Origin of the sequence: Pantoea sp. UBA5035, assembly GCF_002415245.1 — a bacterium.
GTDB classification, from domain to species: Bacteria; Pseudomonadota; Gammaproteobacteria; order Enterobacterales; family Enterobacteriaceae; genus Pantoea; species Pantoea septica.
In genome coordinates, this window is record NZ_DICD01000010.1 from 1 (window position 1) to 57,151 (window position 57,151).

Consider the following 57,151-nt stretch of genomic DNA (forward strand, 5'->3'; position numbering starts at 1 on the left):
CGCCAGCGCGCCCGCCGCGCCGCTGGCGTCGATAGCCACAGGATCGCCGTTCGGCGGCAGCACCAGCCAGAAGCCGTCGCCGCCAAGGCCGTTCATATGGGGATAGACCACGGCGATGGTCGCGGCGGCGGCGACCATCGCCTCAATCGCGTTGCCGCCGTCGCGCAGGATCGCCAGCGCGCTCTCGCTCGCCAGATGGTGCGGCGCAACCGCCATGCCCAGCGGAGCCATATTGCTCTGAATCATAGTGAGGGTTCTTATTGGGTAACAGAGCGGGGATCCAAGCAAGAGCCGTTCCAGTTTTTTGCTGTGGCGCACGACGGCGGTAACCTGGATCGAATTATGCTAGCTTTTGCTGAAACGAAAGTTACAGGACGACGCATGAAACAGCTTGATGAACGACTCAGAAGCCACTATCCGCAGCTCTCGCCGCAGGAGCAGCGTATTGCGGATTTCGTCTTTGACCATTTCGACGATCTAATCAGCTACAACAGCGCCGAGCTGGCGAGACTCAGCGGCGTGTCGAAGGCCACGGTCAGCCGCCTGTTTCGGCGGCTGGGCTACGACAAATATAAAGATATGCGCGACGAGCTGCGCATTCTGCGCCAGAGCGGCATGCCGCTGACCGACAACCGCGACGCGGTGCAGGGGAATACGCTGCTGGCGCGCCACTATAAGCAGGAGATGGCGAACCTGACGCAGTGGGTGAATGCGCTCGACGCGCAGCAGTTCGGCGAGGCGGTGCAGCAGATGACCCGGGCGAAGCGTATTTTCGTCATCGGCATGCGCAACTCCTGGCCGCTGGCGCTGCATCTGCGCCAGCAGCTGCTGCAGGCGCGCGCCGACGTTATGGTGCTGCCGCAGCCAGGCCAGACGCTGGCGGAAGAGATAGTCGATATCACGCCTGACGATATGGTGGTGGTGATGGCGTTTCGCCGTCGTCCGCGCCTGATCCGCCCGCTAATGCAGCAGCTGCAGCAGCGAGATATCCCGCTGCTGGCGCTGTGCGAGCCGCAGGCGCAGTCGATGAGCGGCCAGGCGCGCTGGCAGCTCTGCGCGCCGCTCGACAGCGTATCGGCCTTCGACAGCTACGCCTCGGCGATGAGCCTGATCAATTTGCTGACCAACGCGTTGCTGCATGAAATGCTGACGCAAGGACGCCAGCGTATTCACCAGATCGCCGATCTCTATCAGCAGCTGGACGAGCTGGAGCACCGTTAAAGAGCACCTTTTTGGTGCTTTGCCTCATTTTGATCCCCACGCAACAGGCGGCGACAGGCCGCCTTTCTTCCTAAAAATTAGCGTTTCTGCCGCTTAATCCGCCGCGCCAGTGGTTGGCACATTAGTTGCAAATCACATTTACAAGAATCTTTTGTTTCAGGTCAACTTACCGGGGTGCATAATGAAAAAAGCGTTAATGGCGGTGGCAGCGGCGGCGTTACTGATGGTTCAGACCGGCAGCGCGCTGGCGGATCAGCTACAGGATATCGAGAAGCGCGGCGTGCTGCGCGTGGCGGTGCCGCAGGATTTCCCGCCGTTCGGATCGGTCGGCACGGATCTGCAGCCGCAGGGCTACGACATCGATACGGCGAAATACCTCGCGAAACAGATGAAACTTAAGTTGCAGCTGGTGCCGGTCACCAGCGCCAACCGCGTGCCCTATCTGCAAACCGATAAGGTCGATCTGGTGATCTCCAGCATGGGGAAAAACCCTGAGCGTGAAATAGTAATCGACTTTAGCCGCGCCTATGCGCCGTTCTTCCTCGGCGTTTTCGGTCCGAAAGGCGAGACGCTGAAAGACGCGGCGGCGCTGAGCGGCAAGAGCATCGGCGTCACCCGCGGCGCGGTGGAGGATATGGTGCTGAGCAGCCTCGCGCCGAAAGAGGCGCAGGTGAAACGCTATGAAGACAACAACACCACGCTCTCGGCTTACCTCTCTGGCCAGGTGCAGTATGTGGCGACCGGCAACCTGGTCGTCGCCGCGATTGCCCGTCAGAACCCGCAGAAAGCGCCAGTTGCGCAGTTTATGCTGAAGGATTCGCCCTGCTTTATCGGCCTGAAAAAAGATGAGCCGGCGCTGAAGGCAAAAGTGGATGCGCTGATTGAGCAGGGCATCAAAGACGGCACGCTTAACAAACTGTCGGAAGAGTGGCTGAAAGCGCCGCTGCCCGCCAGCCTCGGCGCATAAGGGCGCGCTATGCTCGGGCAACTTAATTTCCCTGCGCTCTGGCCCTACTGGCCGGAGCTGCTCGCCGGGCTGTGGGTCACGATTCAGCTGACGGTGCTGGCCACCGTCGGCGGCGTCGGGCTGGGGATCCTCGGCGCGGCGCTGCGCAGCGGCAAAGCGAGCTGGGCCAGCCGTCTCTGGGGCCTCTACGTTGAGATCATCCGCAACACGCCCTTTGTGGTGCAGCTCTTTTTTATCGTATTCGGCCTGCCCAATCTGGGGCTAAAGCTGACGGCAGGCGAGGCGGCGTTGTTGGCGATGCTGATTAACCTCGGCGCCTACAGCACCGAAATTATCCGCGCCGGCATCCAGGTGACGCCGAAAGGGCAGTGGGAAGCGGGACGCGTGCTGGGCCTGACGCGCACGCAGACCTTTCTGCGCGTGGTGCTGCCGCCGTCGCTGCAGCGTATCTATCCGGCGCTGGTCAGCCAGTGCATTATCGTGATGCTCGGCTCGTCGGTAGTGTCGCAGGTCTCCTATGAAGAGCTGACCTTCGCCGCCAACCTGATCCAGTCGCGCACCTTTTTAAGCTTCGAGGTCTACCTGGTGACCACGCTGATCTATCTGCTGTTGTCGATCGCCATGCGTCAGGTGCTGCTGGCGCTGGGCCGTAAATGGTTAGGAGCGCAGGCATGATGACGACCTTTACCGACTGGGACATTCTGCGCAACCTGCTGCTGGCGGCGCGCTGGACCCTGCTGCTGTCGCTGACCGCCTTTGTCGGCGGCACGCTGGTGACGCTGCCGCTGCTCTTTTTGCGTCTGCTGCAGCGCAAGTGGCTGACGCGGCTGATCCGCTGCTACACCGAACTGTTCCAGGGCACGCCGCTGCTGATGCAGCTTTTTCTTGCCTTCTTCGGCGTCGGGCTGTTCGGCATCGACGTCGCGCCCTGGACGGCGGCCTCGCTCGCGCTGACCTTCTATACCAGCGCCTTTCTGCTTGATATCTGGTTCGGCAGCATTCGCGCGCTGCCGAAAGGGCAGTGGGAGGCGTCGCGCTGCCTCGGCCTCAGTTTCGGCCAGACGCTGTGCCGGGTGATCGCGCCGCAGGCGATCCGCATCGCCATCGCGCCGACGGTGGGCTTCGCCGTGCAGGTGATCAAGGGCACCGCGCTCGCCTCGATTATCGGCTTTATCGAACTCACCAAAGCCGGGACCATTTTGAACAACGTGACTTATCAGCCTTTTAAAGTGTTTGGGCTGGTCGCGCTGGGCTACTTCCTGATGTGTTATCCGCTGTCCCGCTACAGCCAGTATCTGGAGAAAAAATTCCATGCCGCTCATCACCATTAATCAGGTGCAGAAGTACTATGGCGACAACCACGTGCTGAAAGGCGTCGATCTCGATATCGAAATGGGCGAAGTTATCTCGATTATCGGCCGCAGCGGTTCAGGCAAAAGCACGCTGCTGCGCTGCATGAACGGCCTGGAAGGCTATCAGGAAGGGAGCATCAAGCTGGGCGGCATGACCATTACCGACCGCGACAGCCAGGCGCGCGACATCAGCCGCTCGGTCGGCATGGTGTTCCAGAACTTCAACCTCTTTCCGCATATGACCGCGCTGGAAAACGTCATGCTGGCGCCGCGCCGCGTGCTGAAAAAAAGCGAGGCGGAGTGCCGCGCGCTGGCCACGCAGATGCTGGAGAAAGTCGGTCTCGGCGAGCGTCTCGACTACTCGCCGGCCAGCCTCTCCGGCGGCCAGCAGCAGCGCGTCGCCATCGCCCGCGCGCTGGCGATGAACCCGAAGGTACTGCTGTGCGACGAGATCACCTCGGCGCTCGATCCTGAGCTGGTGGGCGAGGTGCTGAAAGTGCTGGAGCAGCTCGCCGCCGAAGGCATGACGCTGATCCTGGTCACCCATGAAATGAACTTCGCGCGCGACGTCGGCGATCGCGTGGTCTTTATGCATCAGGGGCGCGTCTGGGAGCAGGGCAGCAGCAAAACCCTGTTCGCCGCGCCGCAGACGCCGGAGCTGAAGCAGTTCATCTCCTCGGTGCGACTCTAATTTAGTAAGGAAATCAACATGGAAAACCGCTATCCGCAAATCAATCCGCCGCAGCGCCTGCTGATGGGCCCCGGCCCGATCAACGCCGATCCGCGCGTTCTGCGCGCCATGTCGACCCAGCTGATCGGCCAGTACGATCCGGCGATGACCCACTATATGAATGAGGTGATGGAACTCTATCGCGGCGTCTTCCGCACCGAAAACCGCTGGACCCTGCTGATCGACGGCACTTCGCGTGCCGGGATCGAGGCGATCCTGCTGTCGGCGATCCGCCCTGGCGATCGGGTGCTGGTGCCGGTATTCGGCCGCTTCGGCCATCTGCTGTGCGAGATCGCTCGCCGCTGTCGTGCCGAGGTGCACACCATCGAGGTGCCCTGGGGCGAGGTGTTTACCCCGGATCGGGTCGAGGACGCCATTAAGCGCGTGAAGCCGCGCCTGCTGCTGACGGTGCAGGGCGACACCTCGACCACCATGCTGCAGCCGCTGGCGGAGCTGGGCGCCATCTGCAAAAAGTACGGCGTGCTCTTCTATACCGACGCCACCGCGTCGCTCGGCGGCAACGCGCTGGAAACCGACGCCTGGGGGCTGGATGCGGTCTCGGCCGGGATGCAAAAATGCCTCGGCGGCCCCTCCGGCACCTCGCCGATTACCTTAAGCCCGCAGATGGAAGAGGCGATCCGCCGCCGCAAATGCGTCGAAGAGGGGATCCGCACCGCCGCGCATCAGGACGGCGATGAAGAGATGATCTACTCGAACTACTTCGATCTCGGCATGATCATGGATTACTGGGGGCCGGAGCGCCTTAACCACCATACCGAAGCGACCACCGCGCTGTTCGGCGCGCGCGAGTGCGCGCGGCTGATCCTGCAGGAAGGGCTGGACGAAGGCATCGCGCGTCACAAGCTGCACGGCGACGCGCTGCTGAAAGGCATTCAAGGCATGGGGCTGGAAACCTTCGGCGATCTGAAGCACAAGATGAACAACGTGCTCGGCGTGGTGATTCCGCAGGGCGTTAACGGCGACCAGGTGCGTCAGCTGATGCTGGAGGATTTCGGCATCGAGATCGGCACCTCGTTCGGTCCGCTGCATGGCAAGGTATGGCGCATCGGCACCATGGGTTTCAACGCGCGCAAAGATTGCGTGATGACCACGCTGGCGGCGCTGGAGGCGGTGCTGACGCACGTCGGCTTCCGCGCGACCCAGGGCGCGGCGATGCAGGCGGCGTGGGACCACTACGGGAGCCGCGCATGATGATGAACGCCGCTGAGGCGCAGCTGGCCGCCGAACGCGTCATGGCGCGCTGCGACATGCTGGCGGCGATCAGCGAATCGCCCGATCAGCTGACGCGCGTCTATCTCTCGCCGGAGCATCTGCGCGCCAACGCGCAGGTCGGCGAGTGGATGGCGCAGGCGGGCATGCGCGTCTGGCAGGACGAAGTCGGCAATATCTGTGGCCGCTACGAAGGGGCGAGCGACGGCGCGCCCGCGCTGCTGCTCGGCTCCCATCTCGATACGGTGCGCAACGCCGGCCGCTATGACGGTATGCTGGGCGTGCTGACCGCGATTGAGACCGTGCAGTGGCTGCATCAGCAGCGGCAGCGACTGCCGCTGGCGATTGAGATAGTCGGCTTCGGCGATGAAGAGGGCACGCGCTTCGGCATTACGCTGCTCGGCAGCCGCGGCGTCGCCGGCAGCTGGCCGGAGAGCTGGACCACCCATCCGGACGGCAACGGCATTACCGTCGCCCAGGCGATGGCGGATGTGGGACTGGACGCCGGGGCGATTCCGCGCGCCGCCCGCGATCTGAACGATATCGTCGCCTACCTTGAACTGCATATCGAACAGGGGCCCTGTCTGGAGCAGGAGGGACTGGCGCTGGGCGTGGTCACCGCCATCAACGGCGCACGCCGCCTTCGCTGCCGCTTTACCGGCGAGGCGGGCCACGCGGGCACGGTGCCGATGACTCACCGCAAAGACGCGCTGGCGGCGGCCGCAGAGTGGATGGTGTTTATCGAGGCGACCACGCGCGAGCAGGATCCGCAGTTGGTGGCGACGGTCGGCACCCTGAACTGCGCGCCCGGCGCGGTCAACGTTATTCCCGGCGAGGTCACGCTGTCGCTGGACGTACGCGGCCCGCAGGATCTGCCGCTGGAGCGGCTGCTGTCGAGCCTGCTGACTCAGGCCGAAGCGATCGCGCTGCGGCGCGGGCTGCGCTTCGAGGCGGAGGAGTATTACCGCATCAGCGCCACCGCCTGCGACAGCGCGCTGCAGCAGGCGCTGAGCAGCGCCGTCGAGACGGTGCAGGGCCGCACGCTGGCGCTGCCGAGCGGCGCGGGCCATGACGCTATCGCCATCGCCGAGCGCTGGCCGGTCGGCATGCTCTTCGTGCGCAATGAACGCGGCCTCAGCCACCATCCGGCGGAAGCGGTAATGAGCGGCGACGTGGCGCTGGCGGTGCGCGCTTATCTTCAGGCGGTGTGCCAGCTGGCGCAGCGAGGCGCGCCATGAATCTGGAGACCTTCAACGCGCTGCCGGATGCGGCGGCGCAGGCCGCGCTCGCCCACTGCGTGGCGATCCCGCGCTGGCGGCAGGCGCTGGCGGCCGCGCGGCCATTCCCTTCTGCAGCGGCATTGCTGGCAGAGGCGGAGCGGCTGGCGCAGGCGTGGAACAGCGACGATCTTGAACAGGCGCTGACCGCGCATCCGCGCATCGGCGAACGCGCCGACGGCGCGGACAAAGAGGCGGCGCTGTCGCGTCAGGAGCAGGCCGCGATGAGCGACGCCGATGCGGCGCTGAAGCGGGCGATGCAGGCGGGCAACCGGGCTTATGAAGCGCGCTTTGGCCGCGTCTTTTTAATCCGCGCCAAAGGGCGCAGCGGCGAAGAGATGCTGGCGCAGCTTCAGCGGCGCCTGACGAATGACGAACCCACCGAAGCGCGCGAAGCGCTGGAACAGCTGCGGGAGATCACCCTGTTGCGTCTGAAGGAGAGCCTGACATGAGCACCATCACCACCCATATTCTCGATACGGCGCTGGGCAAACCGGCGGTCGGCGTCGCTATCTCCCTGGAGCAGAACAGCCCGGAGGGCTGGCTGCCGGTTGCCGACGGCGAGACGGACAGCGACGGACGCATCGGCGATTTAACGCCGGAGCCGCTGACGCCGGGCCACTATCGGCTGACCGCCGAGATCGGCGACTATTTCGCGGCGGACGGGCGCGATGCGCTCTACGTCTCGGCGCAGATCGATTTCGTTATCGCCGAGGCAGGCAGCCATTTCCACCTGCCTTTTTTAATTTCTCCCTGGTCGTGGTCTACCTATCGCGGTAGCTAATTTTGAAAGCCTGCGGCTATCAAAACCGTCGGCTTAGCCAAATGGTATTCAGGCAAGCGTAACGCTATCGTAGCCGGGTAACCAAAAGCCAACGGAGCCGATAATGAGCATGCCCGAAGATAACAATAACGCCGCAGGTAAATGCCCTTTTCCCCATGGAGCATCGCAAGAAAAAAACCAGAATGAGAGCGGCGCCGACGCCGGTAAATGTCCGTTTAACCACGGCGCCTCTGAAGAGAAAAGCGTGCTGGCGCGCGGCGCCGGCAGCGGCACCACCAACCGCGACTGGTGGCCTAACATGCTGCGCGTCGACCTGTTAAATCAGCACTCCAGCCGCTCCAACCCCCTTAGCGCCGACTTCAACTACCGCGAAGAGTTCAGCAAGCCCGACTATTCGGCGCTGAAAGCGGACATCCGCGCGCTGCTGACCGATTCGCAATCCTGGTGGCCGGCCGACTGGGGCAGCTATATCGGCCTGTTTATCCGTATGGCGTGGCACAGCGCGGGCACCTACCGCACCATCGACGGTCGCGGCGGCTCCGGGCGCGGACAGCAGCGTTTCGCGCCGCTCAACTCCTGGCCGGACAACGTCAGCCTGGATAAAGCGCGTCGCCTGCTGTGGCCGGTGAAACAGAAATATGGCCAGAAAATTTCCTGGGCCGACCTCTATATTCTCGCGGGCAACGTTTCGCTGGAGAACGCCGGCTTCCGTACCTTCGGCTTCGGCGCCGGGCGTGAAGACGTGTGGGAACCGGATATGGATGTGGACTGGGGCCACGAAACCGAGTGGCTGGCGCATCGCCATCCGGAAAGCCTCGCCAACGCGCCGCTCGGCGCCACCGAAATGGGTCTGATCTACGTTAACCCGGAAGGCCCGGAAGCGAGCGGCAACCCGGCCTCGGCCGCGCCGGCGATCCGTGCCACTTTCGGCAATATGGGCATGAACGACGAAGAGATGGTGGCGCTGATCGCCGGCGGCCATACGCTGGGTAAAACGCACGGCGCGGGCGCCGCCAGCCACCTCGACGTTGACCCGGAAGCCTCGCCGATTGAAGCCCAGGGCTTCGGCTGGCGCAGCAGCTACGGCAGCGGCGCGGGCGCAGACGCCATTACTTCCGGGCTGGAAGTGGTCTGGACGCAAACCCCGACCCAGTGGAGCAACTACTTCTTCGAGAACCTGTTCAAGTATGAGTGGGTGCAGACGAAGAGCCCGGCGGGCGCTATCCAGTTTGAAGCCAGCAACGCCGACGCGATTATTCCCGATCCTTTCGATCCGGAGAAAAAGCGCAAGCCGACCATGCTGGTCACCGACCTGACGCTGCGCTTCGATCCGGAGTTCGAAAAGATCTCTCGTCGCTTCCTCAACGATCCGCAGGCGTTCAACGAAGCCTTCGCCCGCGCCTGGTACAAACTGACCCACCGCGATATGGGGCCGAAAGCGCGCTACCTGGGTCCGGAAGTGCCGAAAGAAGATCTGCTGTGGCAGGATCCTTTGCCGGCGGCGATCCATCAGCCGGACGCCAGCGATATCAGCGAGCTGAAAGCGAAGATTGCGGCCTCCGGGCTGAGCGTGAGCCAGCTGGTTTCCGCTGCCTGGGCATCCGCTTCGACCTTCCGCGGCGGCGACAAGCGCGGCGGCGCGAACGGCGCACGTCTGGCGCTGGCGCCGCAGAATCAGTGGGCGGTTAACGCCAGCGTGATCCGCGACGTGCTGCCGGTATTGCAGGAGATTCAGCAGGCTTCGGGCAAAGCGTCGCTGGCGGACGTCATCGTGCTGGCGGGCAATGTCGGCATCGAAATGGCCGCGGCGGCGGCGGGCGTAGCGGTGCAGGTGCCCTTTACGGCGGGGCGCGTCGATGCGCGTCAGGACCAGACCGATGTCGAATCCTTTGATCTTCTGCAGCCGCTGGCTGACGGTTTCCGCAACTATCGCCGCGTGCAGGGCGGGTCGTCGACCGAAACGCTGCTGCTGGATAAAGCGCAGCAGCTGACGCTGAGCGCGCCGGAGCTGACGGTGCTGCTGGGCGGCCTGCGCGTGCTGGGCACCAACTTCGACGGCAGCGATCGCGGCCTCTTTACCGATCGCCCTGGCGTGCTGAGCACCGACTTCTTCGTTAACCTGCTGGATATGCGCACCGCATGGCGCGCCACCGATGAGAGCGAGGAGCTGTTCGAAGGACGCGACCGTCAGAGCGGGGAAGTGAAATATCATGCGACCCGCGCCGATCTGGTCTTTGGCTCTAACGCCATCCTGCGTGCGCTGGCGGAAGTTTACGCCAGCAGCGATGCGCACCAGAAGTTCGTGACCGACTTCGTGGCCGTCTGGACCAAAGTGATGAATCTGGACCGCTTCGATATCTGACCGCGCGACGCCTGAAAACGAGAAAGCCGCAGCTTAACCGCTGCGGCTTTTTTTTGGCCCGCGTTGACGCGATCGCAGGTGCGCTAAGGCAGCGTAAAGCCATCGGCGTCGCGCCACGCCGGAAAGCGCTCGCGATAAGCATTCAGCGCCTCCCGCGACAGCGTGGCGTCAAGCCGCGCCTGGGCGAATGGCTCCGCCGCGCTGAGGATCTCGCCCTGCGGCGAAATGATCCGGCTGTCGCCGCTGTACTGATGCTGGTTGCCGTCGCTGCCGACGCGGTTGCAGCCCGCGACGTAGGCCTGATTCTCTATGGCGCGCGCCAGCAGCAGCGCCTGCCAGTGCAGAGCGCGCGGCGCCGGCCAGTTCGCCACATAGAGCGCCAGGTCGTAGTCGTTGCGGTTGCGGGAGAAGACCGGGAAGCGCAGGTCGTAACAGATCTGCGGCAGAATGCGCCAGCCGCGCCACTCCAGCACCGCGCGCGTCTCGCCCGGCAGATAGTGGTGATGCTCGTCCGCCATGCGGAACAAGTGGCGCTTGTCATACTGGTGCAGTGTGCCATCTGGCTCCACCAGCAGAAAGCGATTTACCGCGCCTTTTTCCGTCTGTATCGCTGCGCTGCCGCCCACCAGCGCGTCGCTCGCCGCGGCGTGTTTGCGCAGCCACGCCACCACCTGCGCCTGCGGCAGCGAACGCTGCGCCGCCTCCATGGCGAAGCCGGTGGTGAACATCTCGGGCAGCAGAATCAGATCGCGGCCCGTCACGCCCTCGAGCACGGCGTCGAAATGGCGCAGGTTCGCTTCGCCATCCATCCAGTGCAGGGTTTCCTGCAGAACGGTAATCTTTAAATCTGACATAAGCGCTCCGCAGCGGCGTCAAGCGTCGCTTCCTGTTTGGCGAAGCAGAGGCGGATCAGCCTGTGCGGGAACGGATCGGCGCAGAACACCGATAGCGGAATCGCCGCCACGCCCACCTCTTTGGTTAGCCACTGGCAGAAGCTGACGTCGTCGAGATCGGAGATGGCGCTATAGTCCGCCAGCAGAAAATAGGTGCCTTCGCACGGCAGCACCTTAAAGCGGCTCTTCTCCAGCGCCTGCGCCAGACGATCGCGGCGCGCGCGGTAAAACGCGGGCAGCTCGCGGTAGTGAGCGGGCTCGTGGCGCAGCATATCGGCGATCGCCAGCTGGGCAGGCGTATTCACCGCAAAGGTCAGATACTGATGCACCTTGCGGATCTCCGCGCTGATGGCGGCGGGCGCGACGCTGTAGCCTACCTTCCAGCCGGTCATATGAAAGGTCTTGCCGAAGGAGGAGACGGCGATGGCGCGCTCGCGCAGCTGCGGATGCGCCAGCACGCTGGCGTGGCCCGCCTCGTCGAAGCAGATATGCTCGTAAACTTCGTCGCTCAGCACGTAAATTTCCCGATCGCCGATCGCCTGCCAGAGCGCCGCAAAATCCGCTTTACGCCAGACGGTGGCGGAAGGATTGTGCGGCGTATTGAGGATCACCAGGCGGGTTTTGCTGGAGAGCAGCGCGGCGAAGGCTGACCAGTCGACGCGAAAGCCCGGCGGCTGCAGCGCGATGCGTTTCAGCACGCCGCCCGACAGTTCGACGGCGGGCGCATAGCTGTCGTAGCTCGGGTCGAAGCAGATCACCTCGTCGCCCGGGCGCACCAGCGCGGTGATCGCCGCATAGAGCGCTTCGGTCGCGCCGGCGGTCACGGTGATATCGCTGTTGACGTCGGGGCGGTAGCCATACAGCTCAGCGGTTTTCTCGGCGATCGCCTCGCGCAGCGGTAGCGCGCCGGTCATCGGCGCATACTGGTTGGCGCCCTCGCTGACGTGATGCGCCAGGCGCGCCTGTAAATAGCGCGGTCCGTCAAAGTCGGGAAAGCCCTGCGAAAGGTTGATGGCGTTATGCTGCTGCGCCAGCGCGCTCATCTGGGTAAAGATGGTAGTGCCGAGAGCGGGAAGTTTACTCTCCGGCGTCAGGTTGGGCTGCGTCATGATTGATTGCCTTAAGCGCGAATGTCATTGCGGAGTAATCCTGTGTTGAAGCCACTATAAACAGGATGTTAACATTTGGCAATCGAGACGCTTAGACGTCTAAAACCTACCTTACAGGATGCCTGAAACGCTATGTCTGAACTCTCTCCGCTCGACCAGCTGGTGGCGGCCTGCCACTGGATTGGCGCCAAAGGCTGGGCGCCCGCCACCGGCGGCAATATGTCAGTGCGCGAAGATGCCCGCTTCTGCCTGCTCAGCGAGTCGGGCAAGGACAAAGGCAGCCTGACGCGCGACGACTTTATTCAGGTAGAGATCGCCACCAACCGCGCGCCGTCCGGGCGCAGGCCCTCGGCGGAAACCGGATTGCATACCCTGATCTACCGGCTGTTCCCCGAGGCGGGCGCAGTGCTGCATACCCATACGGTGAACGCGACGGTACTGTCGCGCGTCGAGAAGGGCGCAGCGCTGCGGCTGGAAGGCTATGAGATGCAGAAATCGCTGGCGGGGCAGCGCACCCATCTTGCCTGCGTGGCGATCCCGCTGTTTGATAACGATCAGGATATCGACGCGCTGGCGGGGCGCATTGAGGCGTACGCCCGCAACAATGCGCTGCGCTATGGCTTTCTGCTGCGCGGCCACGGCTTAACCTGCTGGGGCCAGGACGTGAACGAAGCGCGTCGTCATCTGGAAGGTCTGGAGTTTTTATTTGAATGCGAACGTCAACGTCGCCTGCTGGAGGCCCAATGATCCGCGCCATTGTTACCGATATAGAAGGCACCACCAGCGATATTCGCTTCGTGCATGATGTGCTCTTTCCTTACGCGCGTGAACATCTCGCCGCCTTTATCCGTGCGCAGCATGCGCATCCGGAAGTCCGCGCGGCGCTTGAGGCGGTGCGCGCCGAAGCGGGCCAGCCTGAGGCCGATCCTGAGGCGCTCACCGCTATTCTGCTGGGCTTTATGGATGAAGATCGCAAATCCACCGGGCTGAAAGCGCTGCAGGGGATGATCTGGCGCGACGGCTATGTGAACGGCAGCTTTACCGGGCATCTCTATCCCGACGTCGTGCCGGCGCTGCGCGCATGGCGGGAGCAGGGCCTTGAGCTTTACGTCTATTCTTCCGGCTCGGTTGCGGCGCAAAAACTGTTATTTGGCTACAGTGATGAAGGAGATATTACGGACCTGTTTAGCGGCTATTTCGACACGCGCGTCGGCGCTAAGCGAGAGGTCGCCTCCTACCGCAATATCGCTGAACAAACCGGCCTGCCCGCTGAGCAGCTGCTGTTCCTCTCCGACATTCGTCAGGAGCTGGATGCGGCAGCGGAAGCCGGATGGAATACCGTGCAGTTAATTCGCGGCCCCGCAGACAGCGAAAGCCGCCATCATCAGGTGAACACCTTTTCGGGAGTCGTTTTAGCATGAGCGCATTGACCATTTTTACCGATACCGAAGCCACGCTGCCGGTGTGGCACAGTACCGATGCGGAGATGATCCGCGAGCGGCTGAATGCAAAGAATGTGCGCTTTGAGCGCTGGGCGGCGGATCGCGATTTAGGCGACAATCCACAGCCTGCCGACGTGATTGAGGCCTATCAGCACGCTATCGATCGGCTGGTGGCGGAGAAGGGCTATCAGAGCTGGGATGTGATCAGCATGCGCGCCGACAACCCGCAAAAAGAGACGCTGCGCCAGAAGTTTCTCTCTGAGCACACTCACGGCGAAGATGAGGTACGCTTCTTTGTCGAGGGCGCGGGCCTTTTTTGCCTCCATCTCGACGGCCAGGTCTACCAAATCCTGTGTGAAAAGAACGACCTGATTTCAGTGCCGGCGGGCACGCCGCACTGGTTCGATATGGGCTCCTCGCCTAACTTCACCGCTATCCGCATCTTCGATAATCAGGAAGGCTGGGTGGCGCACTTCACCGGCGACGCCATCGCCGACGCCTATCCGCGCCTGCCTTAACCATGCCAGCCGGGCGCGCTCAGCGCGCCCGGTCAGGGCTGAAAAACCCCCGCCTCTACCGCCTCCGGCGTCACTACGCCGGTATCCAGCACCCAACCGCTAATCAGCGCCGCAGGCGTCACGTCGAACGCCGGGTTATAGACGTTTGCCGCTTCCGGCGCCCACTGCACGCTGCCGAAACTGCCCGCCGCGCCGGTCACTTCGCTGGCGGCGCGCTGCTCGATAGGAATGTCGCGGCCGCTGACGCACTGGCGATCCAGCGTGGTGTGCGGTGCGGCAACGTAGAAGGGGATCTGATGGTAATGCGCCAGCACGGCCAGGCTGTAGGTGCCGATTTTGTTCGCCACGTCGCCGTTGGCCGCGATGCGGTCCGCGCCGACCCAGACGGCGTCGACCTGGCCGCTCGCCATCAGGCTGGCCGCCATCGAATCGGTGATCAGCTGAAAGGGGATCGCCAGCTCGCCCAGCTCCCAGGCGGTAAGGCGTCCGCCCTGCAGCAGCGGGCGCGTTTCACCCACCCAGACGTTCGCCACCTTACCCTGCTGATGCGCGCGGGCGATGACGCCCAGCGCGGTGCCGACGCCCGCCGTCGCCAGCCCGCCGGTGTTGCAGTGCGTAAGCAGGCGGCTGTTCGGCTTCACCAGCGCGCTGCCCGCCTCGGCGATGTTGTCGCACAGCTGGCGATCCTCCTCGACCAGACGCAGCGCTTCCTGGCCCAGTGCGGCGGCAAAATCCGTATGCGCCAGCGCCAGCTTCATTCGATCGAGATTATTCATCAGGTTGACCGCCGTGGGACGCGCGGCGCGCAACACTTCCAGCGCCTGCGCCAGCGCGTCGCGGCTGGCGCCCGCCTCGGCCAGCAGCGCCAGCAGCAGCGAGGCGGAGAGGCCGATCAGCGGCGCGCCGCGCACGCGCAGGGTGTGAATATGGCCAACCAGCTGCGCCACGTCGTGCGCCGGCAGCCAGTTTTTCTGCTGCGGCAGCGCCTGCTGATCGAGGATCCAGAGCTGACTGTCACGAACCTGTAAGCTGGTGGTGCGGAGTGTTTGCATTGTCTGTGAAATCCCTGTTGCGTTGTTGTCACGTATTGTGCCAACATGCGGAACGGATGTATAGACGTCTGAACGGCTTATTATGCTGCCCTGGCGGGATTTCGTTTCAGTTTGGTATAAGAGGAAAGGCAATGTCGCAATACCGTACCTTCACCGCGGCGGATGCCGTTGAGTATGCCCGGCAGTTTGGCGGCGTGGACGATCCCGCTTCGCTGGTCGAGGCGGAAGAGATTGGCGATGGCAACCTTAACCTGGTCTTCAAAATTTTCGACCGCCAGGGCAACAGTCGGGTGATCGTAAAACAGGCGCTGCCTTACGTGCGCTGCGTCGGCGAGTCCTGGCCGCTGACGCTGGACCGCGCGCGGCTGGAGGCGCAAACCCTGATCGAGCACTACAAATATTGCCCTCAGCACACCGTCAGGGTGACGCACTATGACGAGACGCTGGCGGTGATGGTGATGGAGGATCTCTCCAGCCATCGCATCTGGCGCGGCGAGCTGGTGAAGGGCGCTTTCTACCCGCAGGCGGCGGCGCAGCTGGGCGAATATCTGGCGCAGACGCTGTTTCATACCTCTGATTTCGTGCTGCATCCCCATCAGAAAAAAGCGGAAGTGGCGCGCTTTATCAATCCAGAGATGTGCGAGATTACCGAAGATCTCTTCTTTAACGATCCCTACACCGATCACGCGCGCAACAGCTACCCGCAGGCGCTTGAGCCGCTGGTCGCCAGCCTGCGCGACGACGAGGCGTTGCGCATCGCCGTCGCCGGCTTGAAGCATCGCTTTTTCGCCCATGCTGAGGCGTTGCTGCACGGCGATATTCACAGCGGCTCGATTTTCGTCGCCGACAACAGCCTGAAGGCGATCGACGCGGAGTTCGGCTATTTCGGCCCGATCGGCTTTGACGTCGGCACGGCGCTGGGCAATCTGCTGATCAACTACTGCGGTCTGCCGGGTCTGCTCGCCCCGCGCGAGGCGGCGGAAGGGCGCGAGCTGCGTCTCAACGACGTGCGCGAGGTGTGGAATACCTTCGCCGCGCGCTTCCTGGCGCTGGCGCAAGAGAAGACCACTGACGTGGCGCTGGCCTGTCCGGGCTATGCGCAGGCGTTTCTGCGCAAGGTATGGGCCGATACCATCGGCTACTGCGGCACCGAGCTGATTCGCCGCACCGTCGGCATGTCGCACGTGGCGGATATGAAGCTGATTAAGGATGAGGCGATGCGCACCGAGTGTATTCGCAGCTGCATTACGCTGGGACGCACGCTGATTCTGGCGGCGGATCACATTGAGGACGCCGAGGCGCTGCTCGCGCGTATTCGGCAGGCGGGGTAAGGGTAATACGCGCCGATTAACTATGCGCGAACGCGGGTAGCATGGCCCGATCGCAAAGACGCAAAAAGCGGCATCCCTGCCAGCTCGGCCCACGCCATCCCTGGCGTGGGACGCTTTGCTCTTCGGTCCATGCTACCCGCTATCTGACTTTAGTGCGCGTTGTGGGTTAAAACATACGTGCCTGTATCTTACGCCGCCTCGCTCTCCCGCGCCGCCTTCACCGCCGGCTGCTTCACCGGCACCGCCAGCGCATCCGCGGCAAACTCATCGACGTTAATGGCGCGCAGACGGCTCGCTTCGGCGCGCGTCAGCACCTCGGCCTCGGCGGCGTCAATCCAGCCCGCTTTTAATGCCCGCTGCGCCAGCGCGTCCAGCCGGGTGAAAGAGAAGTGCTCTTTCTGCTGTTTGCACAGACGATCGTGGATCACTTCCGCCGCCATCACCTCCTGCAACGCCTGCTCAAGCTGACCGGCCGGGTTATGCTCGCTCGGCGTCAGATACTGACCGCGTCCCAGCCTTGTCCGCGTGGCGGAAGGCACCTGCAGCAGCTTCGCCAGCTTATGATCGAGACGGTCGCTCGGCGCCGGGCAGTGCTTGCCGCCGGCGAAAATCATCATGCGCAGCGCGCCAGCCGCCAGCGGGCTAGGGAAGTTGCGCAGCAGATCCTCTATCGCCTGCTCGGCCTGATGCAGCGCATCCTGCACGCCCCAGTGCAGCAGCGGCAGATCGGCCTCGTGACGCCCCTCGTCGTCATAGCGTTTCAGCGTGGCGGAGGCGAGATAGAGCTGGCTCAGCACATCGCCCAGGCGCGCTGAAATGCGCTCGCGTCGCTTCAGGCTGCCGCCGAGCACCGCCATCGACACGTCTGCCAGCAGCGCCAGGTTAGCGCTGAGACGGTTCAGATGCTGGTAGTAGCGGCGCGTGGCGTCGCGCGTCGGGGTGGCGCTGCCGCGTCCAGCCGTCAGGCCGAGCCACAGGCTGCGCACGGCGTTGCTGCCGACATAGCCGACATGGCTGAACAGCGCGGCGTCGAAGGCGTTGAGATCCTGACTGGCCGCCGCCGCCATCTCTTTCAGCACGAACGGATGGCAGCGAATAGCGCCCTGACCGAAAATAATCATGCTGCGCGTCAGGATATTGGCGCCCTCCACCGTAATGGCGATAGGCGCGCCCTGATAGGCGCGGGCGAGGAAGTTATTGTTGCCGAGCATAATGCCTTTGCCGCCCGCAATATCCATGGCGTCCATAATGGCGCGCTGGCCGCGATGGGTGCAGTGATACTTCACAATCGCCGACAGCACCGCCGGTTTTTCGCCCTGCATAATACCGGTGGTGATCAGCGTTGCCGCAGCGTCCATCACGTAGGCGTTGCCGGCAATACGCGCCAGCGGCTCTTCGATGCCTTCCATCTTGCCGATAGAGACCCTGAACTGACGACGGATATGCGCATAGGCGCCGGTGGCGAGCGCCACGCTTTTCAGGCTGCCGGTAGAGTTCGAAGGCAGGGTAATGCCGCGTCCCACCGACAGGCACTCAACCAGCATCCGCCAGCCCTGGCCGGCCATCTGCGGACCGCCGATAATAAAATCGATCGGCACGAAAATATCGTTGCCGCGCGTCGGACCGTTCTGGAACGGCACGTTGAGCGGGAAGTGGCGCTTGCCGATCTCGACGCCCGGCGTGCTGGTGGGGATGAGCGCGCAGGTAATGCCCAGCGACTCGGTATCGCCCAGCAGACGATCGGGATCGAACAGCTTAAAGGCCAGCCCCAGCACGGTCGCCACCGGCGCCAGCGTAATGTAGCGCTTGTTCCAGGTCAGGCGCATGCCGAGCACCTGCTTGCCCTGCCACTCGCCCATGCAGACCACGCCGGTATCGGGGATCGCGCCGGCGTCGGAGCCCGCTTCCGGGCTGGTCAGCGCGAAGCAGGGGATCTCGTCGCCGCGCGCCAGACGCGGCAGATAGTGATCTTTCTGCTCGTCGGTGCCGTAATGCTGCAGCAGTTCCCCTGGACCCAGCGAGTTAGGCACGCCGACGGTAATCGCCAGAATGCCGGAGACGCCCGCCAGCTTTTGCAGCACGCGCGCCTGCGCATAGGCGGAGAACTCGAGGCCGCCATACTCTTTCTTGATGATCATGGCGAAGAAGCGCTGCTCTTTCAGATAAGCCCAGAGTTCCGGCGGCAGATCCGCCATCTCATGGGTGATGGCGAAGTCGTTCGCCATGCGGCACGCCTCTTCCACCGGGCCGTCGAGAAACGCCTGCTCGGCCGGCGTCAGGCGCGGCTGCGGATAGTTGTGCAGCTTCTGCCAGTCCGGCTTGCCCTGAAACAGATCGCCTTCCCACCAGGTGGTCCCGGCGTCGATCGCCTCTTTTTCCGTGCGCGACATCGGCGGCATCACCTTTTGAAAGCGCTGCAGCATCGGCTTTGAAAACAGCGAACGGCGTATTGAAGGGAGGTTAAGCGGCAGCAGAAGGATCGCCAGCGGCAGCAGCAGCCAGGGCGTCCAGATATGCGCCGCTGCCCAGGCGGCGGTCCACAACAGTAAAATCGCGCTGCTCGCCGCCAGGGATATGCGGTGATAAAACAGGGCGCTGATTAACACCAGCGTCGCGAGGATCGACACAACCATCATAATCACGGCTCCGTAAGTAGTAAGAGGTCTGACCTGTTATGTGTAGAGGTGTATGCCAGCTGCGGTTAATTAGCAATTTGTTTACATCGCAATTACAACCTTACTCACAAAATCGTTAAATCCGCTGCGGAGTGGAGGCAGGCTTTCGCGCGGCGCGCGCTTTGCGCCAACCCGCCATTCCGTTAAACTTGAAAAGTCACTCTTTTACTAACAAGGACATCCCTATGTACCAGGACATCATTCGCTCCGAGCTGAATGAAGCAGCGGATACGCTTAATACCTTCCTCAGCGACGAGGCGAATATTCACGCCATTCAGCGCGCGGCGGTGCTGCTGGCCGACAGCTTTAAAGCGGGCGGGAAGGTGCTCTCCTGCGGCAACGGCGGCTCGCACTGCGACGCAATGCACTTCGCCGAAGAGCTGACCGGACGCTATCGCGAGAACCGTCCGGGTTACCCGGCAATCGCTATCTCCGACGTCAGCCATCTCTCCTGCGTCAGCAACGATTTCGGCTACGACTACGTTTTCTCACGCTATATCGAAGCGGTGGGCCGTCCGGGCGACGTGCTGCTGGGGCTGTCGACCTCTGGCAACTCCGCCAATATCATTAAGGCGATCGAGGCGGCGCGCGCGCAGGGCATGAAGGTCATCACCCTGACCGGCAAAGATGGCGGCAAAATGGCGGGCTCGGCGGATATCGAAATTCGCGTGCCGCACTTCGGCTACGCCGACCGCATCCAGGAGATCCACATCAAAGTGATCCATATCCTGATGCTGCTGATTGAAAAAGAGATGGTGAAGTAACGGTGCTGGCCGCCATCTTGCTGGCTGGCGGCTTTTCTGACTAAGGCGGTAGCTATGTGCGAATTGCTCGGGATGAGCGCTAACGTTCCAACCGATATCTGTTTCAGTTTTACCGGCCTGGTGCAGCGCGGCGGTGGAACCGGGCCGCATAAAGATGGCTGGGGCATTACCTTTTATGAAGACCGGGGCTGCCGCACCTTTAAAGATCCGCTGCCGAGCTATAACTCGCCCATCGCGCGGCTGGTGCAGGAGTACCCCATCAAGTCCCATTCGGTGGTGGCGCATATTCGCCAGGCGAACCGCGGGCCGGTGTCGCTGGAAAACACCCATCCCTTTACCCGCGAGCTGTGGGGACGTAACTGGACCTACGCGCACAACGGCCAGCTAAAGGGTTATCGCCAGCTGGAAACCGGCCACTTCCGTCCGGTCGGCGAAACCGACAGCGAAAAGGCCTTCTGCTGGCTGCTGCACAAGCTGGCGACGCGCTATCCGCGCACGCCCGCCAACTGGCCAGCGGTGTTTCGCTATGTGGCGGAACTGGCGGGAGAGCTGCGGCAGAAAGGGGTGTTCAATATGCTGCTGTCGGACGGGCGCTATCTGATGGCGTTCTGCTCGACCAATCTCTACTGGATCACGCGCCGCGCGCCCTTCGGCAAAGCGCAGCTGCTCGATCAGGATGTGGAGATCGACTTTCAGCAGCACACCACCGCCAACGACGTGGTGACGGTGATTGCGACGCAGCCGCTGACGGCAAATGAAACCTGGCACCGCATCGTGCCAGGCGAGTGGGCGTTATTCTGCCTTGGAGAGCGCCAGGAATGATTTAGAGGCGGCTTCGGGATTGACGATCGCCGGGCTGCCGCTGTTCATTACGTAGCTGCCGCTGGCGACGTTGACCGTCGGCGGCTGATGGTATTTCGCAAAGTAAGCGTAGCCGGGCTGCAGCTCGCGCCAGAAGCTGGCGTAGGCGGAGTAGCGATGGCGCTGCATGTTGGTGTCGGTCATGCGGAACGGGAAGATGCTGATGTTCACCTCTGACTGGCCGTTACGCAGCGCCGCGTTCACATAGGTGAAAATCTCGTCCATGTAGGCGTCGGTCATCGCGTAGCAGCCGATCGACTTACAGTCGCCATGGATCATCAGATAGTTGCCGGTGTAGGCATGCTCGCGATCGTACTGGTTAGGAAAGCCGACGTTGATAGCGCGATAAAAACGGCTGTCGGGCTTAAGCTGGTTGAGCCTGACGCTGTAAAAGCCTTCCGGGCTTTTAAAATCCCCTTCGCGGCGCTTCGGGCCGAGGCCGCCGGAGAAGTTACAGATGCGGTAGGTATCGAGCAGGCGAAATTCGTTGCCGATTTTGCCATAGAGCTCCAGCGTGCGTTCTTCCTTGAAAATCTGCAGATAGACCGGGGTACCGAGTAGCTGTTTCTTTAATTCTTTACTCACCGGCGTCGACACTGGCTGCGTCGGCTCGGGAGTCATTGCCATGCTGAGGGCTGGCATCAAAATCATCGCAAACAGAAGTGCGATTTTGCCCATGCTGTGTATACCTTGAGTGAAGAGAACGATGACGCGCGACGCGTCTCAGACTTGCATTATCGGAAAACTCCGCTACCGCAGCGCAACATTAGCATTGTCTGTTTTTTTATCAAGACGCCGCCAGGTAAATTCGCGTTTTCCTCAAGGTATGACGGCCAGAAATTTGTAAACTTTAGTGGCGACGGATGTTAAATCCGCTTTTCGGGCACGCCTGACGCGGCGGCGCTTTGGCATCTGTACATCTATACAGTATCATAAGGCGTGACGGAAAGCGGATGGCGGGCAAGCGTGAAAATCATACATGTCGATATGGACTGCTTCTATGCAGCGGTGGAGATGCGCGACAATCCGTCGCTGCGCGATATCCCCATCGCCATTGGCGGTAGCCGTGAACGGCGCGGCGTGATCAGCACCGCCAACTATCCGGCGCGCAAATTCGGCGTACGCAGCGCGATGCCTACCGCCATGGCGCTGAAGCTCTGCCCGCATCTGAAGCTGCTGCCGGGGCGCTTCGACGCCTATAAAGAGGCGTCGCAGCAGATCCGCGAAATTTTCCTGCGCTATACCCCCCTGATCGAGCCGCTGTCGCTGGACGAGGCCTATCTCGACGTCACCGACAGCCCGCACTGCCACGGCTCCGCCACGCTGATCGCCCGCGAAATCCGCGACACCATTCAGCGCGAGACGGGGCTGACTGCCTCGGCCGGCATCGCGCCGATTAAGTTCCTCGCGAAAATCGCCTCCGATCTTAACAAGCCCGACGGGCAGTACGTTATTACGCCGCAGGAGATGCCTGATTTTCTGCTGTCGCTGCCGCTGGCGAAGATCCCGGGCGTCGGCAAGGTGGCGACGAAAAAGCTCGAGGAGATGGGGCTGCATACCTGCGCCGACGTGCAGAAAGCGGACGTGGCGCAGCTGCTCAAGCGCTTCGGCAAGTTTGGCCGCGTGCTGTGGGAGCGCAGCCACGGCATCGACGAGCGCGGCGTGGTGGTGGAGCGCGAGCGCAAGTCCGTCGGCGTCGAGCGCACGCTGGCGGAAGATATTCACAGCTGGGAAGCCTGCCTGGAGATTATCGATTTTCTCTATGCGGAGCTTGAGCGCCGCCTGACGCAGGTTCGGCCCGACCGGCAAATCGCGCGGCAGGGCGTGAAACTCAAGTTCAACGATTTCCAGCTGACGACGCAGGAGCATATCTGGCCGGAGCTGAACAAAGAGGATTTGATCGCGGTGGCGCGCAAAACCTGGGATGAGCGCCGCGCCGGACGCGGTGTGCGACTGGTGGGATTGCACGTTACGCTGCTCGATCCGCAGCTTGAGCGACAGCTGCTGCTGGGGTTGTAGCTGCAAACGGCACCTGATCGTAAGCTAACAGACAGCGCTTAAATCAAGGTGCCGCCAGCCTGACCCGAAGAGCAAAGCGTCCCGCGGCAGGGATGCCGCGGGCCGAGCGCGCAGGGATGCCTTGAGCGACTTTGCGATCGGGTCAGGCTGGCGGCGCAGGTACCTGACAAACAGCCTACGCCCACCTCACTAAACCCACTCGCAATAGCCGCTCAACCCCTTTAAGGCGCCGGATAGGTATAGCGGCGGTGAATCGCCTCGATCCCTTCCAGCACGTCGGCGTCCAGCGTCAGGTTGAAGCTGTCGATATTGATCTTCAGCTGCTCCATCGTCGTTGCGCCCAGAAGGGTGCTGGCGACGAACGGCTGCTGACGCACATAGGCCAGCGCCATCTGCGACGGATCCAGGTGATGCTTCTGCGCCAGCGCCACATATTCCGCAATCGCCAGCTGCGACTGCTCGCCGCTGTAGCGCGTAAAACGGCTGAACAGCGTGTTGCGCGCGCCGGCCGGTTTCGCGCCGTTCAGATACTTGCCGCTTAGCGTGCCGAAAGCGAGGCTGGAGTAAGCCAGCAGCTCAACTCCTTCATGCTGGCTGATTTCCGCCAGGCCCACTTCAAAGCTGCGGTTCAGCAGGCTATAGGGATTCTGAATGGTGACGATGCGCGGCAGCTCGTGCTTCTCCGCCAGCTGTAGATAGCGCATCACGCCCCAGGCCGTTTCGTTCGACACGCCGATATAGCGGATTTTGCCGGCGCGCACCTGCTCGGTCAGCGCTTCCAGCGTCTCCAGCAGCGTGACGGGAATCGTGGTCTCGCTGTATTGATAGCCCAGCTTGCCGAAATAGTTAGTCTGGCGCTGCGGCCAGTGCAGCTGATAAAGATCGAGGTAGTCGGTATTCAGGCGCTTCAGGCTGGCGTCCAGCGCGTCGCGGATATTTTTGCGGTCCAGCGCCTGGTTCGGGCGAATCGAGGCGTCTGCGCCGCGCGACGGACCCGCGACCTTGCTGGCGAGGATCACTTTATCGCGGCTGCCGCGCGCCTTCAGCCAGCTGCCGATATATTGTTCGGTCAAACCCTGGGTTTCCGGGCGCGGCGGCACCGGATACATTTCAGCGGTATCGATAAAGTTAATGCCGCTGGCGAGGGCGAAATCGAGCTGCTGGTGGGCGTCGGCTTCGCTATTCTGTTCACCAAACGTCATGGTTCCCAACCCCAGCTGACTTACTTCCAGCGTGCTATGGGGGATGCGGTGATAATGCATAGCCGTCTTCCTTATTTTTATGGAATGTAATGGTGTGTCCTGTGGGACTATAGCGCGTGAATCAGCGGGGAAGGAAGTGGGGAAAATCGGGGAAATCACCTGTCCGGACAAATTGCGGGACAGGTGAGCTGAAATGGCACTTAACGCTCAATAATGGTCGACACTTCGTCGCCATTTATCTGCACTTCATGGCCTGACTGATCGGTATATTTCACCAGACCGGTCTCTTTATCGATGGTCGGCTTGCCTTCCGTCATGATCATCTGACCGTTTTTCGTTGCCATTACATAATCTGAACTGCATCCGCTCAGTGTCACGGCGGCAAAAATCAACACTGCTACGCCTGCCAACTCTTTCATCACGCTTATTCCTCTCACTCCCGTCAGCCAGTGGACCGTGTCGCCCTGTCAGAGGCCACACAGCATCAACTGCAAAAAGTGTAGTAATAAATGGTTTTGGCGCTTTGCGTTATCGCATGAATCTGAAAATAAAAGGGCGGCCTGTGGCCGCCCTTGACATCTTACGCCGCGCTTTTCTTAGCGCGCATCAGGTTCAGACACTCGACGGCCATGGAGAAGAACATGGCGAAATAAATGTAACCTTTTGGTACATGCACCGCGAAACTCTCCAGAATCAGGGTAAAACCCACCAGAATCAGAAAAGAGAGAGCGAGCATTTTGATCGAAGGATGGCGATCGACAAACTCGCCGATGGCGCGCGCGGCAAACATCATCATCAGCACGGCGATCACCACGGCGGCCATCATAATAAAGAGATGATCGGAAAGGCCGACGGCGGTAATCACCGAGTCCAGGCTAAAGATGATATCCAGCAGCATGATCTGCACGATAGCGCCGAAGAAAGAGTGCACGTTGGTCTTGTGCTCCTCTTCGCCGCCTTCGATGGTTTCATGGATCTCCATACTCGACTTCCACAGCAGAAACAGGCCGCCGCCGAGCAGGATCAGATCGCGCCAGGAGAAGGCGTGATCGAGCAGGGTAAACAGCGGATGGGTCAGCCGCGCGACCCAGGCGATAGAGGCCAGCAGGGCGAGGCGCATCAGCATGGCGCCCATCAGGCCGAGACGACGCGCGCTGGCCTGCTGATGTTTAGGCAGTTTCGCCACCACCAGCGACAGGAAAATAATATTATCAATACCCAGAACCACTTCGAGGATGGTCAGCGTGCCCAGCGCCAGCCAGGCGTTGGGATCGGTTATCCACTCAAACATGCGCACACTCAATCTTAAACGAAAAGTAAACGGCGATTATACGCATCCGCTTTGATGAACTTACAGTAAAAAATGACGCGCCAGCAGCGGGGCGGTGAAGCTCTTTTTCAGGTAAAAACCGCGCGGCAGCGTCATAATCGGCTCGCCGTGTTCGCCGATGCCTTCGGTCAACGCCCGGCTGTTGGCGGCTTTTGGCCGGATCTGCAGCCAGGCGCCGTGGCGCGCGGTAATGCGTTCAACCTGACCCAGCACGATCATATCCATCAGCTCCTCCCAGTCCTGGCGCAGCATGCGATCTTCCTCTTCGCTCGGGCTCCACAGCAGCGGTGCGCCGACGCGACGCTGGGCGAGGGGAATTGCGCGATCGCCCTCCACCGGGATCCACAGCACGCGCGCCAGCTTGTGGCGCACGTGGCTCGTCTCCCAGGTCACACCACTGTTGCCGGTCAGCGGCGCCACGCAGACAAAGGTGGTTTCCAGCGGCTTGCCCTGCGCGTCGATAGGGATAGTTTTGAGTTCAATGCCGAGATGGGCGAAATCCTGCTCCGCCTTACTGCCTGCGCTGGCGCCCAGATAGCGCTCCAGCAGCATGCCGACCCAGCCTTTATCGCGTTTCAGATCGGCCGGCATCGGCAGGCTGGCCTGCGCGGCCAGGGTCGCCAGCGACTGGCCCGCCAGCGCATGGGCGCGCGTCAGGAGAACGGCTTCATTTTCGGGCGGGGCAGGCAGCTGAAACATAACGAACACTCTGTTGGTTAAAAAATAGACAGTTTTTCTCCCGCAAACTTTTCCCACAGCGGCGTCAGGAGAAAGGGCGCTGATAATAGCATGATTCCTCATGCTTTTTTAATTGCGCGCCGTGTTGACCTGCCGCAGTCGTACAAGGTTATCCCGGACTGACGGCAATAATGAACAGGATCTTCGCCTGAGTTATCCACAGATCGGTGGGATAACCCCGCTGCACTCGCGCTACTGGTTCCATTTACAGCCTTGACTTTCACATAAAAGGCGCTTTTTTATCCAGTGATGAGCAAGTTTACTGCATTGTCTGTGGATAAAAACGACGTCGCTTGATCTTTAACCAGCTAAAACGCTTTCGCGCCTTCCTCCACAAATGTAGCCATTTTTATTCTGAATAAGAGTCGATTAATTGACTGTTTTTAAACTATAAAAATCAGTTGTCACTATGCGGGGCTGATAACGGACACAAAAGTTTATTCAGCTAATTCCCGTGTTCTGCACAAAGCTATCCACAGAAAACGTGAATAAGATCGCCTCTTTGCCGCCTTAATTGTTTATAACTCGGGTCAATACTGTGAGTTATCCAGGTGCAGCGCCGCGTTCTTCCCCACAATCCAGTGGTTTACCGCCTGTAAGGAGTGTGAAACAATCAGGCTATTCAAATTTAGCTTTGAGGTAGTCCAGTGATCGATGATGATGGCTACCGCCCGAATGTTGGTATCGTAATCTGTAACAGGCAAGGACAAGTGTTGTGGGCCAGGCGCTTTGGACAGCACTCCTGGCAGTTTCCTCAGGGAGGCATCAATCCCGGTGAAACCGCCGAACAGGCGATGTATCGCGAACTGTTCGAAGAAGTCGGTTTACACCGTAAAGATGTTCGAATACTTGCATCTACCCGAAACTGGTTGCGCTACAAATTGCCAAAACGTTTGGTGCGTTGGGACACAAAGCCGGTGTGTATCGGCCAGAAACAAAAGTGGTTTCTTCTGCAGTTGATGAGCAGTGACGCGGATATCAATGTGCAACACAGCAGCACGCCGGAGTTCGACGGCTGGCGCTGGGTGAGCTTCTGGTATCCGGTGCGTCAGGTTGTCTCCTTTAAACGCGACGTTTATCGCCGCGTGATGAAGGAATTCGCTGGCGTGGTAATGTCGATGCAGGAGAGTGCGGGGCAGCAGCGCAGCGCGCCAGCCCATCGACGGAAAAGAGGATAGGCCACGCCCTTATGCTCACTCAGTTGCGCGAAATAGTAGAAAAGGTGGCGGGCGCGCCGCGGCTTAACGACGCGCTCGACATCCTGGTTAATGAGATCTGCCTGGCGATGGACACGGAAGTGTGCTCTGTTTATCTCGCGGATCACGATCACCATTGCTACTACCTGATGGCCACGCGCGGCCTGAAAAAACCGCGCGGGCGCACCGTTACGCTGGCGTTCGACGAAGGGATCGTCGGCCTGGTGGGACGGCTCGCCGAACCCATCAACCTTGCGGATGCGCAAAGCCACCCCAGCTTCAAATATATTCCCGCCGTTAAAGAAGAGCGCTATCGCTCTTTCCTTGGCGTGCCGATCATCAGCCGCCGGCAGCTGCTGGGCGTGCTGGTGGTGCAGCAGCGCGAACATCGACAGTTCGATGAGAGCGAAGAGTCCTTCCTGGTCACGCTGGCGACGCAGATGGCGACCCTGCTGTCGCAGTCGCAGCTCGGCCAGCTGTTCGGCCAGTTCCGCCAGACGCGGGTGCGCGCTATCGCCGCCGCGCCGGGCGTCGCCGTTGCGCCGGGCTGGGTAGACGAAACGCAGCCGCTGCTGGATCAGGTCTCCGCCGCCTCGACGCTCGACGTGCAGCGCGAACGCGAGCGGCTGGTGCTGGCGATGAGCGAAGCCGCCAGCGAATTCCGCCGCTTCAGCAAACGTTTCGCCGCCGGCGTGCAGAAAGAGAGCGCGGCGATCTTCGATCTTTACTCCCACCTGTTGACCGATGCCCGCCTGAAAAAAGATCTGTTCGATGAGATCGAGCAGGGATCGGTCGCCGAATGGGCGGTCAAAAAGGTCATCGAAAAATTCGCCGCCCAGTTCGCCAGCCTGAGCGACAGCTACCTGCGCGAGCGCGCGGGCGATCTGCGCGTGCTGGGCCAGCGCCTGCTGTTTCATCTCGATGACTCGCTGGTCGGTACCAATGCCTGGCCGGAACGTTTTGTGCTGGTGGCCGACGAACTCACCGCCACCACGCTGGCGGAGCTGCCGCACGAGCGGCTGGCGGGCATCGTGGTGCGCGACGGCGCCGCGAACTCGCACGCCGCTATCCTGACGCGCGCCATGGGCATTCCCACGGTGATGGGCGCGGATATCCTGCCCGCGCAGCTCAATAAACGTCTGCTAATCGTCGACGGCTACCGCGGCGAGCTGTTAATCGATCCCGAGCCGGTGCTGGTGCAGGAGTATCAGCGTCTGATCAGCGAAGAGAACGCGCTGAGCAAAATGGCGGAAGGAGTCGTCGATCAGCCGGGCGAGCTGAAAAGCGGCGAGCGCATCCAGGTGATGCTTAACGCTGGCCTCAGCCCGGAGCATGAACAGACGCTCGACAGCTGGGTGGACGGCATCGGCCTCTACCGCACCGAAATTCCCTTTATGCTGCAGAACGGCTTCCCGTCCGAAGAGGAGCAGGTGGCGCAGTATCAGGGCATGCTGCAGCTGTTTCACAACAAGCCGGTCACGCTGCGCACGCTCGACGTCGGCGCCGATAAACAGCTGCCCTATATGCCGATCAGCGAAGAGAATCCTTGCCTCGGCTGGCGCGGCATTCGGCTGACGCTCGATCAGCCGGAAATTTTTCTGGTGCAGGTGCGCGCAATGCTGCGCGCCAACGCCGCCTCCGGCAACCTCAGCATTCTGCTGCCGATGATCAGCCATATCGACGAGATCGACGACGCGGTGCGGCTGATCCAGCGCGCCGGACGCGAGGTAGAGGAGATGCTGGGCTACGTGATCCCGAAGCCGCGCATCGGCGTGATGATCGAAGTGCCGTCGATGCTGTTTATGATCCCGCAGCTGCAGTCGCGCGTCGATTTCGTTTCGGTCGGCACCAACGATCTGACCCAGTATCTGATGGCGGTAGATCGCAACAATACGCGCGTCGCCAACCTCTACGATCCGCTGCATCCCGCTATGCTCCGCGCGCTGCAGGCGATCGCCACCGAAGCCCGTCTGGCGAATCTCGAACTCTGTCTTTGTGGTGAAATGGCGGGCGATCCGATGTGCGTCGCGCTGCTGGTGGGGCTTGGCTATCACCATCTCAGCATGAACGGCAAGAACGTGCCGCGCGTAAAATATCTGCTGCGCCATCTGGATAAAGAAGAGACGCAAAAGCTGAGCGAGCAAGGCCTGAGCGCACACACCGCGTCGGAGGTCCGCCATCTGGTCGCCGCCTTTATGGAGCGACGTGGGCTGGGCGGCCTGATCCGCGGCGGGCGCTAGGCGTTATCCTCGTTTACATTTACGCTGCTCTGTAAAAAACCAGGCTGTGCTATCATGCGCAGCCTTTAACATATCCGCCTGGCGCCCCTTTTTCAGGGCTGAAAATTGAATGGTGAATGATGAATAACGGCTATATCGCATTTCCGCAGTTCGATCCGGTGATCTTCTCAATCGGACCGGTTTCGCTGCACTGGTACGGACTGATGTACCTCGTCGGCTTTATTTTTGCCATGTGGCTGGCGGTGCGCCGCGCCAACAAACCCGGCAGCGGCTGGAAAAAAGAGGAGGTTGAAAACCTGCTCTATGCTGGCTTCCTCGGCGTCTTCCTCGGCGGCCGCATCGGCTACGTGCTTTTCTATAACCTGCCGCTGTTTCTGGACAATCCGCTCTATCTGTTCAAAGTCTGGGATGGCGGCATGTCGTTCCACGGCGGTCTGATCGGCGTTATCGTGGTGATGCTGATCTTCGCGCGCCGCACCAAACGCACCTTTTTCCAGGTCTCTGACTTTATCGCGCCGCTGATCCCGTTCGGCCTCGGCGCAGGCCGTCTCGGCAACTTTATCAACGGCGAACTGTGGGGCCGCGTGGCGCCTGATTTCAAATTCGCCATGCTCTTCCCCGGCTCGCGCAGCGAAGATGTGGCGCTGGCGGCGAATAACCCGGGCTACCAGGATCTGCTGAACACCTACGGCGTGCTGCCGCGTCATCCGTCCCAGCTCTATGAACTGATGCTGGAAGGCGTGGTGCTGTTTATTATTCTCAACCTGTTTATTCGCAAACCGCGTCCGATGGGCAGCGTCTCCGGCCTGTTCCTGATCGGCTACGGCGCGTTTCGCATTATCGTTGAATTCTTCCGTCAGCCGGATGCGCAGCTCGGCCTGTTCGAGGGCGGCGTCAGTATGGGGCAGATCCTCTCCATTCCGATGATCCTGGCGGGCATTATCATGATGGTCTGGGCGTATCGTCGTCGCCCGCAGCAACACACTCGAGAGGTAAAATGAAACAGTATCTGGACCTGATGCAACATGTGCTGAACCACGGCACGCCGAAATCTGACCGTACCGGCACCGGCACGCTGTCGATTTTCGGCCACCAGATGCGTTTCAACCTGCAGGACGGCTTTCCGCTGGTGACCACGAAAAAAGTGCATCTGCGCTCAATCATTCACGAGCTGCTTTGGTTTCTGAAAGGCGAGACCAATATCCGCTATCTGAAAGAGAACAAGGTCACTATCTGGGACGAGTGGGCGGATGAAAACGGCGACCTTGGTCCGGTTTACGGCAAACAGTGGCGCAGCTGGGGTAGCGCGCGCGGCGAAGAGATCGACCAGATTGCGAAGGTTATCGAGCAGCTGAAACGCGATCCCGATTCGCGCCGTATTATCGTCTCGGCGTGGAACGTCGGCGAGCTGGACGAGATGGCGCTGGCGCCGTGCCACGCGTTCTTCCAGTTCTACGTGGCGGACGGCAAACTCTCCTGCCAGCTCTATCAGCGCTCCTGCGATATCTTCCTTGGCCTGCCGTTCAATATCGCCAGCTACGCGCTGCTGGTGCATATGGTGGCGCAGCAGTGCGATCTGCAGGTCGGCGATTTCGTCTGGACCGGCGGCGACACGCACCTCTACAGCAACCATCTGGAGCAGGCGCGCCTGCAGCTGACGCGCGAGCCGCGCGCGCTGCCGAAGCTGGTGATTAAACGCAAGCCCGACTCGATCTTCGACTACTGCTTCGAGGATTTCGAGATCGAAGGCTACGATCCTCATCCCGCCATTAAGGCGCCGGTCGCGGTGTAACCTTCCGACCTGCGGTAACAAAGCCCCGGCGTAGCCCTGCTCGCCGGGGCTTTTTTTATCCAGCTTTTGCGCCTTCTGCCCTATTTCTTTGCGGCTGTCTGCAACACGCCCATTTTTGCTGGAAAGCGGCGCGCATGCCCGGTCAGCGCCGCTGGCGACGGCGCGCGTGGCGCGGCAGAGTAGCGTCATGAAAAAGAGAACAGACCAGGGCTTTACGCTGCCGGAACTGCTGTTGGTGCTGGTTATCGTCGGCATCCTCAGCCTCGGCGCGCTGCAGGGCTGGCAGCGCTGGCAGCAGCGACAGCAGCTGCGCGAGACCGCGCAACAGCTGCAGGGCTTTTTACAGCGGCTGCGCGCCCAGGCCAACTGGCAGAACCAGAATCGCGCGCTCTGGCTGATACCGGGCGAGCGCGGCTGTGTGGGCAGCGGCCCGAAACCTGACGGCGGCTGCGCGCGCGGCGGGCGGCTGCGGTTCGTCGCGCCTTATCCCGGCGTTAGCCTGACCGCGCTGCGCGGCGAGCCGGGCTTTTACGGCCGCCGCAGCATGGCGAAGGCGGGCAGCCTGGAGTTCGGCAACGCCAGCGGCCGGCTGCGGCTGATTATCTCCGCGCGCGCCCGCATTCGTCTCTGCCAGCCGGAGGAGCAGGGATGCGACTGAAGAGGGCGGGATTCAGCCTGCTGGAGATGCTGGTGGCGATGGCCGTCAGCGCCGTGCTGATGCTGAGCGCAGGACGCTTTTTACCGCTGCTAATCGGAGAGAGTTTGCGCCTGCAGCAGCGCGTTCAGCTGCGGGAAGATCTGCAGCAGCTGATGCAGACGCTGGAGAAAGCGGTGCGCCGCGCCGGCTACTGCAACGGCGAGTGCGGCGGGACGGCGCTCAGCCTCTCCTCTGGCTGCCTGCTGCTGCGCTGGGACGACAACAGCAACGGGAAATGGGAAGGCGTGAGCCACAGCGAAAGCGATTACTACGGCTTTCGGCTGCGGCAAAAGCAGCTGGAAACCCAGCGCGGCGTGGACGGCTGCGGCGGCACCGGCTGGGAACGTCTGACCGATCCCGCCTTTCTCACTATTGAGCAGTTCAGCATCGAACGCACGGGCGCGCTGGTTAAGCTGCGGCTGGCCGGTCGCGCCGGTCGCTGGCTGGAAACGCTGGAGAGCTGGATCGAGGGCGAAAATCTGTGAATCAACAAGGCAACAGCGCGCTGGGTATGGTGCTGACGATCCTGCTGGCAGGCAGCCTGACGCTGCACGCCAGCCGGGAACGGCTGGAGCAGGGGATGTCGCTGGTGGCCGACGAGCGGCAACACTATCGCGATTTCTGGGCGGCGCAGTCGGCGCTGCAGTGGGGGCTGACGCTGAGCTGGACGACGCCGCAGGACTGTCAGCAGGCGCCAGAGCAGGGCTGGCAAAGCTGTTTGCAGAAGGTAAGCGATGAACGAGCGTTACTTACAGGCCGCGCGGCGGCGAGCGACCTGGCGCTGCGGCGCTGGGTGGCGAGGGAAGGCGAGCGGATCAGGCCGCTGCCGCACGGCTGGATCGACTACTGCCCGCTGGCGGCGGCAGCGCTCTGCCTGTAGGCAGCGCGGGTTCAGCCTGCCGGAAGCGCTGTTCGCGCTGCTGCTGCTGGCGACAAGCGTCAGCGCGCTGCTGCAGTATCACCGCGCTCTGACGCAGGGCTTCAACCAGCAGTGGCAGCAGCGCGTGGCGGCGCGCGTCGCCGCGCAGCGTCTGATGGGCCACGAGGTTGCGGGCTGGCGCACCTCGCTCCAGCGCAGCGGCGCCGTCTCGACCTGCACGCTGGAGCGCGCCGAGGTCAGCGGACCTTACGAGGCGCGCGCCATGCTGACGCGTTTACGTTGCTGAGAGGCAAAAGCGCCCCCACGCTATGGGCAACCCCGGCGATACGCGGTAGAGTGACCAGTCTGCCGCTTTGCCGCGCCAGACAGTGTCACCACAGGAGTTTTCATGTTTCACGTTTATCACTCAAACCAGCTCGATGTTCTGAAGATTCTCGCGGCAGCGGTGATAGAACATGACCCTCTTAGCGATCCCTTCGCCGCTGAAACCGTGCTGGTGCAGAGTCCCGGCATGGCGCAGTGGCTGCAGATGGAGCTGGCGCACACCTTCGGCATCGCCGCTAATATCGACTTTCCGCTTCCCGCCTCCTTTATCTGGGATATGTTCGTGCGCGTGCTGCCGGATATTCCCGCCGAAAGCGCCTTTACCAAAGCCAGCATGAGCTGGAAGCTGATGCATCGCCTGCCGACGCTGCTGACCGAAGAGGCCTTTGTTTCGCTGCGCCACTATCTGCATGACGACAGCGATAAGCGCAAGCTGTTCCAGCTCTGCTCACGCGTTGCCGATCTCTTTGACCAGTATCTGGTCTATCGCGCCGACTGGCTGAATCGCTGGGAGCAGGGCGAGCTGGTAGAGGGACTGGGCGATGCGCAGCTGTGGCAGTCGGCGCTCTGGCGCGATCTGGTGGCCTACACCGAGGCGCTGGGACAGCCGAAATGGCACCGCGCCAATCTCTACGCGCGCTTTATTCACACGCTGGAGCGAGCCGAGCATGCGCCGCCCAGCCTGCCAAAGCGCGTCTTTATCTGCGGCATCTCCGCCTTGCCGCCGGTCTATCTCCAGGCGCTGCAGGCGCTGGGCCGCCATATCGATATTCATCTGCTGTTTACCAATCCCTGTCGCGATTACTGGGGCGATATTCAGGATTACGCCTTCCTGGCGAAGCTGCAGAGCCGCCAGCGGCGTCGCCTCGACAGCGAAGAGGCGCGCGATCTCTTCAGCGATCCGCTCGACGCGCCCGCGCGTTTCAACGCGGAAGGGGAACAGCAGCTCAGCAACCCGCTGCTGGCCTCCTGGGGCAAGCTGGGCCGCGACAACCTTTTCCTGCTGAGTCAGATGGACGAGGCGGATGACGTTGACGCCTTCGTCGAGGTCGAGGAAGACAACCTGCTGCACGCCATGCAGCACGATCTGCTGCACCTGCAGGATAACGCGGTGCTGGGGCTGAACGCGGAAGAGCTCGCCTGGAGCGGCAGCAAGCGTCTGCTCGATCCCGACGATCGGTCGATTAGCGTGCAGATCTGCCACAGCGCCCAGCGCGAAGTGGAAGTGCTGCAGGATCATTTGCTGGCGATGATGGAGGCGGATCCCACGCTCAAACCGCGCGATGTTATCGTGATGGTGGCCGATATCGACAGCTACGCTCCCTTTATTCAGGCGGTCTTCGCTAACGCGCCTGCCGATCGCTACCTGCCGTTCTCTATCTCCGATCGCCGCGCCAGCCAGGCGCATCCGGCGATCTTCGCCTTTCTCAGCCTGCTGGCGCTGCCGGACAGCCGCTTTGCGGCGGAAGATGTGCTGGCGCTGCTGGAGGTGCCAGCGCTGGCGAACCGTTTTTCGGTGGATGAGAGCGGCCTGCGCCTGCTGCGCCGCTGGGTGGACGAGTCGGGCGTGCGCTGGGGACTGGACGACGACAGCGCCGAAGCGCTGGCGCTGCCGGTCACCGGCCAGCACACCTGGCGCTTCGGCCTGGAGCGCATGCTGCTGGGTTATGCGATGGAGAGCCATCACGGCGACTGGCAGGGCATTCTGCCCTACGACGAGTCGAGCGGCCTGGTCGGCGAGCTGGCCGGACACCTGGCGGAGCTGCTGATGCGGCTGAACCACTGGCGCGCGCGGCTCAGCGAATCCCGTCCGCTGGAGGGGTGGCTGCCGCTTTGTCGGGAGATGATCAACGACTTCTTCCACGGCGACGCCGAAGCGGAAGCCGCGCTGCTGCTGGTTGAGGAACAGTGGAAACAGCTGATCGAATATGGCCAGGCGGCGCGTTATGAGGCGGCTATTCCGGTGACGCTGCTGCGCGACGATCTGCGCGCGCGTCTCGATCAGCAGCGTATCAGCCAGCGCTTTCTCGCCGGTCAGATTAACTTCTGCACGCTGATGCCGATGCGATCGATTCCCTTCCGCGTGGTCTGCCTGCTTGGCATGAACGACGGCGTTTATCCCCGCACGCTGCCGGCGCCGGGCTTCGACCTGATGCAGCAGCAGACGCGCAAAGGCGATCGCAGCCGACGCGACGACGACCGCTACCTGTTTCTCGAGGCGCTGCTTTCGGCGCAGGATCGGCTCTATATCAGCTATATCGGCCGCGCAATTCAGGATAATACGGAACGCTATCCCTCAGTGCTGGTCACAGAGCTGCTGGATTACATCGGCCAGAGCTTCTGTCTGCCCGGCGACGAGGCGAAGGAGCTGGATGAGAGCGCGCAGCGCGTACAGCATCATATTCAGCATCTTCACAGCCGCATGCCGTTCGCCGCCGAGAATTTTCACCCGCAGTCGCGCTGCCACAGCTTTGCGCGCGAATGGCTGCCCGCCGCGCAGGGGAAAGGCGAGGCGCAGCCCGACTTTGTGCAGCCGCTGCCGCTGCCGGAGATAGAATCGGTCTCCTGCGAGCAGTTCCTGCGCTTCTGGCGGCATCCGGTGCGCGCCTGGTTTCACCAGCGGCTCGGCGTCGCCTTCTGGCTGGAAGAGACGGAGCTGTCGGACAACGAGCCTTTCGCGCTCGACAGTCTGGAGCGCTACCAGATCAACGCCGAGCTGCTGAACGCGCTGGTGGAGGGCGAAGATACGCAGCGTCTTTACGCTCTGCATCGCGCCGCAGGCAACCTGCCTTACGGCGCGTTCGGCGAGCTGTTCTGGCAGGCGCAGCAGGAGGAGATGCAGGAGGTGGCGGCGGCGGTGGTCGAGCAGCGCAGCGAAGGCGACAGCTGGGAAGTCGCTCTGCCGCTCGGCGGCGTCACGCTGACCGGATGGCTGACGCAGGTCCAGCGCGACGGCCTGCTGCGCTGGCGTCCAGGGGTGCTGAACATGAACGACGGCCTGCTGCTCTGGCTGGAGCACCTTATCTACTGCGCGCTGGGCGGCGACGGGGAAAGCCGCATGGTGGGCAGAGAAAACAGCCGCTGGCGCTTTGCGGCGGTGGCGCAGCCGGAAGCGGAGGCGATGCTGACGCGCTATATGCAGGGCTATCAGCAAGGCATGTCGCAACCGCTGCTGCTGCTCAACAAGAGCGGCGGCGCCTGGCTGACGGCGAGTTACGACAAAAAAACGCGGCAGCTGCTGCTGGATGAGGCGACCCAGGTCAAGGCGCGCAATCGCCTGCTGCAGGCCTGGACGGGGGGCTATCAGCAGGAAGGCGAGGGCGGCGATCCCTACCTGCAGCGGCTCTGCCGCGTATTGAACGAGGCGCAGATAGCGCAAATCACCGAGGCTGCGCAGCGCTGGTATCTGCCGGTGTTGCAGGCTCACCTGGATGATGAATAGCAAGCGGCGCGACGAGCTCTGACGCGTCGACGCCCGATAACAAGGTATGTCAGTTTGCACCATTTTCGGCTGCGCCTGCCTGGCAGCGCAGTTTCAAGGGTAACAGAAGGGGTTTACATGCGTAGATACGCTCGCTGGATAGCGGCGCTGATGTTGAGCCTGGCGGCCTGCGCCACGCTGGCGCAAGCCGAGACGGGCTGGAGGCCGGTCAATGAAACCATTCGCAAAAGCGAAAAAGATACGCGCCAGTATCAGGCCATCAGGCTCGATAACGGCCTGACCGTGCTGCTGGTTTCCGACGCGCAGGCGCCGAAGTCGCTGGCGGCGCTTACGCTGCCTATCGGCTCGCTGGACGATCCGGATCGGCAGCTCGGGCTGGCGCACTTTCTCGAGCATATGGTGCTGATGGGATCGCAGCGTTATCCACAGCCGGATAATCTGGCGGAGTTCCTGAAAAAACATGGCGGCAGCCACAACGCCAGCACCGCTTCCTACCGCACCGCCTTTTACCTTGAGGTGGAGAACGATGCGCTGGAGCCGGCGGTGGATCGTATGGCGGACGCGCTGGCCGCGCCGCTGCTCGATCCGGTCAACGCCGATCGCGAACGCAACGCCGTTAACGCCGAGCTGACGATGGCGCGCTCGCGCGACGGTCTGCGTATGGCCCAGGTCGGCGCGGAGACGCTTAATCCGGCGCATCCCGGCTCGCGCTTCTCCGGCGGCAACCTCGACACGCTGAAGGATAAGCCGGACAGCAAGCTGCTCGACGCGCTGTCGACGTTCTACCATACCCACTACTCCGCCAACCTGATGAAGGCGGTGCTCTACAGCAATAAACCGCTGCCGGAGATGGCGCAGATCGCCGCCAACACCTTTGGCCGCATCGCGAATCACGACGCGACGGTTCCCGCTATCGACGTGCCTGTGGTGACCGAGGCGCAGCAGGGCATCGTGATCCACTACGTTCCGGCGCAGCCGCGCAAGCAGCTGAAGATTGAGTTCCGCATCGCTAATAACAGCGATCGCTTCCGCAGCAAGACCGATACGCTGATCGGCTACCTGATCGGCAACCGCAGCAAAAACACTCTGGCCGACTGGCTGCAAAGGCAGGGGCTGGCGGACGGCGTCAATGCCGGCGCCGATCCGATGAGCGAGCGCAGCAGCGGGGTGTTCGCCATTACCGCCTCGCTCACCGACAAAGGACTGGCGCAGCGCGACGAGGTGGTGGCGGCGATTTTCAGCTACATCGCCATGCTGCGCGAGCAGGGCATCGACAAGCGCTACTTTGACGAAGTGTCGCACGTGCTGGCGCTCGATTTTCGCTATCCCTCACTGACGCGCGATATGGATTACATCGAGTGGCTGGCGGACACCATGCTGCGCGTGCCGGTAGAGCATACGCTGGACGCGCCATACCTGGCTGACGACTATGATGCCGCCGCCATTAAAGCGCGCCTCGACGAGATGACGCCGCAGCATGCGCGCATCTGGTATATCAGTCCGCAGGAGCCGCACAACAAAGAGGCCTACTTCGTTAACGCGCCCTATCAGGTCGATCGCATCAGCGACCAGACCTTTGCCGACTGGCGCCAGCGCGCCAGCCAGATCCAGCTGTCGATGCCGACGCTGAACCCCTATATTCCTGACGATTTCACCCTGATCCCGCAGGATGGCAAAAGCTACAGCCATCCGGTCGCGCTGCCCAACGACTTCGGCATGCCGATCTACTGGATGCCGAGCCGTTTTTACGCCAGCGAGCCGAAAGCCTCGGTAACGCTGGCGCTGCGCAACCAGCACGCCATCAGCGACGCGCGCCAGCAGGTGCTGTTTGGCCTCAACGACTATCTCTCCAGCCTGGCGCTGGATGAGCTTAACTCGCAGGCGTCGGTTGGCGGCATCAGCTTCTCCACCAGCGAAAACGACGGGCTGGTCTTCAGCGCCAGCGGCTTTACCCAGCGGCTGCCGACGCTGCTGAAAAAACTGGTCGAAGGCTATGCCACCTTTCAGCCTACGCCGCAGCAGCTGGAGCAGGCAAAATCCTGGTATCTCGATCAGCTGGACGCGGCGGACAAAGGCAAGGCGTTCGAACTGGCGATCCAGCCGATGCAGATGCTGTCGCAGCTCCCCTATACGCAGCGCGAGACGCGCCGCGCGCTGGTAAAGGCGATCGCCCTCGACGAGGTAGTGGCGTATCGCGACAATCTGATCCATCATGCGACGCCTGAACTGCTGGCGGTGGGCAACCTCAGCGCCGAAAGCGTGACCCAGCTTGGCCGCGAGCTGAAGCAGCAGATGCAGACGCAGGGCACGCAGCGCTGGCGCAGCAACTACGTCTCTTTCGCTAAGCCGGTAAAAGCCAACCTGCAAAAAGCGGGCAGCAGTACCGATTCGGCGCTGGCGGCGCTCTATGTGCCGCTCGGCTACGACGAATATCAGGGCATGGCGAACAGTTCGATGCTGAGCCAGATCGTGCAGCCCTGGTTCTACAACCAGCTGCGTACCGAAGAGCAACTGGGCTATGCGGTGTTCGCTTTCCAGATGCCGATCGGCCGTCAGTGGGGCATCGGCTTCCTGCTGCAGAGCAACAGCAAGCAGCCCGCCTATCTGCTACAGCGCTATCAGGCCTTCTACCCGCAGGCAGAGAAGCGGCTGCGCGCCATGCCGCAGGAGGACTTCGCGCAGTATCAGCAGGCGATGATCAATCAACTGAAGCAGCGGCCGCAGACCCTTGACGAAGAGGCATCGCGCTATAGCCGCGACTTCGATCGCCAGAACTACGCCTTCGATACGCGGCAGAAGGTTATCGCGCAGATCCAGCAGCTGACGCCGGACGCGCTGGCGGACTTCTTCCAGCGCGCCGTACTGCAGAAAAAGGGCATGGCGATGACGTCGCAGATTGCTGGCAACAGCGCGGATAAAGCGGCCTTTGCCCAGCTGCCCGGCTGGAAAACCTGGAATGAGGTGGCGAAACTGCAGCAGTCGCTACCGGTTAAGAGTGAGACGCAATGAGTTACCCTGAATCGCTGAATCCGTTGACGCTGCCGCTGCGCGGCGAGCGTCTGATCGAGGCTTCGGCGGGCACCGGCAAAACCTTTACCATCGGCGTGCTCTATCTGCGCCTGCTGTTAGGGTTGGGCGGCGAAAACAGCTACAGCCGTCCGCTGTCGGTGGAAGAAATACTGGTGGTGACCTTTACCGAGGCCGCCACCGCTGAACTGCGCGGGCGCATTCGCGAAAATATCCACGAGCTGCGCCTGGCCTGCGTGCGCGGCGCGAGCAGCAACCCGATGCTGGCGCTTCTGCTGGAGCAGATTGACGATCTCTCACAGGCCGCTTCGCTGCTGCTGGCGGCAGAGCGTCAGATGGACGAGGCGGCGATCTTCACCATTCACGGCTTCTGCCAGCGCATGCTTAACCTGAACGCCTTTGAGTCCGGCATGCTGTTCGAGCAGGAGCTGATAGAGGATGAGGCGGCGCTGTTTAAGCAGGCGACGGCGGATTTCTGGCGACGCCACTGCTATCCGCTGACGCTGGATGTGGCGCGCGCCATCGTCGCCGAGTGGAACGGGCCGGAAAGCCTGCTGACGACGCTGCGGCCCTGGCTGCAGGGCGAATCGCCGCGGCTGAAGCGGCCGCCGACCGACGATGAAACCCTGGCGACGCGCCACGCCGCCAACCTGGCGCGCATCAGCGAGATGAAGCGCCAGTGGCAGGCGGTGAGCGACGAAGTCGAAGGCATTGTCAGCCAGTCCGGCGTGGATAAGCACAGCTACAGCAGCAAATATCTGCCGCTCTGGGTGGCGAAAATCACCCAGTGGGCCAACAGCGAAACAACCGACTATCTCTTTCCGAAAGAGCTGGAGCGTTTCGCCCAGCGCGTGCTGGTGGAGAAGACCAAAAAAGGCGAGCCGCCGCAGCATCCGCTGTTCCAGGCGGTAGAGGCGTTTCTCGCCGAGCCGCTGTCGCTGCGCGATCTGGTTATCGCCCGCGCGCTGGTGGAAGTGCGCGACGCGGTGCGTAAAGAGAAGCGCCTGCGCGCGCTGCTTGGCTTCGACGATCTGCTGAGCCGTCTCGACGAGGCGCTGCAGCAGCCGGGCGGCGCGCTGCTTGCCGACACTATTCGCGCCCGCTATCCGGTGGCGCTGATTGACGAATTTCAGGATACCGATCCGCAGCAGTATCGTATTTTCCGCACGCTCTATCTTAATCAACCCGAGCTGGCGCTGCTGCTGATCGGCGACCCCAAACAGGCGATCTACGCCTTTCGCGGCGCCGATATCTTTACCTATTTGCGCGCCCGCAGCGAGGTCGCCGCGCACTATACGCTCGATACCAACTGGCGATCGTCGCCGGGCATGGTGCAGAGCGTGAACCGTCTTTTCGCCCGCATGGCGTCGCCTTTTCTCTTCGAGGCGATTCCGTTTCTGCCGGTTCATCCCGCCGCGCCGAATCAGCAGCTGACGCTGCTGAAAGATGCGCAGCCGCAGCCGGCGCTGCGCTTCTGGCTGCAGCCTGGCGACGGCGTCGGCGTCAGCGACTATCAGCAGTTTATGGCGCAGCAGTGCGCCGCCGATATCAGCCGCTGGCTGGTCGCCGGCCAGCAGGGGCGCGCGCTGCTGGGCAAAGGCGATAATCTGCGGCCGGTGCAGGCGTCCGATATTACCGTGCTGGTGCGCAGCCGCAACGAGGCGGGACTGATCCGCGACGCGCTGAACGGCCTCTCGATTCCGTCGGTTTATCTCTCTAACCGCGACAGCGTCTATACCACGCCCGAAGCGCGCGAGCTGCTGTGGCTGCTGCAGGCGGTGCAGGCGCCGGAGCAGGAGCGTCTGCTGCGCAGCGCGCTGGCCACCTCCATCTTCGCTATCGACGCCGCCTCGCTGGATACGCTGAGCCAGAACGAGCGCGAGTGGGATGCGCTGGTCGAGCAGTTTGCCGGCTGGCAGCAGCTCTGGCACCAGCGCGGCGTGTTGCCGATGCTGCGCGACGTCATGAATCAGCGGCAGCTGGCGGAAAATATGCTCGCCTCAGAGAACGGCGAGCGCAGGCTCACCGACCTGATGCATCTGGGCGAGCTGCTGCAGGAGGCGTCGACACACCTCGACAGCCCGCATGCGCTGGTGCGCTTTCTCGCCCAGCAGATCGCCCGGCCCAATAGCCAGTCGGCGGAGCAGCAGCTGCGGCTCGAGAGCGATCGCCACCTGGTGCAGATTGTCACTATCCACAAATCCAAAGGATTGCAGTATCCGCTGGTGTGGCTGCCTTTCGCCGCCGGCTTTCGCGAGGCGGCCAGCGCGCTCTATCACGATCGGGAGAGCTTCGCGACGCTGCTCGACGTGCAGGGCGACGAAGAGAGCCTGGCGCTGGCGGAGCAGGAGCGTCTGGCGGAAGATCTGCGCCTGCTCTACGTCGCCTTAACGCGCTCGGTATTTCACTGCAGCGTCGGCATTGCGCCGCTGTTTAAGGGCGCGCGCAAAAAAGAGGGCGACAGCGATCTGCACAAGAGCGCGCTGGGCTATCTGGTGCAGCAGGGCGAGAGCGGCGACGCCGACCGCCTGCGCGCCTGCCTGGCGACGCTGGCGGATGCGGACACCGAGGTGCTGCGCGACGATCTGATCCCCGGCGAAAACTGGCGCGAACAGGCGCAGCCCGACGATGCGCTCAGCAGTCGTCAGGTGACGCGCGATCTGCGCGACGCCTGGCGCGTCACCAGCTATTCCGGGCTTCAGCAGCACAGCAGTTCGCCGCTGCTGGAGGCGATGCCCACCTTCGATATCGACGCCGCGGGCGAAGAGGGCGGCGAGGCGGAGAGCGCCCTGACGCCGCATCACTTTCCGCGCGGCGCCGCGCCGGGCACCTTTCTGCACGGCCTGTTTGAATCACTCGATTTTACCCGGCCGCCTGACAGGGCGTTGCTGGAAACAGAGCTGGAGCAGAACGGCTATCCGCCGCACTGGCTGCCGGTGCTGGAAGCCTGGATCGCGCGCGTGCTGCATACGCCGCTTAATCGCGACGGCCTGACGCTGGGCGCGCTGCAGAATCAGGACCGGCTGGTGGAGATGGCTTTTTATCTGCCGCTGGAGCGCATGCTGAACGCTTCGGAGCTGGATGCGCTGATGCGCCAGCACGATGCGCTGTCGGCGCGCGCGCCGAAGCTGGAGTTCCAACAGGTGCAGGGCATGCTGAAGGGCTTTATCGATCTGGTGTTTCGCTGGAACGGTCAATATTATCTGCTGGATTACAAATCCAACTGGCTCGGGGAGAGCGAAGCGGCCTATACCCCGCAGGCGATGGCGCAGGCGATGGTGGATCACCGCTACGATTTGCAGTACCAGCTCTACACGCTGGCGCTGCACCGCTATCTGCAGCATCGCCTGCCCGATTACGATTATCAGCGCCACTTTGGCGGCGTGTTTTATCTGTTTTTACGCGGCGTCGATGGCAGTTCGCCGCAAAACGGCATCCTTACCGCGCGTCCGTCGGCCTCTTTCGTCGCCGGACTGGACGCGCTGTTTCGTCGCCCGAAAGAGGAGGAAGTATGACGGAAATCGTGTCATTGCTCGATCAGGCGGTAGAGAAACGTCTGCTGCGCTCGCTCGATCTTCAGTTCGCGCGGCTGCTGGCCGACGCCTCGCAGCCGGCATGGCTGCTGGCGGCCGCCTGCGTCAGCGCCGAAGCGGGCGATGGTCACGTCTGCCTGCCGCTGGCGCACCTGACTCCCGATATGCTGTTCGCCGGACGTCATCCCGAACTGGCGCAGGCGCTGTGGCGCGCAGCGGGCGCGCCGTCGTGCTGGAAAACGGCGCTCGCCGGCTGGCCTGCGCTGAGCGACGGCGGCATCGCCACGCCGCTGGTGCTCAATCATGAAAGGCTCTATCTGCATCGCCTGTGGCAAAGCGAAGGCCGGGTGGCGCACTTTTTCACCCGGCAGGCGGAGATGGCGGAGATGGATATCGCAGCCGCACAGAGCGTGCTGAGCGCGCTGTTCGGCGATCGGCCCGACGACTGGCAAAAAATCGCCGCCGCCGTGGCGCTGACGCGCAAAACCGCCGTGATTTCCGGCGGTCCCGGCACCGGAAAAACCACCACCGTGGCGAAGCTGCTGGCGGCGTTGATCCGCCTCAGCCGCAGTAATCTGCGCATCCAGCTGGCGGCGCCGACCGGCAAAGCGGCGGCGCGCCTCACCGAATCCCTCGGCCAGGCGCTGCAGGCGCTGTCGGTCAGCGACGAAGAGCGGGCGCGTTTTCCCAGCGAAGCGACGACGCTGCACCGTCTGCTGGGCGCGCAGCCCGATACGCAGCGGCTGCGCTATCACGCCGCCAACCGGCTTCATCTTGACGTGCTGGTTGTGGACGAAGCCTCTATGGTCGATCTTCCGATGATGGCGAAGCTGATCGCCGCGCTGCCGGATCATGCGCGCGTGATTTTCCTCGGCGATCGCGATCAGCTGGCGTCGGTAGAAGCGGGCGCGGTGCTGGGCGATATCTGCCGCTGCGCGGAAACGGGCTACAGCCTGTCGCGCGCGCAGCAGCTCGCGGCGCTGACCCAGTGCGCCCTCGACGGCGCGGATGACGCGCGCGCGCCCGACGTGCGCGACAGCATCTGTCTGCTGCGCAAAAGCTACCGCTTTGATGCGGCGTCGGGCATCGGCCAGCTGGCGCGGGCGGTCAATCTCGGCGACGCGCGCGCCGTCGAGTCGGTGATTAACGCCGCCTTTGAGGATATCGATTTTCAAGCGCTGCAGAGCGGCGAGGCCTATCAGGCGATGCTCGACGCCGTCGCGGAAGGCTACCGGCCTTTCCTGAAGCTCGTGCAGTCGCGCGCGCCGGTGGAGGAGATTCTGCTGGCCTTCAGCCGCTATCAGCTGCTTTGCGCCCTGCGCGACGGACCGTTCGGCGTACAGGGTCTGAACCAGCGCATCGAGCAGCGCCTGGTGCAGCTACAGCGCATTCGGCGGCCGGCGATCGGCAGCCGCTGGTATGCGGGACGTCCGGTGATGGTGACGCGCAACGACAGCGCGCTGGGGCTGTTCAACGGCGATATCGGCATTACCCTGCGCGATGCGGAAAACCAGCTGAAGGTCTTTTTCCCGCTGCCGGACGGGTCGGTGAAGGCGGTGCAGCCGAGTCGTCTGCCGCCGCACGATACCGCCTGGGCGATGACGGTGCATAAGTCGCAGGGATCGGAGTTCGAGCATACCGCGCTGGTGATGCCGGCGCAGTTCTCGCCGGTGCTGACGCGCGAGCTGGTCTACACCGCGATTACCCGCGCGCGCAAGCGGCTGACGCTCTACAGCGAACCCGCGGTGTTTCAGCGCGCGGTGCAGCTGCAAACCCAGCGCCGCAGCGGGCTGGTGGAAAGGTTAAGTCTGGTATAAAGGACGCATCAGGAGCGAACGCGGGCGGCATGGGCCGTTACGCAAAGTCGCTTGCGCATCCTTGCCCGCTCGGCCTGCGCCATCCCTGGCGCAGGACGCTTTGCTCCACGGCCCATGCCGCCCGCGCATCAGCGACGGTGCCGTCTGAAAGATGAGCCGGCTGGCCTGACTCAGGTCAGGTCCGCCATCAGCACTTTTGAGCGCCGCTGGTAGTTGTACATCTGCTTTTTACTCTCCGGCAGCGACTCGATATCCACCGGCGTAAAGCCGCGCTCCTGAAACCAGTGAATGCTGCGCGTCGTCAGCACGAACAGCTTCTCCAGCCCCATCTGTCGCGCCTGTAGCGCCACGCGCTGCAGCAGCATCTCGCCGCGCGACGAGCTGCGATAGTCAGGATGCACCGCCACGCAGGCCATCTCGCCGATTTTCTCATCCATAAAGGGGTAGAGCGCCGCGCAGGCGATAGTGAGGTTGTCGCGAATAATAATGGTGAACTTGTCGATCTCCATCTCCAGCTGCTCGCGCGAGCGACGCACCAGAATACCCTGCTGCTCCAGCGGGCGAATAAGCTCCAGAATGCCGCCGATATCGTTAATGGTGGCGCGGCGGATCTGCTCGCTCGACTCCATCACGATCTGCGTGCCGATACCGTCGCGCGAGAAGAGCTCCTGCAGCAGCGCGCCATCTTCCTGATAGCTAATCAGATGGCTGCGGCGCACGCCGCTGCGGCAGGCCTTCACCGCGCCGCGCAGGAAGCGCACCGTGCCGGAAAGGTAGTCGCCGTCGCTCTCCATCTCGTCGATGCGCGCCTGCGCGTCGTTCGGGAACAGCTCAGAGATAATGGTGCCGTCGCGGCGGGTCACGCCCTGCTCGGAGCAGAAGCCGATCATCTTTTCCGCCTTCAGCTTAATCGCCAGCTGGGTGGCGACCTCTTCCGACGTCAGATTAAAACTTTCGCCGGTCACGGAGACCGCCACCGGACCGAGCAGCACAATCGCATCGTTATCCAGCTGCCGATGAATCGCCTCTTCGTCGATGCGGCGAATGCGCCCGCTGTGGCAATAGTCGACGCCGTCGTCCACGCCCAGCGGCTGCGCGATAATAAAGTTGCCGCTGACCACGTTGATATGCGCGCCCTGCAGCGGCGTGTTATTCAGGCTCATTGAGAGTCGCGCCGTGATGTCGAGCTGCAGCCGTCCCGCCGCCTGCTTTACCAGCTCCAGCGACTGCGCGTCGGTCACGCGGGTGTATTTGTGGTAAACCGGCTCCAGCTGGTTCACCGCCAGGCTGGCGTCGATCTGCGGACGCGCGCCATAGACCACCACCAGGCGAATGCCGAGACTGTGCAGCAGGCCGATATCGTTAACGATGCTGTTGAAATTCTCGTGCTCGATCGCTTCGCCGCCCAGCATGATGACAAAGGTCTTGTCCCGGTGGGCATTGATATAGGGAACGGTGTGGCGAAAACCCTGAACCAGCTCAGTACTACGTTCCTTCACGGCAAACCTCAATGAATGATTATTCGTAATTTTTGTATTTTTATTCTTTTAGAGCGCTATTTGCAAGCGTTAAACCTGACGTAAATTTACGTTTTTTCGGGTGCGCTCGCTGCTAAGAGACTGCATTATTTGGCTTTTCCTGGATGACTTCGCCAAAGGGATGGGCTAAAGTTTTCAGCGCCGTTTATTAAAGTGGCGCTTTTTTAGACAGAACAGAGCAGCTGGAGCGGCATGTCAGAATCAAATCCCCTAATTTCCCGCAGAAGGCTCCTGCAGGGAACCGGCGCATTATTGCTGCTGAGCGTCAGCCGCACAGGCCTGGCGGCAAAAAACCATATCGTCGCGGTACGCATCTGGCCATCTTCGACCTATTCGCGCATGACGCTGGAGTCCAGCGTGCCGCTTCACTATAAGCAGTTCGCGCTTTCGCATCCGGATCGGCTGGTTATCGATATCGAGAATATGCATCTTAATCCGGTACTGAAGGGCGTCGACAAGCTGGTGCGCGTCAACGATCCCTTTATTAAAAACGCGCGGGTCGGGCAGTTCGACGCCAATACCGTGCGTATCGTGCTGGAGCTGAAACGCAACGTCGCGCCGAAAACCTTTACCCTGGCGCCGGTGGCCGGCATCAAACACCGGCTGGTGGTGGATCTCTATCCGAGCCAGGAGAGCGCTGAAGACGATCCGCTGCTGGCGCTGCTCAAGGATTACAATAAGGGCGATCTGGAGCGTAACGAGCCGGCGAGCGCGCCGCTGCCCGGCAAGGCGGGGCGCGATCGGCCGATGATCGTGATGATCGATCCAGGACACGGCGGCGAAGATCCCGGCGCGCACGGCAAATATAAAACGCGTGAAAAAGATATCGTGCTGAAGATGGGGCGACGGCTCAAGGCGCTGATCGACAAAGAGCCGAATATGAAGGCTTATATGACGCGCAACGAAGATGTGTTTATTCCGCTGCGGGTTCGGGTGGCGAAAGCGCGCAAGCAGCGCGCCGATCTCTTCGTCTCAATACACGCCGACGCTTTTACCAGCCGCAGCGCGCGCGGCTCCTCGGTGTTCGCGCTCTCCACCAAAGGCGCCACCTCGGCGGCGGCGCGTTTCCTGGCGCAAACGCAGAACGAATCGGATCTTATCGGCGGCGTCAGCAAGAGCGGCGATCGCTATCTCGACCACACCATGCTGGATATGGTGCAGCGCCAGACCATTCACGACAGCCTGGCGTTCGGCAAAGAGGTGCTGCATCGCATGGGACGCATCAACCATCTGCACAAACGGACCGTCGATCAGGCGGGCTTCGCGGTGCTGAAGGCGCCGGATATTCCGTCGATTCTGGTGGAAACCGCCTTTATCAGCAACGTGGAGGAGGAGCGCAAGCTGCGCACCAGCCGCTATCAGCAGCAGGTGGCGGAGGCGATTTTCCATGGCATAAAGGCTTACTTCGACAAGGGCGGGGCGCGACGCTAAAGCGAGGAGAGGGGATGGCGCAGGCCGTCCCGGTTTCACAAAGTACAAAAACAAAAAAGCACCCTTTCAGGTGCTTAAATGTTGGTTGCGGGAGCCGGATTTGAACCGACGACCTTCGGGTTATGAGCCCGACGAGCTACCAGGCTGCTCCATCCCGCGTCCGTAGTGCGCATTGCGTCTTTTTCACATTGTCTCTTCAAAAGAAGAGTTGGTTGCGGGAGCCGGATTTGAACCGACGACCTTCGGGTTATGAGCCCGACGAGCTACCAGGCTGCTCCATCCCGCGTCCGTAGTGCGCATTGCGTCTTTTTTCACATTGTCTCTTCAAAGAAGAGTTGGTTGCGGGAGCCGGATTTGAACCGACGACCTTCGGGTTATGAGCCCGACGAGCTACCAGGCTGCTCCATCCCGCGTCCGTGGATGCGCACTATACCTCCTGGAGCTGATGATGCAACCCCTTTTTAGCGCGAAGCGTCAAATTAGGGACTGTTTGCTGAATATTTTCTCCATCTGACTAATTATCGCACAGCCGCGCGCGCGGAAGGGGCAGGCGGATTTCAATCTGCCAGACGCTTTGCTATCGTCGCGGGGCGAACACTGATGAATAAAAGAGACGGCGATGAATAAAGGACACTGGGCGAAGTACGCACTTACAGGTGCAATGTTTGCGCTGCTGGCGGGTTGTAGCTCGAAGCCGACCGATCGCGGGCAGCAATATAAGGACGGCAAGCTGGAACAGCCGCTGGCGCTGGTTAACCAGCCGAATGCCAAAGGCCGACCGGTGAACGGCAGAGACTTTGGCGAGCAGGTGCGGCAGATCCAGTCCGCCTCTTCCGCCCTGTATGGTCGCCACACCGGCACCTACAGCGCGATTGAAAGCTGGCTGATGGCGGGCGCCGATACGCGTCAGCTGCGCCAGTTCGGCCTGAACGCCTTCCAGATGGAAGGCACCGACAACTACGGCAACGTGCAGTTTACCGGCTACTACACGCCGGTGGTGCAGGCGCGCTATACGCGTCAGGGGGAATTCCAGTACCCCATCTACCGCATGCCGCCACGCAAGCGCGGCGCGAAGCTGCCGAGCCGCGCCTCTATCTATAGCGGCGCGCTGGACGAACGCTACGTTATCGGCTGGAGCAATTCGCTGATCGATAACTTTATTATGGACGTGCAGGGCAGCGGCTACGTCGACTACGGCGACGGCCGTCCGATGACCTTCTTCGGCTACGGCGGCAAAAATGGCTGGGCCTATCACAGCATCGGCAAAGAGCTGATCGATCGCGGCGAGGTGAAACGCGAGGATATGTCGATGCAGGCGATTCGCGACTGGGCGGCGTCGCACTCTGAACAGGAGGTGCGCGCGCTGCTGGAAACCAACCCGTCGTTCGTCTTCTTCAAGCCGGAACCTTATACGCCGGTGCGCGGCGCGAGCGCGGTGCCGCTGGTGGCGAAGGCCTCTGTGGCGTCGGACCGTTCGCTGATCCCGGCGGGAACCGCGCTGCTGGCGGAAGTGCCGCAGCTCAACGAAAAAGGCAAGTTCAACGGTAAGTATGAGATGCGCCTGATGGTGGCGCTGGACGTCGGCGGGGCCATCAAAGGCCAGCACTTTGACATCTATCAGGGCATCGGGCCCGACGCGGCGCACCTGGCGGGCTTCTATAACCATTACGGCCGTGTCTGGGTGCTGAAGGCAGCGCCGGGCGCCGGACAGCCGCTGTTCAGCAATCCGCAAAACGGCGATAATGGCTCTCTGTTACTGGGTTCAAACTGATTTCTCGGCGGGCCGCGCGGCCCGCACGAGGTGACAAGGTTAATTATGAGTGTGGTTAACGACGCCTGGCGTCAGCGTTTTGGCGGCACGGCACGTCTTTATGGGCAGGATGCGCTGTCGCGTTTCGTCGCGGCGCACTTCTGCGTGATCGGCATCGGCGGCGTCGGCTCCTGGGCGGCGGAAGCGCTGGTGCGCACCGGCATCGGCAAAATTACCCTGATCGATATGGACGATGTCTGCATCACCAATACCAATCGGCAGATCCACGCGCTGAACGGCAACGTCGGCAAGGCGAAAACCGAGGTGATGGCTGAGCGGCTGCGCGCCATCAATCCCGACTGCGAGGTGATCTGCATTGACGACTTCATCACGCCGGACAATACCGCCGAGCTGATGGCGGCGGGCTACGACTACGTGATTGACGCCATCGACAGCGTGCGGCCGAAGGCGGCGCTGATCGCCTGGTGCCGCCGCAACAAGATCCCGCTGATCACCACCGGCGGCGCGGGCGGCCAGATCGATCCGACCCAGATCCAGGTGGCCGATCTGGCGAAGACAATTCAGGATCCGCTGGCGGCTAAGCTGCGCGAGCGGCTAAAGGCGCTCGGCGTGGTGAAAAACAGCAAAGGCAAGCTGGGCGTCGACTGCGTCTTCTCAACCGAAGCGCTAATGTATCCGCAGCCGGACGGCAGCGTCTGCGCCGCGCGCAGCACGGCTGAAGGGCCGAAAAGAATGGATTGCGAAGCGGGATTCGGCGCGGCCACCATGGTGACTGCCACCTTCGGCTTTGTCGCCGTTTCCCATGCGCTGAAGAAGTATCTGGCGCGCGCGGCGCGTCAGGCAGTCTAGAACATCAGGCGCGCGCCGCGCGCGCGGCCTGATGTACCGCCTCCGCCAGCGCTTTTAATCCGCTGCTGCGCGAGGCGCTGAGCTGGGCGCGCAGCCCCAGTTCGTCAAACAGCTGCAGCGGATCTTCCGCCAGCAGCGCCTGCGGCGTTTTTCCCTCCACGGCGGTCAGCAGCACCGCCAGCAGACCACGCACGATGCGGCCTTCGCTGTCGCCGTAGAAATGCAGCGTGCCGTCGTGGCGTAGCTGGCTGCCGAGCCAGACGCGGTTTTCGCAGCCGGTCAGCTCGATATCGGCCGTTTTCAGCGCCTCCGGCAGAGCAGGCAGCTGGCGGCTGAGCTGGATCAGCTGGCGATAGCGATCCTCCCACTGCTGAAAATGGGCGAACTTCTCTTTCAGGCCGTCCAGGGTAATCAGATCGCCAAACGGGTGCGGGCCAGTCAGAGCCTGACTCATGCTTCCTCCTCAGAGAGCAGATCGAGCGCGGTATAGACGGCGCGCGTCAGCGCGTCGACATCCTGTAAATTATTATAGGGCGCGAAAGAGACGCGCAGCGTGCCGCTCACGCCCAGCGCCGCCATCAGCGGCTGCGCGCAGTGCTGACCGGCGCGCAGCGCAATGCCCTGTTCCGCCAGCAGCGTGACGATATCGCTGTGGTGCACGCCTGCGAAATCAAACGCCAGCACGCTCGTCCGGCCCGCGCGGTAGCTGCGGAAACCGGGAAACTCGCCCAGCTGCTCTTCAGCCAGGCTGGCAAGCTGCTGGCTCCACATCTCCGCCTTCAGCCGATCGTACTGCTCAAACCAGCTTAGCGCGGCGCTCAGTCCCACCACGCCCGCCACGTTCGGCGTGCCGGCCTCGAAGCGCCAGGGGGCGGGCTGCGGCGTGAAGCCGTTAAAATCGACATGGGTCAGCATTTTGCCGCCGCCTTGCCACGGCGACATCTCCTCCAGCAGCTCGGCTTTGCCATAGAGCGCGCCGATGCCGGTCGGGCCGTAGACTTTATGGGCGGAGAAGGCGTAGAAGTCGATATCCAGCGCCTGCACGTCGGTTGGGCAGTGCGCCACGCCCTGCGCGCCGTCGACCATGACTTTCGCGCCGACGCCGTGCGCCAGCGCGATCGCCTGCGCCAGATCGGGACAGCCGCCGGTGACGTTAGACATCTGGCCGATAGCCAGCAGCCGGGTGCGTGCGTTAAGCAGCGACGGCAGCAGCGCGATATCCGGCAGGCGATCGGCGCCGACAGGCCATTTCACCACCTTCGCGCCGCGCGCCTGCGCCGCCATCAGCCAGGGTACCAGATTGGCGTGATGCTCCGCCTCGCTCACCAGGATCTCGTCGCCGGCCTTCAGCCGCGGCAATAACCAGCCGTTGGCGACCAGATTGATCGCCTCCGTAGTGCCGCGCGTCCAGACGATCTGGTGGCCGTGCGCGGCATTCAGCAGGCGCGCCACCTGATGCCGCGCCTGTTCATAACGCTCGGTAAGCTGACGCGCCGCGCCGTACTGGCTGCGATGCACGGTGCCGCCGCTCAGGCTGTAAAACTGTTGCGTGGTATCAATCACCACCTGAGGCTTGAGCGTCGTGGCGGCGCTGTCGAGATAAACACCGGCGTCGCTCAGCGCGGGAAACTGCTGGCGGAAGGCGGTGGGATTGAATGCGGTCATGCTTTGTCTCGTCATACAAATAAACAGGGCCAGATCAAAAGCCTGGCTCTCTCCTGGCAAAGCTGTAAAAGCGCGTTATGCTGATTAATGCAAGGTTTAAACCAAAACCCGCACAAGGAGCAACCTTCTTTAGTCGATTTGACTAGGGTTAGCCAACGCGGGCGGTTTGATGCAATCATCTACAAGGAGATAGAAAATGAAAAAACTTTCAGCAGTGCTGGCTGTCTGCGCTATGGCTTTTACTCTGGCCGCGTGTTCAAGCAATTATGTTATGCATACCAACGATGGTCGCACCATTGTCTCAGAAGGCAAGCCTTCAGTAGACAGCGATACCGGTATGATCAGCTATAAAGACGCTAACGGCAACAAGCAGCAGATTAACCGCTCCGACGTCAAAGAGATGGTTGAGATGCAGTAAGCGCTCCGGCGTCTGCTGCAGGCAAAAAAAAAGCACCGCAATTTGCGGTGCTATTCAAAATCACTATGGACAGACAGGGTAAATCTACAGGAATTAAAAGCTTGATCTGCAAGCGTCAGATCAAAATGCAAACACAACATCACGACCACAAGCCAAAAGCTTCCCGGAAATCTGCGAACTCACTCACAAATCCTGAAATCTTTTCGTTCCGGCTCAGGAAGTGCGGCAACTATAGGTATTTGCTGGAGCTTCCTCAACGGACAATTTATAATGCATCGGATTACTAAAACTAATATGTGACCGCTTTTTATAAGCGCACGCGTATTGCCCCTGATCCGAGCACGGAAAACCATGTCGAAACGCCTTCCTCCTCTTAATGCACTCCGCGTGTTTGACGCTGCGGCGCGTCATCTCAGCTTTACCAAAGCCGCCGAAGAGCTGTTCGTCACCCAGGCAGCCGTCAGCCATCAGATAAAATCGCTGGAAGATTTTCTGGGACTTAAGCTGTTTCGCCGGAGAAATCGTTCGCTGCTGCTGACGGAAGAGGGGCAAAGCTACTATCTCGATATCAAAGAGATTTTCACCGCGCTCAACGACGCGACGCGCAAACTTCAGGCGCGTAGCGCGAAGGGCGCCTTAACCGTCAGCCTGCTGCCCAGCTTCGCCATTCAGTGGCTGGTGCCGCGGCTCTCCAGCTTTAATATGGCTTATCCGGGCATCGACGTGCGTATTCAGGCGGTGGATCGCGATGAAGAGAAGCTGGCCGACGACGTCGACGTAGCGATTTTCTACGGCCGCGGCAACTGGCCGGGACTGCGAGTGGAAAAACTTTACGCCGAATATCTGCTGCCGGTCTGTTCGCCCGCGCTGATGACCGGCGACAATCCGTTGAAAACGCCGATGGATCTGTCGCGCTTCACGCTGCTGCATGACGCTTCGCGGCGCGACTGGCAATCCTATATCCGGCAGCTAGGCTTGCAGCATATTAACGTCCAGCAGGGGCCGATTTTCAGCCACAGCGCCATGGTGCTGCAGGCGGCGATCCACGGCCAGGGCGTGGCGCTGGCGAACAACGTGATGGCGCAGAGCGAAATCGAAGCCGGCCGATTGATCTGTCCGTTCAACGACGTGCTGGTGAGTAAAAACGCTTTTTATCTGGTTTGTCATGACAGCCAGGCAGAACTGGGTAAAATAGCCGCCTTTCGACAGTGGATCATCGCGAAAGCCGCCAGCGAACAAGAAAAATTCCGCTTTCGCTACGATCACTAACTAATTGATTTCTGTAGCCTGATGTACAGATGCACCTTGAGGATAGTCAGATGTCCAGTCGTGCCATGTTTATTTTTGCCGCCATCAGCGGGTTTTTGCTGGTGGCGTTTGGCGCTTTTGGCGCCCACGTTTTAAGCCGTTCTCTGGGGCCAACGGAAATGGCCTGGATCCATACCGGGCTGGAGTATCAGGCGTACCATACGCTGGCGGTCATCGGCCTGGGCGCCGCGATGCTGCGCCGCGCTAATCTCTGGTTTTACTGGAGCAGCGCCTTTCTGGCCCTCGGCGTTGTGCTGTTCAGCGGCAGCCTCTACTCTCTGGCGCTGTCGCATCTGAAGTTTTGGGTTTTTGTTACGCCGGTCGGCGGCCTCTGTTTCCTGGTCGGCTGGTTTCTGATGTTGATTGGCGCGCTGCGTCTTAAACGAAAGGCAGATCGCCATGAATAAAGTTTTACTCTATTGCCGTCCCGGGTTTGAAAAAGAGTGCGCCGCGGAAATCGCCGCCTGCGCCGCCGAGCGTGAAATCTACGGTTTCCCGCGGGTAAAAGAGAACAGCGGCTATGTGCTGTTCGAGTGCTATCAGCACGAAGACGCCGATCGCCTGGCGCGCGATCTGCCTTTCGATACGCTGATCTTCGCCCGCCAGATGCTGGTGGTCGGCGAACTGCTGAAAGATCTGCCGCCGGACGATCGCATCGCGCCGATTGTCGGCATGCTGACCGGCGTGGTGGAGAAGGGCGGCGAACTGCGCGTCGAGGTGCCGGATACTAACGAAGCGAAAGAGCTGACGAAGTTTTGCCGCAAGTTTACCGTGCCGCTGCGCGCCAGCCTGCGCGAAGCGGGGATCCTGCTTAATTACGAAAGCGCGAAGCGACCGGTGGTGCATGTCTTCTTTATCGCGCCTGGCGCCTGCTACGTTGGCTACTCTGTCGTCGGCAACAATTCGCCGTTCTATATGGGCATTCCGCGCCTGAAATTCCCGGCCGATGCGCCGAGCCGCTCGACCCTGAAGCTGGAGGAGGCGTTTCACGTCTTTATTCCCGCCGACGAATGGGACGAGCGCCTGGCGGGCGGCATGCACGCGGTCGATCTCGGCGCCTGTCCCGGCGGCTGGACCTATCAGCTGGTGAAGCGCAGCATGTGGGTTGACGCGGTGGATAACGGTCCGATGGCGCCGAGCCTGATGGATACCGGGCAGGTCACCCACTGCCGCGAGGACGGCTTTAAGTTTCGCCCGACGCGCAACAATAACGACTGGCTGGTGTGCGATATGGTAGAGAAGCCGGTGCGCGTCGCCAGCCTGATGACCGAATGGCTGGTCAACGGCTGGTGCCGCGAGGCGATCTTTAATCTCAAGCTGCCGATGAAAAAGCGCTACGAAGAGGTGACGCAGAACCTGGCGATGATCGACGAGGCGCTGAAGGCGCTGGGCATCAACGCGCAGATCCGCGCCCGTCAGCTCTATCACGACCGCGAAGAGGTCACGGTGCATATTCGCCGCATCTGGGGCGCCATACCGGGCCGCCGCGACGAACGTTAGCCTCAGGCCGGGCGCTGCGGCGCCTGGCCTTCGTAGCGCAGCGTTTTCAGATTCCCCTGCAGCACCAAATCCTGCTTCAGCATGGCAACCTGTCGGCTGATTAAGGCGGACTCGCGCCCGGCCTCCAGCTTCGCGCGCCACTTCTCCGGCACCTCGTCGAGCTGCGCATAGACCGCCTCCAGCGTACCAAACGTCTGCAGCAGCGTTTTCGCGCTTTTCGGGCCGATGCCCGCTACGCCGGGGATCTTGCTGCTGCTGATACCGCACAGCCCCCAGTAATCGGGCAGGCGCTGCGGCGCGACGCCAAACTCATTTTCGATAAAAGGCAGATCCAGCCAGCGCTTTTGAAAGTAGTCGCGGATGCGGATCTGCGGCGCCAGCAGCTGACAGTAGCCTTTGTCGGTAGAGACGATGGTCGCCTGATGGCCCGCCTGCGCCATTTTTACCGCCAGCGTAGCGGCCAAATCGTCCGCTTCATCCGCCTCGGCGATCCAGCAGCTAACGCCGATGCGACGGAACGCCTCCTGCAGCGCGGGCAGTTCGGCATGCAGATCCTCCGGCATCGGCGGTCGGCCGCTTTTATAGTCCGGCAGCAGCTGATGCCGCCAGCCCTGGTGACGCTGTTCGCTGTCGAATACCGCCACGACGTGGGTCGGCTGCGTATGCCCCAGAAGCTGGCGCAGCGCCGCGACGCAACCCTCGACGCAGGGCGATCCCTGTACTGCGTGCAGACGACGTATCAGGTTGAGCGCGTCCACGATAAGAAGGTGAAATGACATAAGCTAAACGGCAGCCCAGCAGGACTGCCTTCCTTGCGGTTTATTTAATGATTTCGTAGCAGGGGATATAGGCGGTGCCCGGCAGCTTCATGCGGTGCTGAGCGACGAAGCCCTGCAGCAATTCATCCATGCGGCGCATAATGTCCGGCTCGCCGTGCAGCTTATAGGGCCCTTTTTCGCGGATTTCCCGTATGCCGATCTCTTTCACGTTCCCGGCGACAATGCCGGAGAAGGCGCGACGCAGATCCGCCGCCAGCTGCTCCGCCGGCTGGCTGGTGTAGAGATTGAGGTTGACCATATTTTCATGGGTCGGCAGAAACGGCTTCTGCAGATCGGGCGAGATGCGAATCGACCAGTTGAAGCTGTACGCGTCGCCGGTTTCGCGGCGATATTCCTTCACCTGCGGCATCGCTTTCTTCATCAGGCGCGCCACTTCGGCGGCGTCGTCGATAATGATCTTATAGTGACGACGGGCCGCTTCGCCCAGCGTATTGACGATAAAGTCGTCCAGCACGTGGAAGTAGTCGGCGCTTTCCTGCGGGCCGGTAAGGATCAGCGGCAGCACCTGCTCGTGGTTCTGCGGATTCATCATAATGCCCAGCAGGTAGAGCAGCTCTTCCGCCGTACCCACGCCGCCCGGGAAAATAATGATGCCGTGCGCGATGCGCACAAAGGCTTCCAGGCGTTTTTCGATATCCGGCATGATGATGAGTTCGTTCACCAGCGGATTCGGCGGCTCGGCGGCGATAATCGACGGCTCGGTCAGACCGATAAAGCGGCTGTCGCGGTAGCGCTGCTGCGCATGGCCTACCGCCGCGCCTTTCATCGGCGCTTCCATTACGCCCGGCCCGCAGCCGGTGCAGATATTCAGCTCGCGCAGGCCCAGCTGGGTGCCGACGTTGCGGCAGTACTGATACTCCACCGCGTTGATGGAGTGGCCGCCCCAGCAGACCACGGTATTCGGGTATTCCCCAATGTGCAGCGCGCGGGCGTTGCGCAGAATAGAGAAAACCTGGTTAGTGATATGCGCCGAATCATCCGGCGGCGCCTCTTCCATGCCGGCGATCGCCAGCTGACCGTTAACAAA

Annotated in this window: 51 protein-coding genes and 3 tRNA genes (1 of these 54 cut by a window edge); 36 read left to right on the plus strand and 18 right to left on the minus strand. The window is 61.8% G+C overall.

The annotated features are described in order from the left end of the window. On the minus strand, positions 1–246 hold a 246-nt coding region (locus B3229_RS06455; RefSeq protein WP_286870153.1), incomplete at its 3' end, for a gamma-glutamyltransferase. A gap of 135 nt (positions 247–381) precedes the next feature. On the opposite strand from B3229_RS06455, the gene hpxU reads away from it, so the two are divergent. The 10 genes from hpxU (at position 382) to katG (ending at position 9,923) form a co-directional block, all read left to right on the plus strand. Next, positions 382–1,221, plus strand: a complete 840-nt coding sequence (hpxU, locus tag B3229_RS06460) for a MurR/RpiR family transcriptional regulator HpxU (protein ID WP_048781520.1) — start codon at positions 382–384, stop codon at positions 1,219–1,221. A gap of 181 nt (positions 1,222–1,402) precedes the next feature. Then, on the plus strand, positions 1,403–2,188 hold the full coding sequence (locus B3229_RS06465; protein WP_286870154.1) for a transporter substrate-binding domain-containing protein: 786 nt from the start codon (positions 1,403–1,405) through the stop codon (positions 2,186–2,188). A 9-nt stretch (positions 2,189–2,197) separates the two neighbouring features. After that, complete coding sequence (locus tag B3229_RS06470) at positions 2,198–2,863, plus strand: amino acid ABC transporter permease (RefSeq protein ID WP_033752864.1); 666 nt, start codon at positions 2,198–2,200, stop codon at positions 2,861–2,863. Then, positions 2,863–3,519 (plus strand): amino acid ABC transporter permease, encoded by a 657-nt coding sequence (locus B3229_RS06475; RefSeq protein WP_048781528.1) that lies wholly within the window; start codon positions 2,863–2,865, stop codon positions 3,517–3,519. The genes B3229_RS06470 and B3229_RS06475 overlap by 1 nt, the downstream gene beginning before the upstream one ends. Continuing rightward, positions 3,500–4,231: an amino acid ABC transporter ATP-binding protein gene (locus B3229_RS06480; protein WP_048781530.1), complete on the plus strand. Its 732-nt coding sequence runs from the start codon at positions 3,500–3,502 to the stop codon at positions 4,229–4,231. Before B3229_RS06475 ends, B3229_RS06480 begins: the two co-directional genes overlap by 20 nt. A gap of 18 nt (positions 4,232–4,249) precedes the next feature. Then, on the plus strand, positions 4,250–5,482 hold the full coding sequence (locus tag B3229_RS06485) for a pyridoxal-phosphate-dependent aminotransferase family protein (RefSeq protein WP_286870155.1): 1,233 nt from the start codon (positions 4,250–4,252) through the stop codon (positions 5,480–5,482). Beyond that, positions 5,479–6,738, plus strand: coding sequence for an allantoate amidohydrolase (hpxK, locus tag B3229_RS06490; protein ID WP_048781534.1), 1,260 nt, complete (start codon positions 5,479–5,481; stop codon positions 6,736–6,738). The genes B3229_RS06485 and hpxK overlap by 4 nt, the downstream gene beginning before the upstream one ends. After that, positions 6,735–7,229, plus strand: a complete 495-nt coding sequence (uraD, locus tag B3229_RS06495; protein WP_286870156.1) for a 2-oxo-4-hydroxy-4-carboxy-5-ureidoimidazoline decarboxylase — start codon at positions 6,735–6,737, stop codon at positions 7,227–7,229. The genes hpxK and uraD overlap by 4 nt, the downstream gene beginning before the upstream one ends. After that, the gene (uraH, locus tag B3229_RS06500) at positions 7,226–7,561 is read left to right on the plus strand and encodes a hydroxyisourate hydrolase (RefSeq protein WP_033752858.1); all 336 of its coding nucleotides are present in this window, start codon (positions 7,226–7,228) and stop codon (positions 7,559–7,561) included. Before uraD ends, uraH begins: the two co-directional genes overlap by 4 nt. Positions 7,562–7,664: 103 nt before the next feature. After that, complete coding sequence (gene katG / locus B3229_RS06505) at positions 7,665–9,923, plus strand: catalase/peroxidase HPI (RefSeq protein ID WP_286870157.1); 2,259 nt, start codon at positions 7,665–7,667, stop codon at positions 9,921–9,923. Positions 9,924–10,006: 83 nt separating this feature from the next. Here katG and B3229_RS06510 read toward each other — a convergent pair whose 3' ends face one another. Next, entirely contained in the window at positions 10,007–10,777 is a 771-nt protein-coding gene (locus B3229_RS06510; protein WP_286870158.1) for an amidohydrolase, read from the minus strand. Further along, on the minus strand, positions 10,765–11,925 hold the full coding sequence (locus B3229_RS06515; protein ID WP_286870159.1) for a pyridoxal phosphate-dependent aminotransferase: 1,161 nt from the start codon (positions 11,923–11,925) through the stop codon (positions 10,765–10,767). Before B3229_RS06515 ends, B3229_RS06510 begins: the two co-directional genes overlap by 13 nt. 132 nt (positions 11,926–12,057) lie before the next feature. On the opposite strand from B3229_RS06515, the gene B3229_RS06520 reads away from it, so the two are divergent. From B3229_RS06520 to B3229_RS06530, 3 genes are read left to right on the plus strand one after another with little or no spacing between them, the layout of a single operon-like run. After that, positions 12,058–12,672 (plus strand): methylthioribulose 1-phosphate dehydratase, encoded by a 615-nt coding sequence (locus B3229_RS06520; RefSeq protein WP_048781548.1) that lies wholly within the window; start codon positions 12,058–12,060, stop codon positions 12,670–12,672. Continuing rightward, the gene (gene mtnC / locus B3229_RS06525; protein ID WP_048781550.1) at positions 12,669–13,346 is read left to right on the plus strand and encodes an acireductone synthase; all 678 of its coding nucleotides are present in this window, start codon (positions 12,669–12,671) and stop codon (positions 13,344–13,346) included. Before B3229_RS06520 ends, mtnC begins: the two co-directional genes overlap by 4 nt. Next, positions 13,343–13,885 carry a 1,2-dihydroxy-3-keto-5-methylthiopentene dioxygenase gene (locus B3229_RS06530; protein ID WP_048781551.1) on the plus strand — a complete coding sequence of 181 codons (543 nt, stop codon included), beginning with the start codon at positions 13,343–13,345 and terminating at the stop codon, positions 13,883–13,885. The genes mtnC and B3229_RS06530 overlap by 4 nt, the downstream gene beginning before the upstream one ends. Positions 13,886–13,917: 32 nt before the next feature. On the opposite strand, the gene mtnA is transcribed toward B3229_RS06530, so the two are convergent. After that, positions 13,918–14,937: an S-methyl-5-thioribose-1-phosphate isomerase gene (gene mtnA / locus B3229_RS06535; RefSeq protein ID WP_286870160.1), complete on the minus strand. Its 1,020-nt coding sequence runs from the start codon at positions 14,935–14,937 to the stop codon at positions 13,918–13,920. A gap of 131 nt (positions 14,938–15,068) precedes the next feature. Here mtnA and mtnK point away from each other — a divergent pair, with 131 nt between their 5' ends. Continuing rightward, positions 15,069–16,268, plus strand: coding sequence for an S-methyl-5-thioribose kinase (gene mtnK, locus B3229_RS06540; RefSeq protein WP_048781553.1), 1,200 nt, complete (start codon positions 15,069–15,071; stop codon positions 16,266–16,268). 188 nt (positions 16,269–16,456) lie between these two features. On the opposite strand, the gene fadE is transcribed toward mtnK, so the two are convergent. Then, positions 16,457–18,904: an acyl-CoA dehydrogenase FadE gene (gene fadE, locus B3229_RS06545; RefSeq protein ID WP_286870161.1), complete on the minus strand. Its 2,448-nt coding sequence runs from the start codon at positions 18,902–18,904 to the stop codon at positions 16,457–16,459. Between the two features lie 224 nt (positions 18,905–19,128). Between fadE and lpcA the strand changes: the two genes are divergently transcribed. Together lpcA and B3229_RS06555 are read left to right on the plus strand one after the other, a co-directional pair. After that, positions 19,129–19,707: a D-sedoheptulose 7-phosphate isomerase gene (lpcA, locus tag B3229_RS06550; RefSeq protein ID WP_033752849.1), complete on the plus strand. Its 579-nt coding sequence runs from the start codon at positions 19,129–19,131 to the stop codon at positions 19,705–19,707. Between the two features lie 54 nt (positions 19,708–19,761). Next, the gene (locus B3229_RS06555; protein ID WP_048785765.1) at positions 19,762–20,529 is read left to right on the plus strand and encodes a class II glutamine amidotransferase; all 768 of its coding nucleotides are present in this window, start codon (positions 19,762–19,764) and stop codon (positions 20,527–20,529) included. On the opposite strand, the gene dpaA is transcribed toward B3229_RS06555, so the two are convergent. Next, positions 20,500–21,246: a peptidoglycan meso-diaminopimelic acid protein amidase gene (dpaA, locus tag B3229_RS06560; protein ID WP_048785763.1), complete on the minus strand. Its 747-nt coding sequence runs from the start codon at positions 21,244–21,246 to the stop codon at positions 20,500–20,502. The two genes, B3229_RS06555 and dpaA, sit on opposite strands and share 30 nt — an antisense overlap. Before the next feature lie 288 nt (positions 21,247–21,534). On the opposite strand from dpaA, the gene dinB reads away from it, so the two are divergent. Next, complete coding sequence (gene dinB, locus B3229_RS06565; RefSeq protein WP_275043382.1) at positions 21,535–22,587, plus strand: DNA polymerase IV; 1,053 nt, start codon at positions 21,535–21,537, stop codon at positions 22,585–22,587. Positions 22,588–22,808: 221 nt separating this feature from the next. Here the strand turns inward: dinB and B3229_RS06570 are convergent, their stop codons facing one another. The 4 genes from B3229_RS06570 to mutH all read right to left on the minus strand — a co-directional run bounded on the left by B3229_RS06570 (position 22,809) and on the right by mutH (position 25,818). Continuing rightward, positions 22,809–23,849, minus strand: a complete 1,041-nt coding sequence (locus B3229_RS06570) for an NADP(H)-dependent aldo-keto reductase (RefSeq protein ID WP_048785761.1) — start codon at positions 23,847–23,849, stop codon at positions 22,809–22,811. A gap of 140 nt (positions 23,850–23,989) precedes the next feature. Next, positions 23,990–24,208, minus strand: a complete 219-nt coding sequence (locus B3229_RS06575; RefSeq protein ID WP_033788687.1) for a YgdI/YgdR family lipoprotein — start codon at positions 24,206–24,208, stop codon at positions 23,990–23,992. A 161-nt stretch (positions 24,209–24,369) separates the two neighbouring features. Further along, a complete protein-coding gene (locus tag B3229_RS06580) occupies positions 24,370–25,080 on the minus strand; it encodes a TerC family protein (protein WP_033752844.1) in 711 nt (236 codons plus the stop codon). A 60-nt stretch (positions 25,081–25,140) separates the two neighbouring features. Further along, on the minus strand, positions 25,141–25,818 hold the full coding sequence (gene mutH, locus B3229_RS06585; protein ID WP_048785760.1) for a DNA mismatch repair endonuclease MutH: 678 nt from the start codon (positions 25,816–25,818) through the stop codon (positions 25,141–25,143). Positions 25,819–26,504: 686 nt separating this feature from the next. Between mutH and rppH the strand changes: the two genes are divergently transcribed. From rppH to recD, 12 genes are all read left to right on the plus strand, one after another. Then, positions 26,505–27,035 carry an RNA pyrophosphohydrolase gene (gene rppH / locus B3229_RS06590; protein WP_033752842.1) on the plus strand — a complete coding sequence of 177 codons (531 nt, stop codon included), beginning with the start codon at positions 26,505–26,507 and terminating at the stop codon, positions 27,033–27,035. An 11-nt stretch (positions 27,036–27,046) separates the two neighbouring features. Beyond that, positions 27,047–29,293, plus strand: coding sequence for a phosphoenolpyruvate--protein phosphotransferase (gene ptsP, locus B3229_RS06595; RefSeq protein WP_033752841.1), 2,247 nt, complete (start codon positions 27,047–27,049; stop codon positions 29,291–29,293). Between the two features lie 119 nt (positions 29,294–29,412). After that, positions 29,413–30,294, plus strand: coding sequence for a prolipoprotein diacylglyceryl transferase (gene lgt, locus B3229_RS06600; protein WP_033752900.1), 882 nt, complete (start codon positions 29,413–29,415; stop codon positions 30,292–30,294). Continuing rightward, a complete protein-coding gene (gene thyA / locus B3229_RS06605; RefSeq protein WP_048785758.1) occupies positions 30,291–31,085 on the plus strand; it encodes a thymidylate synthase in 795 nt (264 codons plus the stop codon). Before lgt ends, thyA begins: the two co-directional genes overlap by 4 nt. 187 nt (positions 31,086–31,272) lie before the next feature. Continuing rightward, positions 31,273–31,743, plus strand: coding sequence for a prepilin-type N-terminal cleavage/methylation domain-containing protein (locus B3229_RS06610; protein WP_286870162.1), 471 nt, complete (start codon positions 31,273–31,275; stop codon positions 31,741–31,743). After that, positions 31,734–32,267 carry a prepilin peptidase-dependent protein gene (locus tag B3229_RS06615; RefSeq protein ID WP_048785756.1) on the plus strand — a complete coding sequence of 178 codons (534 nt, stop codon included), beginning with the start codon at positions 31,734–31,736 and terminating at the stop codon, positions 32,265–32,267. The genes B3229_RS06610 and B3229_RS06615 overlap by 10 nt, the downstream gene beginning before the upstream one ends. Next, positions 32,264–32,662, plus strand: a complete 399-nt coding sequence (locus tag B3229_RS06620; RefSeq protein WP_286870163.1) for a DUF2509 family protein — start codon at positions 32,264–32,266, stop codon at positions 32,660–32,662. The genes B3229_RS06615 and B3229_RS06620 overlap by 4 nt, the downstream gene beginning before the upstream one ends. 88 nt (positions 32,663–32,750) lie before the next feature. Beyond that, positions 32,751–32,948 (plus strand): prepilin-type N-terminal cleavage/methylation domain-containing protein, encoded by a 198-nt coding sequence (locus B3229_RS06625; RefSeq protein WP_313589366.1) that lies wholly within the window; start codon positions 32,751–32,753, stop codon positions 32,946–32,948. 102 nt (positions 32,949–33,050) lie between these two features. Further along, positions 33,051–36,428 (plus strand): exodeoxyribonuclease V subunit gamma, encoded by a 3,378-nt coding sequence (gene recC, locus B3229_RS06630; RefSeq protein WP_286870164.1) that lies wholly within the window; start codon positions 33,051–33,053, stop codon positions 36,426–36,428. 117 nt (positions 36,429–36,545) lie between these two features. Beyond that, on the plus strand, positions 36,546–39,437 hold the full coding sequence (gene ptrA / locus B3229_RS06635) for a pitrilysin (RefSeq protein WP_286870165.1): 2,892 nt from the start codon (positions 36,546–36,548) through the stop codon (positions 39,435–39,437). After that, entirely contained in the window at positions 39,434–42,970 is a 3,537-nt protein-coding gene (gene recB, locus B3229_RS06640) for an exodeoxyribonuclease V subunit beta (RefSeq protein WP_286870166.1), read from the plus strand. Before ptrA ends, recB begins: the two co-directional genes overlap by 4 nt. Next, a complete protein-coding gene (gene recD, locus B3229_RS06645) occupies positions 42,967–44,805 on the plus strand; it encodes an exodeoxyribonuclease V subunit alpha (RefSeq protein WP_277268700.1) in 1,839 nt (612 codons plus the stop codon). The genes recB and recD overlap by 4 nt, the downstream gene beginning before the upstream one ends. 170 nt (positions 44,806–44,975) lie before the next feature. Here recD and argA read toward each other — a convergent pair whose 3' ends face one another. Beyond that, positions 44,976–46,304, minus strand: coding sequence for an amino-acid N-acetyltransferase (argA, locus tag B3229_RS06650; protein ID WP_286870167.1), 1,329 nt, complete (start codon positions 46,302–46,304; stop codon positions 44,976–44,978). Between the two features lie 231 nt (positions 46,305–46,535). Here argA and amiC point away from each other — a divergent pair, with 231 nt between their 5' ends. Beyond that, positions 46,536–47,774, plus strand: coding sequence for an N-acetylmuramoyl-L-alanine amidase AmiC (amiC, locus tag B3229_RS06655; RefSeq protein WP_048781348.1), 1,239 nt, complete (start codon positions 46,536–46,538; stop codon positions 47,772–47,774). Between the two features lie 82 nt (positions 47,775–47,856). Here the strand turns inward: amiC and B3229_RS06660 are convergent. The 3 genes from B3229_RS06660 to B3229_RS06670 form a co-directional block, all read right to left on the minus strand. After that, positions 47,857–47,933 (minus strand) — tRNA-Met (locus tag B3229_RS06660). Positions 47,934–47,983: 50 nt separating this feature from the next. Then, positions 47,984–48,060: transfer RNA gene (locus tag B3229_RS06665), tRNA-Met, on the minus strand. Between the two features lie 50 nt (positions 48,061–48,110). After that, positions 48,111–48,187, minus strand: a tRNA-Met gene (locus B3229_RS06670). Between the two features lie 206 nt (positions 48,188–48,393). Here B3229_RS06670 and mltA point away from each other — a divergent pair. Continuing rightward, a complete protein-coding gene (gene mltA / locus B3229_RS06675) occupies positions 48,394–49,545 on the plus strand; it encodes a murein transglycosylase A (RefSeq protein WP_033752830.1) in 1,152 nt (383 codons plus the stop codon). 45 nt (positions 49,546–49,590) lie between these two features. Further along, positions 49,591–50,394: a tRNA cyclic N6-threonylcarbamoyladenosine(37) synthase TcdA gene (gene tcdA / locus B3229_RS06680; protein ID WP_286870168.1), complete on the plus strand. Its 804-nt coding sequence runs from the start codon at positions 49,591–49,593 to the stop codon at positions 50,392–50,394. A 4-nt stretch (positions 50,395–50,398) separates the two neighbouring features. On the opposite strand, the gene csdE is transcribed toward tcdA, so the two are convergent. Together csdE and csdA are read right to left on the minus strand one after the other, a co-directional pair. Further along, positions 50,399–50,848, minus strand: a complete 450-nt coding sequence (gene csdE, locus B3229_RS06685; RefSeq protein WP_048786951.1) for a cysteine desulfurase sulfur acceptor subunit CsdE — start codon at positions 50,846–50,848, stop codon at positions 50,399–50,401. Then, a complete protein-coding gene (gene csdA / locus B3229_RS06690; protein WP_048786950.1) occupies positions 50,845–52,059 on the minus strand; it encodes a cysteine desulfurase CsdA in 1,215 nt (404 codons plus the stop codon). Before csdA ends, csdE begins: the two co-directional genes overlap by 4 nt. 196 nt (positions 52,060–52,255) lie before the next feature. Between csdA and B3229_RS06695 the strand changes: the two genes are divergently transcribed. The 4 genes from B3229_RS06695 to rlmM all read left to right on the plus strand — a co-directional run bounded on the left by B3229_RS06695 (position 52,256) and on the right by rlmM (position 55,285). After that, positions 52,256–52,477, plus strand: a complete 222-nt coding sequence (locus B3229_RS06695; protein WP_033752826.1) for a YgdI/YgdR family lipoprotein — start codon at positions 52,256–52,258, stop codon at positions 52,475–52,477. A 351-nt stretch (positions 52,478–52,828) separates the two neighbouring features. After that, the gene (locus B3229_RS06700; protein WP_033752825.1) at positions 52,829–53,746 is read left to right on the plus strand and encodes a transcriptional regulator GcvA; all 918 of its coding nucleotides are present in this window, start codon (positions 52,829–52,831) and stop codon (positions 53,744–53,746) included. A gap of 50 nt (positions 53,747–53,796) precedes the next feature. Beyond that, positions 53,797–54,192 (plus strand): DUF423 domain-containing protein, encoded by a 396-nt coding sequence (locus B3229_RS06705; protein WP_033752824.1) that lies wholly within the window; start codon positions 53,797–53,799, stop codon positions 54,190–54,192. Beyond that, positions 54,185–55,285, plus strand: coding sequence for a 23S rRNA (cytidine(2498)-2'-O)-methyltransferase RlmM (gene rlmM, locus B3229_RS06710; protein ID WP_286870169.1), 1,101 nt, complete (start codon positions 54,185–54,187; stop codon positions 55,283–55,285). Before B3229_RS06705 ends, rlmM begins: the two co-directional genes overlap by 8 nt. A gap of 2 nt (positions 55,286–55,287) precedes the next feature. Here the strand turns inward: rlmM and xni are convergent, their stop codons facing one another. After that, complete coding sequence (gene xni / locus B3229_RS06715) at positions 55,288–56,064, minus strand: flap endonuclease Xni (protein ID WP_286870170.1); 777 nt, start codon at positions 56,062–56,064, stop codon at positions 55,288–55,290. Between the two features lie 40 nt (positions 56,065–56,104). Continuing rightward, positions 56,105–57,151: the 3' portion of a nucleotide 5'-monophosphate nucleosidase PpnN gene (gene ppnN, locus B3229_RS06720; protein ID WP_286870171.1), read on the minus strand. The gene runs 315 nt beyond the window's last position; 1,047 of the gene's 1,362 nt are visible here — the last part of the coding sequence; the start codon falls outside the window, past its right edge; it ends in the stop codon at positions 56,105–56,107.

Coding starts and splice junctions, on each gene's coding strand:
- tcdA (WP_286870168.1), top strand. CDS start 49,591: ATGAGTGTGGTTAACGACGCCTGGCGTCAGCGTTTTGGCGGCACGGCA.
- B3229_RS06480 (WP_048781530.1), top strand. CDS start 3,500: ATGCCGCTCATCACCATTAATCAGGTGCAGAAGTACTATGGCGACAAC.
- recD (WP_277268700.1), top strand. CDS start 42,967: ATGACGGAAATCGTGTCATTGCTCGATCAGGCGGTAGAGAAACGTCTG.
- B3229_RS06610 (WP_286870162.1), top strand. CDS start 31,273: ATGAAAAAGAGAACAGACCAGGGCTTTACGCTGCCGGAACTGCTGTTG.
- mtnC (WP_048781550.1), top strand. CDS start 12,669: ATGATCCGCGCCATTGTTACCGATATAGAAGGCACCACCAGCGATATT.
- mltA (WP_033752830.1), top strand. CDS start 48,394: ATGAATAAAGGACACTGGGCGAAGTACGCACTTACAGGTGCAATGTTT.
- mutH (WP_048785760.1), bottom strand. CDS start 25,818: ATGTTTCAGCTGCCTGCCCCGCCCGAAAATGAAGCCGTTCTCCTGACG.
- lpcA (WP_033752849.1), top strand. CDS start 19,129: ATGTACCAGGACATCATTCGCTCCGAGCTGAATGAAGCAGCGGATACG.
- csdE (WP_048786951.1), bottom strand. CDS start 50,848: ATGAGTCAGGCTCTGACTGGCCCGCACCCGTTTGGCGATCTGATTACC.
- csdA (WP_048786950.1), bottom strand. CDS start 52,059: ATGACCGCATTCAATCCCACCGCCTTCCGCCAGCAGTTTCCCGCGCTG.
- B3229_RS06580 (WP_033752844.1), bottom strand. CDS start 25,080: ATGTTTGAGTGGATAACCGATCCCAACGCCTGGCTGGCGCTGGGCACG.
- B3229_RS06485 (WP_286870155.1), top strand. CDS start 4,250: ATGGAAAACCGCTATCCGCAAATCAATCCGCCGCAGCGCCTGCTGATG.
- B3229_RS06555 (WP_048785765.1), top strand. CDS start 19,762: ATGTGCGAATTGCTCGGGATGAGCGCTAACGTTCCAACCGATATCTGT.
- B3229_RS06705 (WP_033752824.1), top strand. CDS start 53,797: ATGTCCAGTCGTGCCATGTTTATTTTTGCCGCCATCAGCGGGTTTTTG.
- mtnA (WP_286870160.1), bottom strand. CDS start 14,937: ATGCAAACACTCCGCACCACCAGCTTACAGGTTCGTGACAGTCAGCTC.
- fadE (WP_286870161.1), bottom strand. CDS start 18,904: ATGATGGTTGTGTCGATCCTCGCGACGCTGGTGTTAATCAGCGCCCTG.
- mtnK (WP_048781553.1), top strand. CDS start 15,069: ATGTCGCAATACCGTACCTTCACCGCGGCGGATGCCGTTGAGTATGCC.
- B3229_RS06615 (WP_048785756.1), top strand. CDS start 31,734: ATGCGACTGAAGAGGGCGGGATTCAGCCTGCTGGAGATGCTGGTGGCG.
- B3229_RS06515 (WP_286870159.1), bottom strand. CDS start 11,925: ATGACGCAGCCCAACCTGACGCCGGAGAGTAAACTTCCCGCTCTCGGC.
- recB (WP_286870166.1), top strand. CDS start 39,434: ATGAGTTACCCTGAATCGCTGAATCCGTTGACGCTGCCGCTGCGCGGC.
- thyA (WP_048785758.1), top strand. CDS start 30,291: ATGAAACAGTATCTGGACCTGATGCAACATGTGCTGAACCACGGCACG.
- B3229_RS06575 (WP_033788687.1), bottom strand. CDS start 24,208: ATGAAAGAGTTGGCAGGCGTAGCAGTGTTGATTTTTGCCGCCGTGACA.
- B3229_RS06510 (WP_286870158.1), bottom strand. CDS start 10,777: ATGTCAGATTTAAAGATTACCGTTCTGCAGGAAACCCTGCACTGGATG.
- amiC (WP_048781348.1), top strand. CDS start 46,536: ATGTCAGAATCAAATCCCCTAATTTCCCGCAGAAGGCTCCTGCAGGGA.
- B3229_RS06695 (WP_033752826.1), top strand. CDS start 52,256: ATGAAAAAACTTTCAGCAGTGCTGGCTGTCTGCGCTATGGCTTTTACT.
- ptsP (WP_033752841.1), top strand. CDS start 27,047: ATGCTCACTCAGTTGCGCGAAATAGTAGAAAAGGTGGCGGGCGCGCCG.
- hpxU (WP_048781520.1), top strand. CDS start 382: ATGAAACAGCTTGATGAACGACTCAGAAGCCACTATCCGCAGCTCTCG.
- B3229_RS06700 (WP_033752825.1), top strand. CDS start 52,829: ATGTCGAAACGCCTTCCTCCTCTTAATGCACTCCGCGTGTTTGACGCT.
- B3229_RS06570 (WP_048785761.1), bottom strand. CDS start 23,849: ATGCATTATCACCGCATCCCCCATAGCACGCTGGAAGTAAGTCAGCTG.
- B3229_RS06470 (WP_033752864.1), top strand. CDS start 2,198: ATGCTCGGGCAACTTAATTTCCCTGCGCTCTGGCCCTACTGGCCGGAG.
- B3229_RS06520 (WP_048781548.1), top strand. CDS start 12,058: ATGTCTGAACTCTCTCCGCTCGACCAGCTGGTGGCGGCCTGCCACTGG.
- hpxK (WP_048781534.1), top strand. CDS start 5,479: ATGATGATGAACGCCGCTGAGGCGCAGCTGGCCGCCGAACGCGTCATG.
- dpaA (WP_048785763.1), bottom strand. CDS start 21,246: ATGGGCAAAATCGCACTTCTGTTTGCGATGATTTTGATGCCAGCCCTC.
- ptrA (WP_286870165.1), top strand. CDS start 36,546: ATGCGTAGATACGCTCGCTGGATAGCGGCGCTGATGTTGAGCCTGGCG.
- lgt (WP_033752900.1), top strand. CDS start 29,413: ATGAATAACGGCTATATCGCATTTCCGCAGTTCGATCCGGTGATCTTC.
- B3229_RS06465 (WP_286870154.1), top strand. CDS start 1,403: ATGAAAAAAGCGTTAATGGCGGTGGCAGCGGCGGCGTTACTGATGGTT.
- uraD (WP_286870156.1), top strand. CDS start 6,735: ATGAATCTGGAGACCTTCAACGCGCTGCCGGATGCGGCGGCGCAGGCC.
- B3229_RS06475 (WP_048781528.1), top strand. CDS start 2,863: ATGACGACCTTTACCGACTGGGACATTCTGCGCAACCTGCTGCTGGCG.
- rlmM (WP_286870169.1), top strand. CDS start 54,185: ATGAATAAAGTTTTACTCTATTGCCGTCCCGGGTTTGAAAAAGAGTGC.
- xni (WP_286870170.1), bottom strand. CDS start 56,064: ATGTCATTTCACCTTCTTATCGTGGACGCGCTCAACCTGATACGTCGT.
- uraH (WP_033752858.1), top strand. CDS start 7,226: ATGAGCACCATCACCACCCATATTCTCGATACGGCGCTGGGCAAACCG.
- katG (WP_286870157.1), top strand. CDS start 7,665: ATGAGCATGCCCGAAGATAACAATAACGCCGCAGGTAAATGCCCTTTT.
- B3229_RS06530 (WP_048781551.1), top strand. CDS start 13,343: ATGAGCGCATTGACCATTTTTACCGATACCGAAGCCACGCTGCCGGTG.
- recC (WP_286870164.1), top strand. CDS start 33,051: ATGTTTCACGTTTATCACTCAAACCAGCTCGATGTTCTGAAGATTCTC.